At 68.0% G+C, this 52,068-nt stretch carries 60 protein-coding genes and 2 pseudogenes (1 of these 62 only partly in view); 32 read left to right on the top strand and 30 right to left on the bottom strand.

Translation table 11 applies throughout. The annotated features are described in order from the left end of the window. Positions 1-85: the 5' portion of a DUF2188 domain-containing protein gene (locus tag OR37_RS15860; protein ID WP_004622034.1), read on the bottom strand. Its footprint begins 161 nt before the window's first position; 85 of the gene's 246 nt are visible here — the first part of the coding sequence; the start codon lies at positions 83-85; its stop codon lies beyond the left edge, outside the window. Positions 86-246: 161 nt separating this feature from the next. Here OR37_RS15860 and OR37_RS15855 point away from each other — a divergent pair, with 161 nt between their 5' ends. Together OR37_RS15855 and OR37_RS21495 are read left to right on the top strand one after the other, a co-directional pair. Further along, a complete protein-coding gene (locus OR37_RS15855) occupies positions 247-573 on the top strand; it encodes a HigA family addiction module antitoxin (protein ID WP_004622032.1) in 327 nt (108 codons plus the stop codon). Between the two features lie 255 nt (positions 574-828). Next, entirely contained in the window at positions 829-1,275 is a 447-nt protein-coding gene (locus OR37_RS21495) for a WapI family immunity protein (RefSeq protein WP_106404396.1), read from the top strand. A gap of 221 nt (positions 1,276-1,496) precedes the next feature. On the opposite strand, the gene cobS is transcribed toward OR37_RS21495, so the two are convergent. Both cobS and OR37_RS15845 read right to left on the bottom strand, forming a co-directional pair. Continuing rightward, positions 1,497-2,507 (bottom strand): cobaltochelatase subunit CobS, encoded by a 1,011-nt coding sequence (gene cobS, locus OR37_RS15850; RefSeq protein WP_004622030.1) that lies wholly within the window; start codon positions 2,505-2,507, stop codon positions 1,497-1,499. Between the two features lie 76 nt (positions 2,508-2,583). Then, positions 2,584-2,952: an RcnB family protein gene (locus OR37_RS15845; protein ID WP_004622028.1), complete on the bottom strand. Its 369-nt coding sequence runs from the start codon at positions 2,950-2,952 to the stop codon at positions 2,584-2,586. A gap of 134 nt (positions 2,953-3,086) precedes the next feature. Between OR37_RS15845 and OR37_RS15840 the strand changes: the two genes are divergently transcribed. Then, a complete protein-coding gene (locus tag OR37_RS15840; RefSeq protein WP_004622026.1) occupies positions 3,087-3,797 on the top strand; it encodes a phosphatase PAP2 family protein in 711 nt (236 codons plus the stop codon). A 68-nt stretch (positions 3,798-3,865) separates the two neighbouring features. Continuing rightward, a complete protein-coding gene (locus OR37_RS15835; protein WP_004622024.1) occupies positions 3,866-4,492 on the top strand; it encodes a hypothetical protein in 627 nt (208 codons plus the stop codon). Here OR37_RS15835 and OR37_RS15830 read toward each other — a convergent pair. From OR37_RS15830 to OR37_RS15820, 3 genes are all read right to left on the bottom strand, one after another. Beyond that, positions 4,489-4,929, bottom strand: coding sequence for a hypothetical protein (locus OR37_RS15830; protein ID WP_004622022.1), 441 nt, complete (start codon positions 4,927-4,929; stop codon positions 4,489-4,491). The two genes, OR37_RS15835 and OR37_RS15830, sit on opposite strands and share 4 nt — an antisense overlap. Positions 4,930-5,010: 81 nt before the next feature. Beyond that, positions 5,011-6,321, bottom strand: a complete 1,311-nt coding sequence (locus OR37_RS15825; RefSeq protein WP_004622020.1) for a hypothetical protein — start codon at positions 6,319-6,321, stop codon at positions 5,011-5,013. 115 nt (positions 6,322-6,436) lie between these two features. Further along, positions 6,437-7,087 (bottom strand): J domain-containing protein, encoded by a 651-nt coding sequence (locus OR37_RS15820; RefSeq protein ID WP_004622018.1) that lies wholly within the window; start codon positions 7,085-7,087, stop codon positions 6,437-6,439. 56 nt (positions 7,088-7,143) lie between these two features. On the opposite strand from OR37_RS15820, the gene OR37_RS15815 reads away from it, so the two are divergent. The 3 genes from OR37_RS15815 to OR37_RS15805 all read left to right on the top strand — a co-directional run bounded on the left by OR37_RS15815 (position 7,144) and on the right by OR37_RS15805 (position 11,426). Further along, a complete protein-coding gene (locus OR37_RS15815) occupies positions 7,144-7,419 on the top strand; it encodes a BolA family protein (protein WP_081612968.1) in 276 nt (91 codons plus the stop codon). A gap of 108 nt (positions 7,420-7,527) precedes the next feature. Further along, entirely contained in the window at positions 7,528-7,953 is a 426-nt protein-coding gene (gene cdd, locus OR37_RS15810) for a cytidine deaminase (protein WP_004622014.1), read from the top strand. 476 nt (positions 7,954-8,429) lie between these two features. Continuing rightward, complete coding sequence (locus tag OR37_RS15805) at positions 8,430-11,426, top strand: TonB-dependent receptor plug domain-containing protein (RefSeq protein ID WP_004622012.1); 2,997 nt, start codon at positions 8,430-8,432, stop codon at positions 11,424-11,426. A gap of 139 nt (positions 11,427-11,565) precedes the next feature. On the opposite strand, the gene OR37_RS15800 is transcribed toward OR37_RS15805, so the two are convergent. The 3 genes from OR37_RS15800 to OR37_RS15790 form a co-directional block, all read right to left on the bottom strand. Further along, positions 11,566-11,934, bottom strand: a complete 369-nt coding sequence (locus tag OR37_RS15800; protein ID WP_004622009.1) for a response regulator — start codon at positions 11,932-11,934, stop codon at positions 11,566-11,568. Between the two features lie 3 nt (positions 11,935-11,937). Then, positions 11,938-13,524 carry a sensor histidine kinase gene (locus tag OR37_RS21145; RefSeq protein ID WP_106404397.1) on the bottom strand — a complete coding sequence of 529 codons (1,587 nt, stop codon included), beginning with the start codon at positions 13,522-13,524 and terminating at the stop codon, positions 11,938-11,940. Positions 13,525-13,624: 100 nt separating this feature from the next. Then, the gene (locus OR37_RS15790; RefSeq protein WP_004622005.1) at positions 13,625-14,911 is read right to left on the bottom strand and encodes an HlyC/CorC family transporter; all 1,287 of its coding nucleotides are present in this window, start codon (positions 14,909-14,911) and stop codon (positions 13,625-13,627) included. Between the two features lie 92 nt (positions 14,912-15,003). On the opposite strand from OR37_RS15790, the gene OR37_RS15785 reads away from it, so the two are divergent. Both OR37_RS15785 and OR37_RS21705 read left to right on the top strand, forming a co-directional pair. Then, a complete protein-coding gene (locus OR37_RS15785; protein ID WP_004622002.1) occupies positions 15,004-15,978 on the top strand; it encodes a hypothetical protein in 975 nt (324 codons plus the stop codon). Beyond that, on the top strand, positions 15,965-16,156 hold the full coding sequence (locus OR37_RS21705; protein WP_004622000.1) for a hypothetical protein: 192 nt from the start codon (positions 15,965-15,967) through the stop codon (positions 16,154-16,156). The genes OR37_RS15785 and OR37_RS21705 overlap by 14 nt, the downstream gene beginning before the upstream one ends. Here the strand turns inward: OR37_RS21705 and aroB are convergent. Together aroB and OR37_RS15775 are read right to left on the bottom strand one after the other, a co-directional pair. Further along, positions 16,153-17,265, bottom strand: coding sequence for a 3-dehydroquinate synthase (aroB, locus tag OR37_RS15780; protein ID WP_004621998.1), 1,113 nt, complete (start codon positions 17,263-17,265; stop codon positions 16,153-16,155). The two genes, OR37_RS21705 and aroB, sit on opposite strands and share 4 nt — an antisense overlap. A gap of 10 nt (positions 17,266-17,275) precedes the next feature. Further along, the gene (locus tag OR37_RS15775) at positions 17,276-17,857 is read right to left on the bottom strand and encodes a shikimate kinase (protein ID WP_004621996.1); all 582 of its coding nucleotides are present in this window, start codon (positions 17,855-17,857) and stop codon (positions 17,276-17,278) included. A 78-nt stretch (positions 17,858-17,935) separates the two neighbouring features. On the opposite strand from OR37_RS15775, the gene OR37_RS15770 reads away from it, so the two are divergent. Together OR37_RS15770 and OR37_RS15765 are read left to right on the top strand one after the other, a co-directional pair. Continuing rightward, positions 17,936-19,402, top strand: coding sequence for a hypothetical protein (locus tag OR37_RS15770; RefSeq protein WP_235046588.1), 1,467 nt, complete (start codon positions 17,936-17,938; stop codon positions 19,400-19,402). Further along, on the top strand, positions 19,399-20,319 hold the full coding sequence (locus OR37_RS15765) for a site-specific tyrosine recombinase XerD (protein WP_004621992.1): 921 nt from the start codon (positions 19,399-19,401) through the stop codon (positions 20,317-20,319). The genes OR37_RS15770 and OR37_RS15765 overlap by 4 nt, the downstream gene beginning before the upstream one ends. 10 nt (positions 20,320-20,329) lie before the next feature. Here the strand turns inward: OR37_RS15765 and OR37_RS15760 are convergent, their stop codons facing one another. Beyond that, positions 20,330-20,566 (bottom strand): hypothetical protein, encoded by a 237-nt coding sequence (locus tag OR37_RS15760; RefSeq protein ID WP_004621990.1) that lies wholly within the window; start codon positions 20,564-20,566, stop codon positions 20,330-20,332. Between the two features lie 158 nt (positions 20,567-20,724). Between OR37_RS15760 and OR37_RS15755 the strand changes: the two genes are divergently transcribed. Next, a complete protein-coding gene (locus OR37_RS15755) occupies positions 20,725-20,946 on the top strand; it encodes an alkylphosphonate utilization protein (protein ID WP_004621989.1) in 222 nt (73 codons plus the stop codon). Positions 20,947-21,011: 65 nt separating this feature from the next. After that, entirely contained in the window at positions 21,012-21,686 is a 675-nt protein-coding gene (locus OR37_RS15750; RefSeq protein ID WP_004621984.1) for a hypothetical protein, read from the top strand. A gap of 2 nt (positions 21,687-21,688) precedes the next feature. Here the strand turns inward: OR37_RS15750 and OR37_RS15745 are convergent, their stop codons facing one another. After that, positions 21,689-22,174: a VOC family protein gene (locus tag OR37_RS15745; RefSeq protein ID WP_004621982.1), complete on the bottom strand. Its 486-nt coding sequence runs from the start codon at positions 22,172-22,174 to the stop codon at positions 21,689-21,691. A gap of 217 nt (positions 22,175-22,391) precedes the next feature. Between OR37_RS15745 and OR37_RS15740 the strand changes: the two genes are divergently transcribed. Together OR37_RS15740 and OR37_RS15735 are read left to right on the top strand one after the other, a co-directional pair. Further along, entirely contained in the window at positions 22,392-23,393 is a 1,002-nt protein-coding gene (locus OR37_RS15740) for an aldo/keto reductase (protein ID WP_004621980.1), read from the top strand. A 150-nt stretch (positions 23,394-23,543) separates the two neighbouring features. Then, positions 23,544-24,602, top strand: coding sequence for an HpcH/HpaI aldolase/citrate lyase family protein (locus tag OR37_RS15735; protein ID WP_081612967.1), 1,059 nt, complete (start codon positions 23,544-23,546; stop codon positions 24,600-24,602). Between the two features lie 139 nt (positions 24,603-24,741). Here OR37_RS15735 and OR37_RS15730 read toward each other — a convergent pair whose 3' ends face one another. From OR37_RS15730 to OR37_RS15720, 3 genes are all read right to left on the bottom strand, one after another. Then, the gene (locus OR37_RS15730) at positions 24,742-25,167 is read right to left on the bottom strand and encodes an OsmC family protein (protein ID WP_004621977.1); all 426 of its coding nucleotides are present in this window, start codon (positions 25,165-25,167) and stop codon (positions 24,742-24,744) included. Between the two features lie 41 nt (positions 25,168-25,208). Next, positions 25,209-26,492 carry a cytochrome P450 gene (locus OR37_RS15725; RefSeq protein ID WP_419144118.1) on the bottom strand — a complete coding sequence of 428 codons (1,284 nt, stop codon included), beginning with the start codon at positions 26,490-26,492 and terminating at the stop codon, positions 25,209-25,211. A 219-nt stretch (positions 26,493-26,711) separates the two neighbouring features. Beyond that, positions 26,712-26,912, bottom strand: a complete 201-nt coding sequence (locus OR37_RS15720; protein ID WP_004621972.1) for a hypothetical protein — start codon at positions 26,910-26,912, stop codon at positions 26,712-26,714. 286 nt (positions 26,913-27,198) lie between these two features. On the opposite strand from OR37_RS15720, the gene OR37_RS15715 reads away from it, so the two are divergent. From OR37_RS15715 to OR37_RS15705, 3 genes are all read left to right on the top strand, one after another. Then, entirely contained in the window at positions 27,199-28,161 is a 963-nt protein-coding gene (locus OR37_RS15715) for an acetyl-CoA carboxylase carboxyltransferase subunit alpha (protein WP_004621971.1), read from the top strand. A gap of 37 nt (positions 28,162-28,198) precedes the next feature. Then, complete coding sequence (locus OR37_RS15710) at positions 28,199-28,594, top strand: lysozyme inhibitor LprI family protein (protein WP_004621969.1); 396 nt, start codon at positions 28,199-28,201, stop codon at positions 28,592-28,594. 66 nt (positions 28,595-28,660) lie between these two features. Continuing rightward, positions 28,661-29,638, top strand: a complete 978-nt coding sequence (locus OR37_RS15705; protein ID WP_004621967.1) for an NAD(P)H-dependent flavin oxidoreductase — start codon at positions 28,661-28,663, stop codon at positions 29,636-29,638. Between the two features lie 20 nt (positions 29,639-29,658). On the opposite strand, the gene OR37_RS15700 is transcribed toward OR37_RS15705, so the two are convergent. Next, positions 29,659-30,078, bottom strand: coding sequence for a helix-turn-helix domain-containing protein (locus OR37_RS15700; protein ID WP_004621965.1), 420 nt, complete (start codon positions 30,076-30,078; stop codon positions 29,659-29,661). A gap of 81 nt (positions 30,079-30,159) precedes the next feature. Here OR37_RS15700 and OR37_RS15695 point away from each other — a divergent pair, with 81 nt between their 5' ends. Continuing rightward, positions 30,160-30,378: a helix-turn-helix domain-containing protein gene (locus tag OR37_RS15695; RefSeq protein ID WP_004621963.1), complete on the top strand. Its 219-nt coding sequence runs from the start codon at positions 30,160-30,162 to the stop codon at positions 30,376-30,378. Between the two features lie 26 nt (positions 30,379-30,404). On the opposite strand, the gene OR37_RS15690 is transcribed toward OR37_RS15695, so the two are convergent. Next, positions 30,405-30,641 (bottom strand): helix-turn-helix domain-containing protein, encoded by a 237-nt coding sequence (locus tag OR37_RS15690; RefSeq protein ID WP_165570623.1) that lies wholly within the window; start codon positions 30,639-30,641, stop codon positions 30,405-30,407. A gap of 96 nt (positions 30,642-30,737) precedes the next feature. Here OR37_RS15690 and OR37_RS22435 point away from each other — a divergent pair. Then, positions 30,738-30,810: pseudogene (locus tag OR37_RS22435) on the top strand (hypothetical protein); the annotation flags it as partial. Between the two features lie 10 nt (positions 30,811-30,820). Here the strand turns inward: OR37_RS22435 and OR37_RS15685 are convergent. The 3 genes from OR37_RS15685 to OR37_RS15675 all read right to left on the bottom strand — a co-directional run bounded on the left by OR37_RS15685 (position 30,821) and on the right by OR37_RS15675 (position 34,147). Next, entirely contained in the window at positions 30,821-31,204 is a 384-nt protein-coding gene (locus OR37_RS15685) for a hypothetical protein (protein WP_004621960.1), read from the bottom strand. Between the two features lie 211 nt (positions 31,205-31,415). Beyond that, on the bottom strand, positions 31,416-33,686 hold the full coding sequence (gene uvrB / locus OR37_RS15680; protein WP_004621958.1) for an excinuclease ABC subunit UvrB: 2,271 nt from the start codon (positions 33,684-33,686) through the stop codon (positions 31,416-31,418). 266 nt (positions 33,687-33,952) lie between these two features. Next, positions 33,953-34,147, bottom strand: a complete 195-nt coding sequence (locus tag OR37_RS15675) for a hypothetical protein (RefSeq protein WP_004621956.1) — start codon at positions 34,145-34,147, stop codon at positions 33,953-33,955. Positions 34,148-34,533: 386 nt separating this feature from the next. Here OR37_RS15675 and OR37_RS15670 point away from each other — a divergent pair, with 386 nt between their 5' ends. Continuing rightward, the gene (locus OR37_RS15670) at positions 34,534-35,724 is read left to right on the top strand and encodes a cell wall hydrolase (protein WP_004621954.1); all 1,191 of its coding nucleotides are present in this window, start codon (positions 34,534-34,536) and stop codon (positions 35,722-35,724) included. Here OR37_RS15670 and OR37_RS15665 read toward each other — a convergent pair. Further along, positions 35,684-36,484 (bottom strand): SDR family oxidoreductase, encoded by an 801-nt coding sequence (locus tag OR37_RS15665; RefSeq protein WP_004621952.1) that lies wholly within the window; start codon positions 36,482-36,484, stop codon positions 35,684-35,686. The genes OR37_RS15670 and OR37_RS15665 overlap by 41 nt on opposite strands. A 198-nt stretch (positions 36,485-36,682) precedes the next feature. On the opposite strand from OR37_RS15665, the gene OR37_RS15660 reads away from it, so the two are divergent. After that, a complete protein-coding gene (locus tag OR37_RS15660) occupies positions 36,683-37,594 on the top strand; it encodes a carbon-nitrogen hydrolase family protein (protein ID WP_004621950.1) in 912 nt (303 codons plus the stop codon). 158 nt (positions 37,595-37,752) lie between these two features. Here OR37_RS15660 and OR37_RS15655 read toward each other — a convergent pair whose 3' ends face one another. The 4 genes from OR37_RS15655 to OR37_RS15640 form a co-directional block, all read right to left on the bottom strand. Next, a complete protein-coding gene (locus tag OR37_RS15655; protein WP_004621949.1) occupies positions 37,753-38,481 on the bottom strand; it encodes a hypothetical protein in 729 nt (242 codons plus the stop codon). Between the two features lie 61 nt (positions 38,482-38,542). Next, positions 38,543-38,893, bottom strand: coding sequence for a DUF3147 family protein (locus OR37_RS15650; protein WP_004621946.1), 351 nt, complete (start codon positions 38,891-38,893; stop codon positions 38,543-38,545). Positions 38,894-38,919: 26 nt separating this feature from the next. Next, positions 38,920-39,114 (bottom strand): hypothetical protein, encoded by a 195-nt coding sequence (locus OR37_RS15645; protein ID WP_004621945.1) that lies wholly within the window; start codon positions 39,112-39,114, stop codon positions 38,920-38,922. Between the two features lie 88 nt (positions 39,115-39,202). Next, positions 39,203-40,144 (bottom strand): GlxA family transcriptional regulator, encoded by a 942-nt coding sequence (locus tag OR37_RS15640; RefSeq protein ID WP_004621941.1) that lies wholly within the window; start codon positions 40,142-40,144, stop codon positions 39,203-39,205. Between the two features lie 95 nt (positions 40,145-40,239). Here OR37_RS15640 and OR37_RS15635 point away from each other — a divergent pair, with 95 nt between their 5' ends. Next, positions 40,240-40,920, top strand: a complete 681-nt coding sequence (locus tag OR37_RS15635) for a DJ-1/PfpI family protein (RefSeq protein WP_004621940.1) — start codon at positions 40,240-40,242, stop codon at positions 40,918-40,920. A gap of 123 nt (positions 40,921-41,043) precedes the next feature. On the opposite strand, the gene ygiD is transcribed toward OR37_RS15635, so the two are convergent. Then, positions 41,044-41,814 (bottom strand): 4,5-DOPA dioxygenase extradiol, encoded by a 771-nt coding sequence (ygiD, locus tag OR37_RS15630; RefSeq protein ID WP_004621939.1) that lies wholly within the window; start codon positions 41,812-41,814, stop codon positions 41,044-41,046. 103 nt (positions 41,815-41,917) lie between these two features. Here ygiD and OR37_RS15625 point away from each other — a divergent pair, with 103 nt between their 5' ends. The 3 genes from OR37_RS15625 to OR37_RS15615 all read left to right on the top strand — a co-directional run bounded on the left by OR37_RS15625 (position 41,918) and on the right by OR37_RS15615 (position 45,543). Next, positions 41,918-43,141, top strand: a complete 1,224-nt coding sequence (locus tag OR37_RS15625; RefSeq protein ID WP_004621938.1) for an acyltransferase family protein — start codon at positions 41,918-41,920, stop codon at positions 43,139-43,141. 68 nt (positions 43,142-43,209) lie between these two features. Beyond that, positions 43,210-43,983, top strand: a complete 774-nt coding sequence (locus OR37_RS15620; protein ID WP_035017546.1) for a tyrosine-protein phosphatase — start codon at positions 43,210-43,212, stop codon at positions 43,981-43,983. 114 nt (positions 43,984-44,097) lie between these two features. Next, positions 44,098-45,543, top strand: coding sequence for an MFS transporter (locus OR37_RS15615; protein WP_004621936.1), 1,446 nt, complete (start codon positions 44,098-44,100; stop codon positions 45,541-45,543). Between the two features lie 15 nt (positions 45,544-45,558). On the opposite strand, the gene OR37_RS15610 is transcribed toward OR37_RS15615, so the two are convergent. The 3 genes from OR37_RS15610 to OR37_RS15600 all read right to left on the bottom strand — a co-directional run bounded on the left by OR37_RS15610 (position 45,559) and on the right by OR37_RS15600 (position 47,187). Next, entirely contained in the window at positions 45,559-46,134 is a 576-nt protein-coding gene (locus OR37_RS15610; protein WP_004621935.1) for a TadE/TadG family type IV pilus assembly protein, read from the bottom strand. Next, on the bottom strand, positions 46,131-46,682 hold the full coding sequence (locus OR37_RS15605; RefSeq protein WP_004621934.1) for a TadE/TadG family type IV pilus assembly protein: 552 nt from the start codon (positions 46,680-46,682) through the stop codon (positions 46,131-46,133). The genes OR37_RS15610 and OR37_RS15605 overlap by 4 nt, the downstream gene beginning before the upstream one ends. Positions 46,683-46,749: 67 nt before the next feature. Then, positions 46,750-47,187 (bottom strand): pilus assembly protein N-terminal domain-containing protein, encoded by a 438-nt coding sequence (locus OR37_RS15600; RefSeq protein WP_004621933.1) that lies wholly within the window; start codon positions 47,185-47,187, stop codon positions 46,750-46,752. 316 nt (positions 47,188-47,503) lie between these two features. Here OR37_RS15600 and OR37_RS15595 point away from each other — a divergent pair, with 316 nt between their 5' ends. From OR37_RS15595 to OR37_RS15570, 6 genes and pseudogenes are all read left to right on the top strand, one after another. Then, entirely contained in the window at positions 47,504-47,686 is a 183-nt protein-coding gene (locus OR37_RS15595; protein ID WP_004621932.1) for a Flp family type IVb pilin, read from the top strand. 187 nt (positions 47,687-47,873) lie between these two features. Continuing rightward, positions 47,874-48,386 carry an A24 family peptidase gene (locus OR37_RS15590; RefSeq protein WP_004621931.1) on the top strand — a complete coding sequence of 171 codons (513 nt, stop codon included), beginning with the start codon at positions 47,874-47,876 and terminating at the stop codon, positions 48,384-48,386. Positions 48,387-48,575: 189 nt separating this feature from the next. After that, positions 48,576-49,481, top strand: a complete 906-nt coding sequence (gene cpaB, locus OR37_RS15585) for a Flp pilus assembly protein CpaB (protein ID WP_004621930.1) — start codon at positions 48,576-48,578, stop codon at positions 49,479-49,481. Beyond that, a complete protein-coding gene (locus OR37_RS15580; protein ID WP_004621929.1) occupies positions 49,478-51,175 on the top strand; it encodes a type II and III secretion system protein family protein in 1,698 nt (565 codons plus the stop codon). The genes cpaB and OR37_RS15580 overlap by 4 nt, the downstream gene beginning before the upstream one ends. 9 nt (positions 51,176-51,184) lie before the next feature. After that, a complete protein-coding gene (locus OR37_RS15575) occupies positions 51,185-51,877 on the top strand; it encodes a CpaD family pilus assembly lipoprotein (protein ID WP_004621927.1) in 693 nt (230 codons plus the stop codon). Then, positions 51,877-52,068 (top strand): annotated as a pseudogene (locus tag OR37_RS15570) (pilus assembly protein CpaE); the annotation flags it as partial. The gene OR37_RS15575 and the pseudogene OR37_RS15570, both read left to right, overlap by 1 nt.

Raw genomic sequence — 52,068 nt, 5'->3', positions numbered from 1 at the left:
TCGGGAAGGTCTCGGAGAAGGTCTCGCCCACCTTGTAGGCCCAGCCGCCGTCGTGCTCGACGAGGGTGTAGGTGACTTGGGTCATGATGCGTCTCCGATGGATGAAGCAGGTCGAACGAACCGCCACCATGGGCGGTTCCGACGGCGCTGTCTTGTCGGAAAGCGTTGAGCGGCGATAAGCTTATTGGGGAGTTCTCTTGATAATATCAACTTGAGGTATATATTGGCGCGAGCGGAGCAGAGACGATGTCGAGATCGCCGGCCATCATCGACAGCGATCCGGCGGGCGGGCCAATTAACCCAACGCCCGGCGACATCCTGCTGGAAGACTTCCTAAAGCCGATCGGCATGAGCCAGACGGCTCTGGCCAAGGCCATTGGCGTTCCGCCGCGCCGCATCAACGAGATCGTGCTGGGCAAGCGCGCCGTAACGGCTGATACCGACCTTCGGCTGGCGCGCTACTGGGGACTGTCGGCGGGGTTCTGGCTCGGCCTGCAGATGGACTACGACCTGATGGAGCAGCGCCGGAAGATGGGCGCGGAGCTGGAGAAGATCACGCCTCGGGCGGCTTGAGACGGGCCAAGATCCGTTCGAGATATTTCAAATGAACCGACCTCCCCGGCGAACGTCGGGGCCCAGAGTCATCCTGGAGCGGCTGGGGATGACGCGACATCGGTCTGGACCGAAAGCCTGGACGCCAGTGGCCTCGATCTGGATCCCGGCGTTCGCCGGGAGGGTCGGGTTTGTGGAGAGATGTTCGAGGCCGCTTACGGCCCGTAGCGGACCATCAATACGTCCGTTAAGATCGTGGAGAAACGGGGGCATTTCGTGACGCTGACCGGCGACGACTCTTCTGTGCGGCTGACTATCGTTGGCTACCAATTCCCTGAGATCATTGGCGATGAGTGGGATTCCAATTGGCTTATTGTCGATGGATCGGCCAGCCTTGCAGGCCGTGATTGGCAGTTCAGAGATCCGTGCCTGACAACTTTCGAAGCCATTGAGCTAGCGAATTGGCTTGAAGCGTGCGCTCGCGGGAATACGGGAAAAACATACTGCGGCTTCACAGAGCCAAACCTTGAGTTCGAACTGCTCAATCCGCAGACCTTGCGTGTGAGCTTCGCGCTAGAGGCTGCCCCGCCCTGGTCCAAAGCAGGGGACGAATTGGTCCAGCACAGCTTCAATGTCCCGGTTGGCCCCTCGCTTTTCGAGGCCGCAGCCGATTTGCGCCATCAGCTCCAGAACTTTCCCATGCGGGGTCCTATCGAAGGCTGACTGTCCGTCTTCCCCCCTACACGCACCGCAAAGACGTCCGCTTTCCGGATGCACACCCCGCGGCGAAAGCGTTCGCGATCCCGGCTGTAGCCTAGCCCCGCGCCTGGACCCACGTCCCGACAACACCCACCCAGCCCCGCCCAAAGCAAAACACCCGCCTCCTGGGAGACGGGTGTTTCGAACCATCAGCTCAACGGGCTCGGCGATGACGCCGCCGCGCCCTACGCCACCTTCACCCGCGCCGCGCTTTCCGGCAGGTCCGTGCCGAACGCGCGCTGGAAGAACTCGGCCACCGTGGGGCGCTCCAGTTCGTCGCACTTGTTCAGGAAGGTCAGGCGGAAGGCCAGGGCCACGTCGTGGTCAAAGATTTCGGCGTTCTGGGCCCAGGTGATCACCGTGCGCGGGCTCATGACGGTCGAGATGTCGCCGTTCATGAAGGCGTTGCGGGTCATGTCGGCGACGCGGACCATGGCGGCCAGGGTGCGCTTGCCCTCGGCGGTGTCGTAGGACGGGTTCTTGGCCAGCACGATCGCCGCCTCGACGTCGTGCTCGAGGTAGTTCAGCGTCGTGACGATCGACCAGCGGTCCATCTGGCCTTGGTTGATCTGCTGGGTGCCGTGATAGAGGCCCGTCGTGTCGCCCAGACCGATGGTGTTGGTCGTGGCGAACAGGCGGAAGTACGGATTGGCGCGGATGACGCGGTTCTGGTCCAGCAGGGTCAGCTTGCCGCCGGCTTCCAGCACGCGCTGGATCACGAACATCACGTCCGGGCGCCCGGCGTCGTATTCGTCGAACACCAGGGCGATCGGGCGCTGCAGCGACCACGGCAGAATGCCTTCGCGGAACTCGGTGACCTGCTTGCCGTCCTTCAGGACGATGGCGTCCTTGCCGACCAGGTCGATGCGCGAGACGTGGCTGTCGAGGTTGACCCGAACCAGCGGCCAGTTCAGGCGCGCGGCCACCTGCTCGATGTGGGTCGACTTGCCGGTGCCGTGATAGCCCTGGACCATCACGCGGCGGTCCTTGGCGAAGCCGGCGCAGATCGCCTTGGTCGTCTGCGGATCGAAGCGGTAGGCGCTGTCGATCTCCGGCACGTGCGGGTCGCGATGGCTGAAGGCCGGGACCTTCATGTCGCTGTCGACGCCGAACGCATCGCGCAGCGTCACCCACTTGTCGGGGACCAGGGTGATCAGCGGATCTTGGGCGGAGCTGGTTTCGGCGAACTCGGGCATGGCTACCCGATATAGCCTTGACGCGGGGGTAGGGAAGAGGGCGCCGCGCGGCGACGCCCTTTCCTGGGCCACTTTTTTAGCGGTCGGCCAGAATGACCGAGGCGATCACGCCCGTGGCGACGGCGGCCAGGACGTATTGGTCATTGACGCGATGCCAGCGATAGCCGCGGGGCGGCGGGCGCAGATGGTGGGCGCGCCAATCGCTGACATAATAGGCGTTGCCGCGCCAGCGCGGATCCAGGCGCTCGCCCCGGTTCCAGCGACGATGGTCGTGGCGCCAGTCATCCCGTCGATCGTCGCGGCGCGCCTGGTCGAAACGGCCTTGCTGATAGGCGCGGTCTCGGCCGTCATAGCGTCCGTCGTGACGATAGTCCTGGGCCGAGGCGGCATTGGCTGCGCCGCCCAGCATCAGCAGGGCGACGGAAGTGGTCAGTATGCGTTTCATGTCGGGTCTCCTTTCGAGAGGTCGCGAGCCTAGGCGGCTCGACATGGTCCCGACTTGAACGGCTAGCCTCGGCTTAAGTTCATGTTTCGAATGGGAAATCATATTTCAGGTTGTGGTCTGGAGCCGTCATCGTCTTGATCCGTATCGACTTTCGGGAGCTGCTCGGCGCCGCGCGGCGCGAGTTGGGCGTCACCTCCGCCCTGCTGGTCATGGCGCTGGGCGCGACCGGTTTTCTGGCCATCGCCGAGGAGGTCTCCGAAGGCGGGACCCACCGTTTCGACCGCTCGGTCCTCACGGCCTTGCGGGTCGACGGCCAGCCCCATCAGCTGGTCGGACCGCCCTGGCTGCACGTCGCGGCGGTCGACATCACCGCCCTGGGCTCGATCACGGTGCTGAGCCTGGTGATCCTGCTGGCCTTCGCGCTGCTGGCCTCGCTGCGGCGCTGGGCGGAGGCGCTTCTGCTCGCGGTCGGGGCCGGCGGAGGGCTGCTGATCAGCCAGGGCCTGAAGCGGCTGTTCGAGCGCGAGCGGCCCGACCTGGCCTATCGCGCGGTCGAGGCGGTCAACGCCAGCTTTCCGTCGGGCCACGCGATGCTGTCGGCCGTGGTGTTCCTGACCCTGGGCGTCCTGGCCGCCCGTTATGCCGACCGGCGGCGGGTCAAGGTGCTGGCCGTGGTCTCCGCCGTCCTGGTCAGCCTGCTGGTCGGCCTGAGCCGGGTCTATCTGGGCGTCCACTGGGCCAGCGACGTGCTGGCCGGCTGGAGCGCCGGCGCGGCCTGGGCCATGGCCTGCTGGCTGGCGGCATTCCTTTTGCGGCGAAGGTTTTTCGCCGAGCAGGTGTTTTAACTCGCCCAAGGGTATTCAGATAAGTATGGCGCTCTCATGCGGCGATCTGCCCGCGACGGGGACCGGTCATGCTGTTTCTGTGGGGTTCCAACCGAGTCAGAAAACCCATCCGGAATATTGGCTATTCTTTCTGCGACCAGTGCGGTGCTCAGCAGCCGTGCTCGGCGCGTCTGGACTACACCGTCCGCCACTTCCAGGTGGTTTTCCGGTTCGTAACGGGCAAGGAATACACGGGCTTCTGCGATATCTGCCGCGCTCGTCTCGGCCTGCTCGATCCCAGGGTGGTCGAGCGGAAGCTTAAGCGTAACCCGATCCCGCTTCTAAACCGCTGGGGCTGGGCATTCGCAATGGCGGCGTTAGCGGGCGTGATCGCTTGGGTGATTGATGAAGAAAGGCAGGCCGCTGACAACACAACAGCTTATCTCGCCGCGCCGCGCGTCGGCGATATCTACGCGATATCCGACGATCGTCTCGTAGCCATGGCTTGCATGAGTTGCCGCTACGGCGCCGCGAAGGTGGTGTCCGTGGAAGCCAACGGCGTCTATGTCCGCGAAACCAAGTTCTCTTGGAACGATTTTGCCGCGCCGAGCGACGAAAAATACTATTCGGACCAGCGTGAATTCGTCTCCTTAGGCCAACTGCGAGATATGAAGGCGCGGGGAACGATTATCCGAGCGGTCCGTGAAGTTCCCTAAGCGGCCTTCGGCTTCGGACGCCACCTGAGCTCCAGCGTGGTCCAGACCGCGCCGGCGAAGTCGCCCAGCCCCACCGCCAGCCAGGCCTTGGGCAGCCAGTCGGCCAGGACGAAGGCCCCGATGATCACCAGCGACAGCACCCGCAGCACCACGGACGCGCGCATGTAGGTGCGCTGGCCGGTCCAGCCGGCGACGTGATAGCCCATCCCATAGGCCAGCAGCACCAGCCCCGTGAACCGGACCCAAGGCAGGCTGGCGGCCTCGACCGGCGATTTCAGCAGATGCAACACCGGGTGCGGCGCGATCGCCAGCGCCAGGCCGGCCGTCGACACCAAAACGCCCCAAGTCCAGATGCTCCACGGCTTGCCGAACGGCACCGGTGTCACCGGCGTCGGCGCCTCGGTCGGCGCGCGCCACTCCGGATCGCTGTCGGTCATCGAAAAGGGCCCCTGCTCGCCGCGCGCCGGCGCGCGACAATGCCCATTCGTCGGTTGCGTCGCAAGGCGTCGACTTTGTCGCTAGAGGATCCGGGGATCGCTCAGCAGGCGGCGGGCGGCCTGGAAGGCGGCGTCGACCAGGCTAGCGTCCACGCAGCGCGCGTCGTCGCCGGCCGCGTGGTGGAAGCGATGCGCGCCGAAGACGCCCGCCACCCGCGTATAGCCGGCGGCCGCGATGTGGGTCAGCTCTCCGGCCGCGCCGGCGCCCAGCGGGTAGGGGGCCTCGAGACCCGCCAGACCCTTGAACGCCGCGCGGCACGGGGCGATGAGGTCGGGGCTGGCCAGCAGGAAGCGCTGGGGATCGGCGCTGGGCAACGGCGCCAGTCGGCCGCCCAGCTCGTGCCAGTCGCGCGCGGCCAGGTTGGCGCCGAGGTGAAGCCAGAAGCGGGTCTGGTCCGGCGGCGGCGCGGCCTTGTCCAGCAGGTGCTCGGCGCCGAGGTTTTCGTACTCGTGGCCGCTGTTGCAGACGAAGGCGAGATCGACGGGCAGGTTGGCGCGACTGGCCCAGTCGGCCAGCATCATCCACGCCGCCACCCCCGGCCCCCGTTCGCCCGCGCAGCCAAACCAGCCCGAGCGCGGGGTCGACACCACCAGCCAGCGGCCTCGGCCGCCGTCCTTACGTCCGATCAGGTTGAAGGTTTCCCGACGACCGGCCTGGCCGGTGATCCGCAGCACGCCCCTCGCACCCGACCGGGCCGCCTTGATCAGGGCCGGCGCGTCCTTCGGCGCCAGCACGGCCACTGGGGCGGCGAACATCGGCGCGCGGCCGTCGGCGTTCAGCGCCAGAGCCTCGCCGCTGGGACCGCTGGTGATCAGGACCACGGCGCGCGCCCCGGCTTTCAGCGCCGCCTCGACCGGCCCGAACACGGCCGGGGCCGCCGCGGTGCTCCAGCGTCCGTAGGGGAGGCGGATGACGACGATGGCGTCGGTCGCCGGGCTGGCCGCGTCCTCGGGATCGCGCACCAGCACCGGCCCCTCGATCCCGTCCGGTCCAGTGGGCCGGACGATGGCCTGCGGAATGACGGGGGCGCGGGCCTCGCCGATCTGGAACGACGTCTCGGTCGCCTCGAAAAAGGGCGCGTCGAAGGCCTGGCGTTCGACCGAAAAGCCGCGCGCCGTCAGCCACTGGGCCATCCATTCGCCGCAGGCCAGGTCGCCGGGACCGCCGCTGGCCTTGCCGCCGAGGGCGACATAGCGTTCGAGCAGCGCGCCGGCCGACGGCGGCTCGGTCGGTCCCGCCGCGTCAGCGCCAGCCGCCCGTCCGCCCGCCAGTCCGCCCGTCAGCGCGCCGGCCACGGGCGCGGCGAGCAGGGAACGTCGGGTCTGCGCCATCCTGGCCTCCTTCGGGTCCGCCCGGTCGTCGCGATCGGCCGAGCAACCGAACCCTATGACGGTTCATCCCGGATCGGAACCAAGCTGGACCTTCGCGGCCCGGTCCAACGGCGGCCTAAACCAGACCCGACTTCTGCAGCTGCTTATAGGCCTTGATGACCCGCTGCAGCTTGTGCTCGGCGCTGCGGTCGCCGCCGTTGGAGTCCGGGTGGCAGCGCTTGAGCAGCTCCTTGTAGCGGACCTTGATGGCCGCCTTGTCGGCGCCGGCCTCGAGGTCCAGGTCCGCGAGGGCCTGGCGCTCCAGCTTGCCCAGGCCGCGCTCGGCGGCCGCGCGCTGGGATTCGGCCCGGCGCTGCTGGGCGCGGAAGAGGCCGAACGGGTCGGCGAAGGCGCGGGCGTCGCGAGCGGCCTGGGCGGCCGCCTCGCGCGAATTGGCGTCGGCCTTGAAGCTCCAGGTCGGCCGCCCGCCGGTCATCCGCTCGGACTCCTGCTCGGCGCGGATCTGGGCTTCGGTCATGCCCGCGTAGAAGTTCCAGTTCTTGTTGTACTCGGCCGCGTGCTGCTGGCAGAACCAGTAGTGCTGGCCCGGCAGGTCGCGCGACTTCGGCGCCTTGGCCGAGCCGGGCAGGCGACAGTCGGGGTGGTCGCAACGCTTTTCGCCGGGCTTGAGGCCCAGGACGTCGTGAACCGGGTCGTCTTCGCCCTGCTTGGGCGGCCGGACCCGGATGTCGGTGAATTTGGGGCGGTACTCGAACGGCCGGCTCATGGCGTCTAGAGTAGTCGCGCGCTATTTCCGTTCAAGGATTGACAAGCAAGAGTCGCATCATGGGCGCCGTCGCCGACACCCTTCGCCGCAAGCTGGAAGAGGCTTTTTCGCCGACGCGTCTGGAGCTGGTCGACGACAGCGACCGCCACCACGGCCACGCGGGGCACAGCGGCGCGGGCGAGAGCCACTTCACGCTGAGAATCGAGTCGGCGGCCTTCGCCGGCCAGCCCCGCGTGGCCCGCCAGCGCCTGGTGATGAAGGCGCTGGCCGACGAACTGGCCGGTCCGGTCCACGCCCTGTCGATCGTCGCGACGGCGCCGGGCGAAAAGTAAGGCGATCCTTACTTTTGTTCCGAGCTCTCCTTTTTGCCGCTTGATTTGACGGCCCGCGACTGATTGCCTCTCTCCCCGGCGCGATCCCGCCGGAAGGCAGGGAACCGCATGAGCGCCGACGTCACCGCATCGACCGAACTCGAAACCCAGGCCGCCGCGACCCTGCCGGGGCTGCTGTCGCGGTCCTACGCGCGCTATTCGACCTTCACGGTCGCCGCGGCGGTGATCGACGACGAGGGACGCGTCCACTACGGCGTCAATGTCGAGAACGCGGCCTATCCGGTCGGAACCTGCGCCGAGCAGACGGCGATCGGGGCGATGATCACGGCGGGCGGCTCGCGGGTCATCGACAAGGTGCTGATCGCCGCCGGCTCCGACGCCGTGGTCCAGCCCTGCGGCGCCTGCCGCCAGCGCATCGCCGAGTTCGCGGGAAAGACCTGCGAGATCGTCTCGGTGCAAGCCGGGCGCCCCACCCAACGCACCGACTTCTGGACCCTGCTGCCCCAATCGTTCGGGCCGCGCGATCTGCGGTGAGGCACTAGCCGAGCGGGGCGCGGATTGAGGCGGAAAGTTGGTGAGATTAAGGCGTTAAACGGTTGGGGGCAGTATGCGCTGTTCTTGGCGAAGAAAAATATTAACACCCATTCAATCGTTAGAAGAATCTCTCTGTGATGTCAGCGAAATATATTCGCGGGCGGTATCGAGCTGCAATTGATGCATAAAATTTGAAATAAGCCGAAATATATAAAATATCTTCTTTGTGAGCGCCGTAAATAAATTCCAAATTTTTGGGCTATTTAAGCTTTATATCGCGATATCGAAGAACGGCGTTCCCTCCCAGAGCGCGCGATTGTGGCCAACGTGCCACGTTTCCTTCAAAATGGAAAAAATATGGCGCAAAAAGGGTTGGGGACTGTCATGGACCTGTTACGGTCGGTTGAGTGGCATTTGGGGATATTTTTTCCCGCCCCGCCTCGAAGACATTTTCTGTTGCTCTGGGGGATTTTCTGTTGAGCTTGAATAAGAACCTTCTGCTGGGCACCTCGGTGATCTCCGGCGTTCTGTCGTTGATGGTCGCTGGCGCTCCCGCGTTCGCTCAAACCGCTCCGACGGCGGCTCCAGCCTCGGAGCCTCAGGAAGTCGAAGCGATCACGGTCACCGGTTCGCGCATCCGCCGCACCGAGTTCACGGCCGCCGCTCCGATCCAGATTCTGACTGCCGAGCGCGCCGAACTCGAAGGGTCGGCCACCCTGTCGGCCATTCTGCAGAATTCGACCCTCGCGGCCGGCACTGGCCAGATCAACAATCAGTACACCGGCTATAACGTCACGGGCGGGCCGGGCGTCAGCACCATCTCGCTGCGCGGCCTCGGCGCGAACCGCACCTTGGTTCTGCTGAACGGTCGTCGCGCGGGGCCGGCCGGTGTTCGTGGTCAGGTTGGTCCGTTCGATCTCGGCGTCGTTCCGGAATCGATCGTGGATCACGTCGAAATCCTGAAAGACGGCGCGTCGTCGATCTACGGCTCGGACGCCGTGGCCGGCGTTGTCAATATCATCACCCGCAAGAAGTTCGACGGCGGCGAGCTGAAGATCTATGGCAGCGACCCCATGGAACACGGCGGTAAATCCTACCGCTTCACGGGCGCTTATGGTAAGACCTTCGAGAAGGGTTACTTCAACGTATCCGGCGAATATTTCCGTCAGGAGATCCTGCGTCGTAGCGACCGCGCCGATACGTCGTGCCAGTCCGACTACCTGTTCGATCCGAAGACCGGCGCCCGGAAGGATTACTTGGATTCGGTCACGGGCCAGTACAAGTGCCTGAACCTCACCAACGGCTATATGCAGCTGGTTAGCGGTTCGGTGAACCTTGTGCCGATCGTCCCTGGCCAGACCTATCCGACCGCTGCTCAGGGCAACAACTCGACTGTGCCCGGCTTCGCCCGCTTCAGCCGGATCGGCTATCCGCTGACCTATCCCTACGCTCCGACCACCTCGCCACTGTGGGATCGCTCGAGTGTCCTGAGCCCGGAAATTCGTTCGACGATCACCTTCAACGGCGGCTACCAGATCACGCCGAAGATCGAGGCCTACACCGAGCTGATGGTCAGCGAGCGCAAGTCGGCGCAGATCGGCGCCGCGCAGGTGTTCCAATCCTTCGCCCAGCGCAACACTGTGAATGGCGCGCCGAACTATCTGCCGGCCTCTAACCCGAATAACACGACCGGCCAAAACGTCGTGACGGTTTCGGCCTACGAGTCGAACGGCCACCAAGACGTTAAGTACTATCGCGCTGTCGCGGGCCTGCGCGGCTCGATCGACTGGAAGGGCGGCTGGGACTGGGATATCTTCGGTCAATACTCCAAGTCGGACGCGAGCTATGATTTTGGTCCGCGCATCTACCTGGACCGCTTCCTGGCCCTGAACAGCCCGAACGTGGCTTGCACCAACACGCCGCTGGGCGGAAACTTCTCGAACTTCGACTGCGCCAAGCTGCCCAACGGCATTCCGTGGACGTCCACCCGGATCCTACAAGGGCAATACACCCAGGCCGAGCGCGACTTCCTGTTCTTCAATGAAACGGGCACCACGAAGTACGATCACGCCTACATTGAAGGCTCGCTGTCGGGGGATCTCTTCTCGCTGCCGGCCGGCCCGATCGGCGCCGCTGTCGGCTTCCAGGTTCGTCACGAGAAGATCAACGATCAGCCCGGCTATCAGGCCGCCAACCGCAACATGGCGCTCTACAGCTCGGCTGGCCCGACGAAGGGTAGCGACAACTCCCGCGACGTGTTTGGTGAGTTGGATATCCCGCTGGTTCGTGACGTTCGTTTCATCGACCGCCTGAACCTGAACGTGTCGGGCCGCTACTCGGACTACGACAGCTATGGTTCGGACAACACCTACAAGGTCGGTCTGAACTGGAAGATCATTCCGTCGATCACGTTGCGGGCCACCCAGGGCACTTCGTTCCGCGCGCCGTCGTTGTATGAACTATACTTGGGCAATCAGGTCGGCTACTCGGGCCAGAGCGCAATCGACCCTTGCTATGATCTTGCCAATTCTAGTACGGCGAGCCAGCAGATTCGGACGAACTGCGCCTCGCAGGGCATTCCGACCTCTTACAACGCTTTGGGCGGCAGCAGCGCGACGGTCTTCTCGACCGGCGGCCAGGGCAACCTGAAGGCCGAAACCGCCAAGGCCCGCACCTTCGGCTTCGTTTGGTCGCCGGCCTTCGCCGACCTGAACGTCGCGGTCGATTACTTCACGATCAACGTGGACAACGAAGTCCGGCAGTTCGGCGCCGCCAATATCCTGAAGCAGTGCTACAACTCGGCTGACTTCCCGAAGAACCCCTTCTGCTCGCTGTTCACGCGTGACCCGACGAAGTTCTACATCCTAACGGTCCAGAACAGCTACGTGAACGTCGCCAATCAGGTGAACCACGGCATCGACCTGACCACCCAGTACAGCAAGGAGCTGTTCAACGGCCGTCTAAACGTGAACTCGCAATTCACCTGGATGACCAAGAACGTCACGACGCTGATGGGCGGCGCCGCTCCGCTGAACTACCTTGGCACGACCTATAACTACGACGGCCCTGGCTTCTCTGGTAATATCTCGGCCACCTTCAAGAAGGACGACTGGACCTTCTTCTGGGGCGTCCAGATGTTCGGCAAGGGCTCCGACGCCGACCAACCTGGGAACATGGGCGACGTGTTCGGCGTCAGCAAGTACACAGACGTGGCGGCCGGCATCACCACCGACTGCACCGCGGCGGTGAACGCCTGCGCCTACTACAACCTGCATGCCGAGTTCACGGCCTATCATACCTTCTCGGTCAAGAAGGACTTCGATGGCCTGTCGGCTCAGGTCGGTATCAACAACGCCTTCGACGAGCGTCCGCCGGCGGCTTCGTCCGGCCAGTTCCGAGTGGGCACCGCCCAACTCGGCAACTACGACATGATTGGCCGCCGTTTGTTCGTGGCGATCAGCAAGAAGTGGTAATCAGCCTCAACAGCTGAGACACCAAGGCGGCGAGGGTGACCTCGCCGCCTTTTTGTTTGTCTTCCGATGACAAATAAAAAACGCGAGCCTGGAACGGGCATCGCGCTTTTCAGATCTATCGGCAGGCGCCCTTCGCGCCCTAGGCCGTCTCGCCGACCAGGCCTTCGAGCACCCGGCGCAGGTCGGCTTCGCGGAAGGGCTTTTGCAGCACGGCGGCGCCGCGATGGTCGTCGGACAGGCCCGCTTCGCCGTAGCCGCTGGCGAAGGCGAACGGCACGCCGCGGGCCTTCAGGGCGTCGGCCACCGGGAAGATCGGCCGGCCGCCCAGATTGACGTCCAGCAGGGCCGCGTCGATGTCGGCCGAACCGGCCAGGCGCAGGGCTTCCTCGATTTCCGCCGCCGGCCCCACGATCGCGCAGCCCAGGTCGGTCAGCATGTCCTCGACCAGCATCGAGACCAGGGCTTCGTCCTCGACGACCAGGACCTTCAGGGACGACAGTGTCTTCATGTGTCAGGGCTCCAGCGCGCGCAGGGGCAACGCCATTTGGCAGACGAGGCCTTCGGCATCATAGTTCAGCTCGACGCCGCCGGATAGTTCCGCCGCGAGGCCGCGTTCCAGCAGTCGGGCGCCGAAGCCGCGCCGGGCGGGCGGGGTGACGGGCGGACCGCCGCGCTCGGCCCAGACCATGCGCAGAATGTCTTCCTCCACCATCCAGGTCACGTCCACGCCGCCGCCCGGAACCGACAGGGCGCCGTACTTGACCGCGTTGGTGGCCAGCTCGTGAATGCCCATGCCCAGGGCCACGGCGGCCTTGGGATTCAGGCGGACATCGGCCTCGTAGGCGAAGGTGACCCGGTCCTCGCCGGCCATGGCGCGCAGCTCGACGTCGAACACCTCGCGCAGGCTGGCGCCGGCCCAGCTCTCGCGGGTCAGGAGGTCGTGGGTCTGGGAGAGGGCGATCAGGCGGGTCTCGAAGGCCTCGCGGAAGAATTCGGGCGAGGCGCTGGAGCGCAGGGTCTGGGCGGCGATCGACTGGACGGTCGCCAGGCTGTTCTTCACGCGGTGGTTCAGCTCGTTGACCAGCAGCTTCTGCCGCTCGTCGGCGCGCTTGCGGTCGGTGATGTCCAGCGACACCCCGGCCAGGCGCCGCGCGCCGCCGTCGTCGGCCGTCTGGGCGGCCCGGCCGCGCGCGTGCAGCCAGCGCAGTTCGCCGCTGGGGAGGACCACGCGATACTCGACGTCGTAGTCGGCGCCGTCGCGGATGGCGCTGTCGATCGCCGCCAGGACGCGGGGGCGGTCGTCGGGATGCAGGGTCGCGATCAGGTCGGCGAAGGTGAACGGCTCTTCGGGCGCGCGACCGTAGTTGCGCTTGCAGAGGTCGGACGCTTCGTAGGCGTGGGTGGCGACGTCCAGGTCCCAGGAGCCCATGCCGCCGGCGTCCAGGGCGAACTTCAGCCGTTCCTCGGCGCGGCGGCGCTCGGTCAGCTCGGCCATGGCCCCGGCCGTCAGCCGGATCGACTCGATCGTCGCGGCGACCTGTCCGCCCAGGCCGACCAGCAGGGTCTCGTCCCGCGCGGTGAAGCGCCCTGGCAGCGGATGGCCGAAGAACAGCCCGCCCAGGACCTCGCCCCGGCGCGTGGCGACGGGGAGGGCGAGGTAGCTGCGCACCGGCAGATGGCCCTCGGGCATCCCCTGGCGCGGCGCGTTGAGCCCGTAGCGCGGATCCTGGGTGATGTCGTCGGAGCGCACGACGCCGGTGTTCTCGAAGGTCGGGGCGAAGAGCGCGGTCTTGCGCACCCGCGGGAAGTCCGCGAACGCCTCCGGCGCGGCGCCCGACAGCCGGTAGAGGGCGTAGGACTCCCCGTCCGGCTCTAGCTGATTGTAGAAGAAGGCCCCGAAGGCCGCGCCGCTGATCTCGCGGGCGCCGTCGATGACCACCTGCACGCAGGTGTCGATGTTGGTGCTTGAGGCGACCGCCTCGGTCACGCGGGCCAGGGTGTCGGACCTGCGGATTTCCTCGGCGAGCGCGCGTTCCAGCGCGGCCGGCGAAAGGCCAGCGTCCGGCGCGTCGCTGTCGCGCGCCTCGCTATCAGCCAAGACACCGGCCAAAACGCCCTCTTTGTCCAACGGACCGCCCCCGGTCCCGAGAGACCGCAAACGTTTGGCCGAGCGATCGGTTCCCGGCGACGGTTCGAAATCAGATGTCCGCGTCCTCGGCGAGCGGCGCGCTGATCCGCAGCGCCGTGATCTGGTTTCTCTGGCGACGGAGCACCTGGAAGCGGTGGCGGTGGAAGATGAAGGTCTGGCCGGGTTCTGGGATGGTCTGGGCCTCGTGGATCACCAGGCCGGCGATGGTCACCGCCTCGCCCTCGGGCAGCCGCCAGTCCAGGGCGCGGTTGAGGTCGCGGACGGTGACGTCGCCATCGACATTGACCGAACCGTCCTGCTGGCGGCGCACGCCGTCGAGGGCGGTGTCGTGCTCGTCCTCGATCTCGCCGACGATCTCTTCCAGGATGTCTTCCAGCGTCACCAGCCCCTGCAGCGCGCCATATTCGTCGACCACGAGGGCGAAGTGGCTCTTGCGCTTGAGGAAGGCGTTCAGCTGGTCCTTGAGGTTGGTGGTGTCGGGAATGAACCACGGCTCGCGCAGGATGGCGGCGATGTCCAGGCCCTCGACCCCGTCCTTGGCCTCGGCCAGGGCCTTCAGCAGGTCGCGGGCGTGCAGCACCCCGACGATGTTCTCGGGCTCGTCGCGATAGACGGGGATGCGGGTGTGCTGGGCCTCCAGCACCGTCTCGACCAACTGGCGCGCGGGCAGGTCGGCGTCCAGCAGGACCATCGACTTGCGATGGACCATGATCTCCGAGACGTCCATGTCCGACAGGTCCAGCACCCCGCCCAGCATCCGCCGGTCGTCGGTCTCCACCAGGCCTTCGGAGTGGTGATAGTCGACCGCGCCGCGAATTTCCTCGTGCGCCGCCAGCACGTCGACGGCCATGTCCAGCTTGACGCCGAACACCCGCAGGGCGCGGCGGACGATCCATTGGATCACATAGATGATCGGGCCGAACGCCCGCACGATGAACAGGGTCGGGCCCGACAGCGCCCGGGCGACGTCGTCGGAGCGCACGATGGCCACGGTCTTGGGCAGCACCTCGGCGAAGACCAGCACCAGCACGGTCATGGTCGCCGTGGCCGCCGCCACGCCCCAGGGACCGGGGATCACCGCCGTCAGCACCTGGGTCGCCAGGGCCGAGGCCAGGATGTTGATCAGGTTGTTGCCCAAGAGCACCGCCCCGATCATCGTCTCCTGGTCGGACAGCAGCTTGTTGACCCGCCGCGCCGGCCGGTCGCCCTCGCGCTCCAGCTGGTGCATCCGCGCGCGGCTGGCCCCCGTCATCGACGTCTCCGCCGCCGAGAACAGCGCCGACAGGGTCAGCAGGGCGATGACGATAGGCGCGAGGCCGAGCAGGGCGGTGAGCATGGGGTTTCTACGTGAGCATTGACGTGGATTTTCGCGAAATAGCTGTATTGCTATCTAAGCGCCGCTTTAGTTGAGATCGCTTGGGGCATGTGATGAATTCGGAACTCAAGACGCGTTTGCAGAGGCATACGAGCGAATTTCTCGAAAAGGCTCGGAAGCTTCGGCTGGGGCTTCAACTCACGACGGTGATCGCGCCGGTCGTGGTCGGGTTTTCAAAGGCCTTACCGCAAGGTGTTCCCGGCAGCGCTTGGGCGGCGGTTCTTGTTACCCTCCAGATTGTCTTCCTGGTCCTGGGCGCGCTCGCCGGCGCGCTTGTGCTGATGACGGATAAGTCTGCGTTGGCTGTCATGGCCGACGCCCAGTCAGCTGTCGAGGCCGCGGAAGTCAACAAAAACGCCCTGGCCGTTAGCCAACGTGAAATTCAGCAGCTCGAGGCGGAACTGACGAAGGCTTCCGTGCTCAGCTTGACCATCGATAGCATGAGGGTGGCGGTCGACGTGGCGCTCCTGCCGTCGGCCAAAGCGCCGATCGAGGACCAGATTCGTGACATGCTCGACCTGCTGGCCGCGTCGAAGGCGACGCTGTTCGGGATGGGCGACGAACTTTGGAACTTCTCGGTCTATCTCTGGCGCGAAGAAAGGCAGCAGCTAGAATGCGTCGCGTGCCGAAGACCAACCCGGTCGGACGAGGACGCACCCCATAGGACCTGGAGGCGGGGCGAGGGGCATATCGGCCAAGCCTTTCAAATGAGGCGCGCGCTGATCTGCGCTGACAGCACGGACCTCAATGTTCGCGGCTTTTTTGACGCGCCAGAGCACAAGCGCACCGCCTACGATGATACGTTGCGCTATCGCTCTCTCGCGGCGATCCCATTTTCCCTGCCAGGCCAGGACGTGCCTCTGGGGGTCGTGGTTGCGACAAGCGACATCGCCGGGCGTTTCAAGCCCGAAGAAGGCGGGGACCATGAAGCTGTTCGCCCTATAAGAGCGTTGGGTAAGACCCTTGCAACTCTTCTCGCCGTATCTACACTCAGACGCGACATGGAGCGCGACAATGGTGAAGGCTGACAGTCCCGAGGCGCTGTATGTACAGGATGCGCCTGAGGCCAAGTTGATCGAATTGGCTCTAGGACTCTACCAAGGTCGCGGCGGCGCCGGAGAACTGGCTCGGGCGATCGCCGAGCAAGCGAACGCGACGGCAAAACGGAGAGCCAACGCGGCCAAACATCGAGCGTTCGCCGCCTAAACCGCCCCTTCCTCCACCAAGAACGCTCGCAGCGCGTCGCGGTCCACGTCCTTGGCCACGAAGGCGTCGCCAATGCCGCGCGCCAGGACGAAGGTCAGCTTGCCGCCCTCGGCCTTCTTGTCCTGGCCGCAGTGGGCGATCAGGGCGTCGGCGTTGAAAGGCACCTGCCGCACGTCGGCCAGGGTCGTCGGCAGGCCGGCGGCCTTGATCGCCGCCTCGGCGCGGACGGCGTCCTGGCTGGGGCACAGGCCCTGGCTCGCCGAGAAGCGGAAGGCCTGGGCCATGCCCACGCCCACGGCCTCGCCGTGCTTGAGCAGGTCGCCGAACCCGACCTCGGTCTCGATCGCGTGGCCGAAGGTGTGGCCAAGGTTCAGGAGCGCGCGGCGGCCGGCCTCCTTCTCGTCCTCGGCGACGATCTGCGCCTTCATCTCCACCGAGCGGCCGACCGCGCGGACCAGGGCGTCGACCTCGCCGGCCAGCACCTTGGCGACGTTGGTCTCCAGCCACTCGAAGAAGGAAAAGTCGCCCAAGAGGCCGTACTTGATGATCTCGGCGTAGCCGCAGGCCAGTTCGCGGGCGGGCAGGGTGGCCAGCACGTCGAGGTCGGCCAGGACGAGGCGCGGTTGGTGGAAGGCGCCGATCAGGTTCTTGCCGCGCGGGGTGTCGATGGCGGTCTTGCCGCCGACCGAGCTGTCGACCTGGGCCAGCAGGGTGGTCGGGACCTGCACGAAGTCGATGCCGCGCTTGTAGATCGCCGCCGCGAAGCCGGCCAGGTCGCCGACGACCCCGCCGCCGAAGGCCACGATCTGGTCGCCGCGCTCCAGCCCCAGGGCCAGCAGGCGGTCGGAAAGCTCGGCCAGGTGCTCGAAGCTCTTGGTCTCCTCGCCCGGCGGCAGGGTGATGACGTCGACCAAGATTCCGGCCTTCTCCAGCGAGACGGCCAGCCGCTCGCCGTGATGCTCGCCGACATGGGCGTCTGTGACGACGGCGACCCGCTTGCGCTTGCTCAGCACCGGCGCGATCCGCGCGCCGGCCTGGTCGATCAGGCCAGGACCGATGACGACGTCGTAGGCGCGATCGCCCAGGCCCACGGAAACGGTGCGGATCATGGCGAGACTCCTAGGAGGGCGCGACAGGCGGCCGGGCGCGCAGGGCGGCCAGGATGGCCTCGACGGCCACCATGTGCGGCGTGTCGCCGGTCTGGACGTGCACCTGGGCCTCGGCATAGGCGGGGTTGCGGGCCTTGGCCAGCTCGGTCAGCACCTGGACGGGATCCTTGCCCTTGACCAGCGGCCGGTTGTCCTTGCGCGAAACGCGGCGGGCCAGAAGGTCGATATCGGCCTTCAGCCAGACCGAGACGGCCTTCTGGTTGATCAGGGCCCGGGTCTCGGGATTGACGAAGGCGCCGCCGCCGGTGGCCAGCACGTGCGGCGGCTCGTCCAGCAGGCGGCTGATCACCCGGCGCTCACCGTCGCGGAACGCGCTCTCGCCCAGCTCGGCGAAGATGGCCGGGATCGAGCGGCCGGCGGCGGCCTCGACCTCGTTGTCGGCGTCGCGGAACGGCAGGTCCAGCACCCCGGCCAGGCGGCGTCCGACGCTGGACTTGCCCACCCCCATCAGCCCGACCAGGACGATGGTCTTCTCGCGCAGCGGCGCGAGGTCTCCGTGAAGGTCGGGGGCGGGTTCGGGATGTTCGGTCATGATGCGGTCGCGGGTTTACACGAGGCTTGGGCAAACCGCCAAGTTTGCGAGATCCGCGTCATGCGTCATAACCGGTCCATGATCCTTTCCAAGCGTTCCTCCAGCGCCGCGGCGCTGCTCGCCCTGGTTCTGACTCCGGCCGTCTCGGCGGCGCAGGAGGAGGTCAAGGTCAAGACCCTGGCGCCGCCGGACTATTTCTCCAGCCCCGCGGCGCGGACCGGGATCGGCGGCGATCTGTGGAAGGATACGGCGCCGGACATCATGCGCGACGTCGTCCCCAAGCTGGCCGGGTCCAAGCCGCTGTCGCCCGCCTTCGCCAGCCTGGCGCGGCGCCTGCTGTCGACCGGCGCCAACGGACCGGCCGGCGTCGGCGACAACGCCGACATGGGCGCGCAGCGAGCCCTGGCCCTGATCGCCCTGGGCGAGGCCAAGGGCGCCAACGCCATTCTAGACCGTACTACGGGCGCGGCCGGCAGCGGCGCGCTGTCGATGGCCATCGCCGAGGCGGCGCTGATCGCCGGCGACGACGACAAGGCTTGCCAAGCTGAACAGGCCCTCACGGTGGATCGCGGCGCCGCCTACTGGCTGCGCCTGCGGACCTTCTGCCAGCTGAAGGCCGGCCAGAACGACGCCGCCCAGCTGACCTTCCAGCTGGCCCAGGCCCAGACCAAGGACGCCGACTATGCGCGCCTGATGAACGCGGCGATGAACGGCGCCGCGCCGGGGACGGCGTCGCTGAAGAACGGCGTCGACTACGCCCTGTCGCGTCGGCTGAATCTCGACATCCAGTCGGCCAGCGCCATCGCCTCGGCCTCGCCGGCGCTGAAGCCGCTGATCAAGCCGATGGGCGGCGACCTGGCCGGGGTCTCGCCGGGCGCGGACCTGACCGCCACGGAGGCCGCCGACATCGCCTTCCTGCGCCAGGCCAAGACCCTGGACGGCTTCGTCGAGGCGGCCCAGGCCTCGGCCGGTTCGATCGCCGCCCTGGCCCAGGCCGGCGGGCCGCTGCGGGAACCGGTGCTGCTGGCCCGCGCGGCCATCGCGTCCGGGGACGTCGCCACGGCCCAGACCATTCGCGGCCGTTTGACGGCGGACAAGACGCCGGGGGCGACGACGACCGACCTGGCCATTCTCGACGCCCTGATCGCCGCCGCCTCGGGCAAGGTCGACAACCAGGTGCTGGGCAATCTGATCGCGCGCGGCGCGACCGGCGGCGCCAAGTCGCCGGCCCAGCCCGCCGCGGTGCTGCTGGCCAGCCTGGGCGGCGCGATGGACCCGGACGCCCGCGCCCAGTTCGCCAATTTCGAGCTCCCCAAGCCCGTCGCCTCGCCGGCGCGCGCGGTGTTGCTGGACGCCGCCGGGGCCGCCAAGCGCAAGGGCGAGGCGGGCCTGCTGGCCCTGTCGATCGCGCTGGAGACCGGTCCCACGGGGCCGCAGCCGGTCGACCGCGCCCGCATCGCCCAGGGCCTGGTTCACGCCGGCCTGGTCGTCGACGCCCGCGCCATCGTCGTCGAGGGTCTTCTGGGCTTGGCCTACGCCAAATGAGCGGGAAGGGGGCCGGCTGGGTCGACGCCTTCCTGGAAATGATGGCCGTCGAGCGGGCGGCCGCGCGCAACACCCTGACCGCCTATGGCAAGGACCTGGACGACGCCCGCGCCTTCCTGGCCGGCCGGGGCCGCGATCTGGACGACGCCGACGCGCAAGCCGTCGAGGCCTATTTCCAGGACCTGGGCGCGCGGGGCCTGTCGCCGGCCACCGCCGCCCGCCGCCGCTCGGCCGTCCGGCAGTTCTATCGCTTCGTGCTGGGCGAGGGCTGGCGGGCCGACGATCCCTCGCGCCGCGTCGCCGCGCCCAAGGCGGGACGCCCGCTGCCCAAGGTGCTGGAGCGCGACGAGATCGAGCGCCTGCTGGCGGCCGCGACGAAGAAGGACGGCGCGCAGGGCCTGCGCCTGTCGTGCATGATCGAGCTGATCTACGCCTCGGGCCTGCGAATCTCCGAGCTCCTGGCCCTGCCGCTGTCGGCCCTGGCGCGGGACCCGGCCTATCTGATCGTCAAGGGCAAGGGCGGCAAGGAGCGGCTGGCGCCCCTGAACGACGCCGCCCGCGCGGCGGTGAAGGCCTATCTGGCCCAGCGTCCGGCCTTCCTGCCCAAGGGCGCGAAGGACAGCCCCTGGCTCTTCCCGTCGCGCGGCGCCACCGGCCGCCTGACCGCCCGCCGCGTCGGGCAACTGCTGGAGGACGCCGCCATCGCCGCCGGGATCGACCGTGAAAAGGTCAGCCCGCACGTGCTGCGCCACGCCTTCGCCACCCACCTGCTGGAGGGCGGCGCGGACCTGCGCGTGATCCAGACCCTGCTCGGCCACGCCGACATCGCCACGACCCAGATCTACACCCATGTGGCCGGCGAGCACCTGGCGCACGTTGTGCAGACCAAGCACCCGTTGGGACGGAAGAAGACGTAGATTGGGATTGCTACTTGCGTGGCAGGGTCAACGAGCCGGAGCCCGCCGCCGCACCAACGACCAGCGCCGGAAGGACGCGTGATGTGAACACGAAAGCGCCCAGAAGGGCCTTCGCTATCGGGCTGATCGCGAACGGGGTCCAAGCGTCCGTGAGAAGTTGGCCGCCGAGGCTGAGCAAAATGCTCGCCGCGAAGAACGTGAGCCACTGGCGGCCGGTCAGGGCGCGAAGCCGCTGTTTCAGGCTCATGAGAGGCTCCATAGGACGAGCAAAACCTATCGCTATGCGTTCGGCATGTAAATCAGCGCGGATCGCCGAGCATTGACGTGGCCCGGGAAATCCGTAGGAAAGCCCGCACAAAATATACGGGTTTGCTTCGCGCCGCCCGACCTAGCAGGGACCCCCCTATGTCCGAAGAAACCCGCGACTCCAACGGAACCCTCCTGGCCGACGGCGACACCGTCACCCTGATCAAGGATCTCAAGGTCAAGGGCTCGGGCGGCGTGACGCTCAAGCGCGGCACGGTGGTCAAGAAGATCCGCCTGACTGGCGATCCCGACGAGATCGAGGCCAATGTCGACAAGGTGCGGGGCCTCGTCCTGCGCACCGAGTTCGTCAAGAAGGCCTAGCTTAACCTTCCTCGCATAACGTCGGCCGCCGAGAGGGCCAGAACGGCCGACGGAGCGCGAAGCGCATGGTTTCGACAAGTCTGGTCGCCGGACTGATCACGCTGGCCCAGGGGCGCGTGAGCGCCGGCGCGACGGCGAAGGTCGCCAAGGGCGCGGAAAAGGCCAAGGCCGACAGCGCCCTCGACCAGGTCAAAGCGCAGGCCAGGGCCGACCGCAAGACCCGGATCGGCGACGCCAAGGACCAGGCCCGCGCGCGCGTTCAGCGGCTGATCGAGCAGATGAAGCTGCTCAAGAAGCTCTACGCCGACGACCCCAAGAAGATGGCCAAGGCCCTGGCCGAGGCCGCCAAGGAGTTGCAGGGCGCGGTCAAGGACTATGCCGCCGCGGCCAAGGACAGCGGCGAAATGTTCGCCGACGACTTCAAGTCCCTGCCCGACGCGGCCGCCAACCCCGACGCCGCCGCGTCGGCCCGCAAGACTCTTGAGGACGAGGCCAAGGCCGAGGCCGCCGGCGACATGGACTTCATCAAGCTGGTCCGGGGTCTCGGCGCCGATCTGAAGGATCTTCTCCTGACGGCGCGCACCAAGGCGGCGCTGACCATGAAGGAAAAGTTCGAGGAGACCGATGACTACAAGGACGCCGAAAAGGGCCTGAAGGACCTGGGCAAGAGCGTCGACGACCTTGATCAGCAGGTGCGCTCGGACATGCCGCCCGGCAGCCTGATGACGCTGGCCGCGTAAAGCTATCCGGCGTCGTGGGCTTGCTGAAGCTTGGCGACGTCGATCTTCACCATGCCCATCATCGCCTGGAACACGCGGGCGGCGGCGGCCTTGTCGGGGCCGGTGGTCATCTCGATCAGCTGCCGGGGCGTGACCTGCCAGCAAAGGCCATAGCGGTCCTTCAGCCAGCCGCAGGCGATCTCCTGACCGCCGTCCGCCGTGAGCGCGTTCCAGTAGCGATCGACCTCGTCCTGGCCGTCGCAATCGACCGTCAGCGAGATGGCGTCGGTGAAGGGATGGCCCGGCCCGCCGTTCATGGCGACATAGGGCAGGCCGTCCAGTTCGAACGTCACGGTCATCACGTCGCCGGCCTTGGCGCCGGTGTGGGGCAGGTCGGTCGGCAGGCCATTGACGCTGACGATCCGCGAATTGGGGAAGATCGCGACGTAGAACCGCGCGGCCTCCTCGGCTTCCTTGTCGAACCAAAGGAACGGGCTGATCTTGGACATGGGTTTCCTCCGTTGTCGTGATCCTAGAACGATCGGGGGCCGTCGGTTCCGACAGGGCGTCGAAGAAAAACGTCTGCGCCGCGATTGACGGCCACGACGGGAAGATTGCCTGATCCTCTAGATCGGCGAATGAAGCCCTGGGGCCGGGGACGACTCGATCCTATCTCGCGACCGCCGGCGAAGGAGCCGCCGGTCCAGCCTGACGAAGGAGCATCCCATGAAGACGCGTAAACTCGGCGACGGTCTCGAGGTCTCGGCCATCGGCCTCGGCTGCATGGGCATGGGCCAGGTCTATGGCACGGCGCTGGAGACGGCCGACGCCCACAAGCTGCTGGCCCGCGCCGTCGAGCTGGGCGTGACCTTCTTCGACACCGCCGAGGTCTATGGACCCTTCACCAACGAGGTGCTGGTCGGCGAAGGCCTGAAGCCCTTCCGCGACAAGGTGGTGATCGCCACCAAGTTCGGCTTCGACATCGCGCCGGAAGGGACGGGCGAGGGCTTCACGCGGATGCGCGGCGTCAACAGCCGGCCCGAGCATATCCGCGCCGTGGCCGAGGCGTCGCTGAAGCGCCTGGGCGTCGAGGTGATCGACCTCTTCTACCAGCACCGCGTCGATCCGAACGTGCCGATCGAGGACGTGGCGGGAGCCGTCAAGGACCTGATCGCCGAGGGCAAGGTCAAGCACTTCGGCCTCTCCGAGGCCGGCGCCGCGACGATCCGCAAGGCGCACGCCGTCCAGCCGGTCGCCGCCCTGCAGAGCGAATATTCGCTGTGGTTCCGCGAGCTGGAGGCCGAGATCCTGCCGACCCTGCGCGAGCTGGGGATCGGCCTCGTGCCCTACAGCCCGCTGGGCCGCGGCTTCCTGACCGGCGCCGTCAAGGCCGAGACCCTGGGCGAGGGCGACTTCCGCAAGGGCCTGCCGCGCTTCCAGGGCGAGGCCCTGACCAAGAACCTCTCGCTCGTGGACGCGCTGACGGCGATCGCCGGCGAAAAGGGCATTACCCCGGCCCAGCTGGCGCTGGCCTGGATCTTGCGCCAGGGCGAGGACATCGCCCCGATCCCCGGCACGACCAAGATCGGCCGGCTGGAGGAGAACCTCGGCGCGGTCGACGTGACCCTCACCGCCGAGGACCTGTCCCGCATCGCCGCCGCCGTGCCGGAAACGGCGGTCGAGGGCGAGCGCTACACCAAGGCCGGCCTGGCGATGGTCGGGCGATAGAAGACGAGTTCCTCCCCCGCATCGCGGGGGAGGTGGCCCGGAGGGCCGGAGGGGGCAGCTGGGCTTGGGCGGCGCTGGCTTGACGCCCTTGCCGCGCCGCCGCATGGTCTTTCGCAATTGCGAAATGATCCCTCGAAGGGACAGCGGGGAGTGACCGGCATGAAGACGCCGCGCGGCTTTTTCAAACCTCTGGCGATCGGCGCCCCGACGCCGTACCGCGAGCTGCCCGCCCGCGTGGAACGGATGATCCATTTCGTGCCGCCGCACCTGGACAAGGTGCGCGCCAAGCTTCCCGAGATCGCCCCGACCGTCGATGTCATCCTCGCCAATCTGGAAGACGCCATTCCGGCCGACGCCAAGGGCGCGGCCCTGGCGGGCCTGGTGGCCATGTCGCGTGAGATCGACTTCAAGGCCCTGGGCGTGGGCTTCTGGTCGCGGATCAACTGCCTCAATTCGCCCTGGCACCTGGATGAGATCAGCACGATCGTCGAGAAGGCCGGCGATAAGATCGACGTGATCATGGTCCCCAAGGTCGAGGGGCCGTGGGACATCTTCTACATGGACCAGCTCCTGGCCTCGCTGGAGGCCAAGCACGGCGTCACCCGGCCAATTCTGCTGCACGCGATCCTGGAGACCGCCGAGGGCGTGATGAACGTCGAGGCGATCGCCGCCGCCAGTCCCCGGATGCAGGGGATCAGCCTCGGGCCGGCGGACCTGGCCGCCAGTCGGGCGATGAAGACGACCCGCGTCGGCGGCGGTCATCCGGGCTATCGGGTGATCGAGGATCCCCACGCGGACGGCGCGCCCCGCGTCAGCGTCCAGCAGGACTTGTGGCACTACACCTTCGCCAAGATGGTCGACGCCTGCGCCGCGCACGGCATCAAGCCGTTCTACGGTCCGTTCGGGGCGATCGACGATCCCGTCGCCTGCGAGCAGCAGTTCCGCAACGCCTTCCTGATGGGCTGCGCCGGCGCCTGGAGCCTGCACCCCAGCCAAATCGAGATCGCCAAAAAGGTCTTCAGTCCCGACCCCGCCGAGGTCGCCTTCGCCAAGAAGATCCTCGAGGCCATGCCCGACGGCACGGGCGTGGCCATGATCGACGGCAAGATGCAGGACGACGCCACCTGGAAACAGGCCAAGGTCATGGTCGACTGCGCGCGCCAGATCGCCGCGAAGGACGCCGAGTATAGGGCGCTGTACGGGTTTTAGCGCGGCGCTGGCCCCCTCCACCGGCTTCGCCGGTCCCCCTCCCCCAAGAGGGGGAGGAGAGAGCGCTGATCTCCTCCGCCCCCTCTTGGGGGCGGACAGACCTCGCGACGCGAGGTCAGGTGGGGGTTAGCGCCGAGCTTCAGTTCCCCGCCACCGTCGTCACCACGCGCGCGCCGTTGGTCAGCAGCTGGTGGATCGGGCACTTCTCGGCGATCTCGAACAGGCGCTCCAGCTGTTCGTCGGTCAGGTCGCCCTCGATGCTGATCACGCGCTCGAAGCGCTCGTGCGGCGTCTGGTCCTTGTCGAAGTGCGAGAAGACCTCGACGTGCATATGGCTGACCGTCCAGCCCTTGCGGTTGGCGTAGAGGCGCAGGGTCATGGTCGTGCAGGCGGCCAGGCCGGCGGCGACCAGTTCGTGAGGATCGGGGCCGAGGTCGAGCCCGCCTTGCGCCACCGAGATGTCGGCGACGATGGTCGAGGGGCCGGCCGTGACGAAGGTCTGCAGGCCGCCGCTGCCCGTGTCGGTGGCGGTGGCGAACGGGCGGGTGGGGACGGCGTCGGTCATGGCGTTTCCTCGAAAAGGGAGCGCCCTTCCTACCACCCCGTTCAGGGCCGCGCTTGCACGATCGGCGTCAGGATAAAGTCCGGTTCGTGGTCTGGGCCGAGCGTGATCGAGGCGACCGGGATCACGGGCCGCTCGCTGGCCAGCCCGATCTCGACCCTTGCCAGCAGGTTCGCCAGGATGATCTGCGCCTCGGCCAGGGCGAAGCCCGCGCCGATGCAGACGCGCGGCCCGGCGCCGAACGGCAGGAAGGCCTCGACGGCCCACGGATGCGGCTGGTCCAGGAAGCGCTCGGGGTGGAACGCGGTCGGCGCGTCCCACAGCTTGCGATGCCGGTGGATCAGCCACGGGCTGATGGTGACCATGCAGCCGGGAACGACCGCGAAGCCGCCGATCTCGTCGGCCTCCAGGGCCGTCCGCGCGATCAGAGGGACCGACGGATAGAGTCTCAGCGTCTCGAACAGAACCGAGCGCATCAGCGGCCAGGCCTTCAGGTCGTCGAGGCTGGCGACCCGCTCTGGCGGGAACGCCCGGACCTCGGCGCGCAGGCGGTTCTGCGTCGCCGGGTCTTGGGCCAGCAGCAGCGCGGTCCAGAACAGCAGGCGCGAGGTGGTCTCGAAACCGGCCGCCAGCATCGAGCCGCACTGGTCGCGAATTTCTCGATCGGATGGCGGCGCGTCGTCCTCGTCCCGCGTCGCCAGCAGCCGGTCCAGCAGGTCGCGGACCTCGGGATGGGGCGCCGCGCGCCGCGCCGCGATCAGGGCGTCCACGGCGTCCAGCCACTGGCCGCCGATCCGCCGACGCTCGCCGTCCAGGAAGGTCAGGTCGTCGGCGCCCTTGCTGACGTAGTCCATCAGGTTGAAGTGGGCCGGCCCCTCCATGTAGCGGCGGGCCAGTTTGGCCAGCACCGCGCCCTCGGCGTCGGCGCGGCGGGAGAAAAGGGCGCGCAACACCGCGTCCAGCGCGGCCTGATGGAACGCTTCGGCCAGATTGACCCGGGAGCGGCCATCGAGCGCTTCCGCCAGACCCGCGCCGGCGTCCTGGAAATGGGGCAGCAGGCCGCCGATCGCGGCGGGCGTGAAGACCGGGGCCAGGCTCTTGCGCTGCCGTTTCCAAGTCGCGCCCTCGGCCAGCAGCAGGCCTTCGCCGACCAGGGGGCGCAGCGGGCGGTTGGCTTTGACGGGGCGGACATAGTTGGGCGAGGTCAGCACCCGGCGCGCGCTGGCCGGGTCGCTGACGACCAGGCCCGGCTGGCCCAGGAAGGTGTAAGGGGTGAACAGGTCTTCGAAATCCGCCTCGCAATAGGCGCCGACCAGGTTCCGGCTCATTTCACGCGCGATGCGCAGCTCACCGAGCAGGGAGCCGCCAAAGGGGCGGGGATGAACCTTCGGCGCGGGCGGGATCAGCGGGGCGGGAGGGCTAGGGGCGTCTAGGATCGACACGTCCATGGCGCGGCCTTCCGGAAGCGGGGCGCGGAAGGAGGCCCCATCCGGAAGCGCAACCTAGCCTTGCTCGCCGACCGACGCAATAATTCATCGCATGTTGAATTAAGCCGCCGCCTGGTGCTGGCCGAAGACGTCGAACACGCGCTTGGCCCCGCGCCAGACTTCCACGAAGTCACAGCGGTGGTGCATGTCGAGAAGTTCGAAAGCTCTCGCGCGGGCGGCCGAGTCATCGGCGCAGGGCGTGACGTCGAAACGAGGAACCGAGCCGTCGGACTCGACACAGAAAAAGGTAAACACCTGCATGGGAACTGTGCGCTCTCATCAGGCGGGGCCGCGCACGTTCGATGGCGGGGGCCGCAGGGCGCGGATCGTCTTCCGCGATCCGCTACAAAACACCGTAGGACTCTTTGTCGCGATTCACCAGCGGAGAGAGTCTCGATTCGAGACTCACCTGTGAACCACATCGGAGAGCCTGTGGATAAAACCCGGCGGATCGATGGCGGTTCCTCGCCGGAATCTCGCCTCTTTCCCTCGGCGGATTCCGCCACTAGGTTCGCACCCTTTCCTTCAAGGCGACGTTTAAGAGTCCATGGCCGCCCATTATCTCGATTTCGAACGCCCGATCGCTGATCTGGAAAGCAAGATCGAAGAGTTGAGCAAGCTCTCCGAGACGGCTGGACCGGGCGCGTTTGACCTCGAGATCCAGGCGCTGCGCGACCGCGCCCAGGCCCTTCGCAAGGAGGCCTACGCCAACCTCGACGCCTGGCAGAAGACCATGGTCGCCCGCCATCCCGAGCGGCCGCACCTGCGCGATTATGTCGCGGGCCTGATCGACGAGTTCGTCGAGCTGCGCGGCGACCGCAAGTTCGCCGACGACCAGGCCATCGTCGGCGGCCTCGGCCGCTTCCGCGGTCAGCCGGTCGTGGTCATGGGCCACGAGAAGGGCCACGACACCACCACGCGCCTGAAGCACAATTTCGGCATGGCCCGCCCGGAAGGCTACCGCAAGGCCGTCCGCCTGATGGACATGGCCGAGCGCTTCTCCCTTCCCGTCATCACCTTCGTCGACACCGCCGGCGCCTATCCGGGCCTGGGCGCCGAGGAGCGCGGCCAGGCCGAGGCCATCGCCCGCTCGACCGAGCGCTGCCTGACCTTGGGCACGCCGATGGTCGCCACGATCGTGGGCGAGGGCGGCTCGGGCGGGGCCATCGCCCTGGCCGGCGCCAACCGCGTGCTGATCCTGGAACACTCGATCTATTCGGTGATCTCGCCGGAGGGCGCGGCCTCGATCCTGTGGCGCGACGGCGCCCGGGCCAAGGACGCGGCGACCCAGATGCGCATCACCGCCCAGGACCTGATCAAGCTGGGCATCGTCGACCGCATCGTCGACGAGCCGGCCGGCGGCGCCCACTCCAACACCGAGGTCGCCATCCGGGCGGTGGGCGACGCGGTGGAAGAAGAGCTGAAGGCCATGGCCCACATGAGCGCCGAGCAGCTGCGCAAGCAACGCGCGGACCGCTTCTACGCGATCGGCCGCGCGGGGCTGCAGTAGTCGTCTTTCGGTCGGGGGACCTTTAGAGGAGCCTTCGATGCGTCTTGTTCTGCTTATCCTGCCGGTTGCCCTGCTGGCGGGGTCCGTCCACGCGGCGGAGACAAAGCCCTCGCCGGCCTATGAGCACTGTATGGCCTCGCCCGGCGGGACCAGCACGGTGGGCATGGTCGCCTGCATCAACATGGAGCTGAAAGCGCAGGACGCCCGGTTGAACCGCGCCTACCAAGGAGCCCTGAAGCGGCTGAGCCTGCCGCGCCAGAAGGCGGCCCTGCAAAAGGCTCAACGGGCCTGGATCGCCTTCCGCGACGCCGACTGCGCCAGCCAGGAAGACTCCGAATGGAGCACGCTGAGGCAGATTTCGGCTAACAACTGTGTGCTGGACCACACGATCCAGCGCGCCGATGACCTGGAGAAGTTTCGTCAGGCCCAATGAGGCTCTTGCCTGACCTAAGGGTCGCTTCCTCATAGTCCCTGGACAAGAAGAGGGAGATCCGTCGCCATGGCCATCAAGACCCGTTTCACCGAGCTGTTCGGCGTCGAGCACCCGATCGCCCAGGGCGGCATGCAGTGGGTCGGCAAGGCCGAGCTGGTCAGCGCCGTGGCCAACGCCGGCGCGCTAGGCTTCCTGACCGCCCTGACCCAGCCGACGCCCGAGGCGCTCTCGAAGGAGATCGCCCGCTGCCGCGAGATGACCGACAAGCCGTTCGGCGTGAACCTGACCATCCTGCCGGCCATGACCCCGCCGCCCTATGCCGAGTACCGCGCGGCGATCATCGAGAGCGGGATCAAGATCGTCGAGACCGCCGGCTACAAGCCGCAGGAGCATGTCGACCACTTCAAGGCCAACGGCGTGAAGGTGATCCACAAGTGCACCGCCGTCCGTCACGCCCTGTCGGCCGAGCGGATGGGCGTCGACGCCATCTCGATCGACGGCTTCGAGTGCGCCGGCCATCCGGGCGAGGACGACATTCCCGGCCTGATCCTGATCCCGGCCGCCGCCGACAAGGTGAAGATCCCGATGATCGCCTCGGGCGGCTTTGGCGACGCGCGCGGCCTGGTCGCGGCCCTGGCCCTGGGCGCCGACGGCGTCAACATGGGCACCCGCTTCTGCGCCACCAAGGAAGCGCCGATCCACGAGAACTTCAAGCAGGCCATGGTCGCCAATGACGAGCGCGCCACCGACCTGATCTTCCGCACCCTGCACAACACCGCCCGCGTGGCTCGCAACGCCATCAGCCAGCAGGTGGTGGCCATCGAGCGGGCCGGCGGCGCCAAGTTCGAGGACGTCGCCGACCTGGTGAAGGGCGCGCGCGGCCGCGAGGGCCTGGAAAGCGGCGACGTCGATCACGGCGTCTGGACCGCCGGCATGGTCCAGGGCCTGATCCACGACGTGCCCAGCGTCCAGGAGCTGGTCGACCGCATCGTCGCCGAGGCCGAGACCCTGATCCGCGGCCGCCTGGCGGGGATGGTCGGATAGGGGCGCGTCGACGAAGATCCTCATCCCAGCGCGCCGATCGCGCGCGCCAGGGCGGTCAGGCGGGCGCGGACCGGGCCCGGCGGCAGGTCGAGGAAGGCCTCGGCCAGGGCCGGCCCCTCGGGCGCGGCGATCATCTCGGCCACCAGGTCGCGCCCATGGGCGCGGTCGTTGTCGGCCGGCGCGGGCAGGCCGTCGAAGAACCGCGCCACCGGCAGGTCCAGCGCCAGCGACAGGCCGTGCAGCACCGAGGCGCTGACGCGGTTGGTCCCGCGCTCGTACTTCTGCAGCTGCTGGAAGCTGATCCCCAGCTGCTCGGCCACCGCCGTCTGGCTGAGCCCCAGGGCTCGCCGTCGTCCGCGCAGCACCTGGCCGACATGGCGGTCGACCGGATGCGCGGCGATCTTCGGCTTAGGCTTCGGCGGCGTTCGTTGACGACCCATGCGTGCGAACCTCGACTTGAGCGCGAAAAATACACACCATGAGTGTGTAGATGCCGGAGCCGTCCAAGGCAAGGGTCGCGCGTGCCCGCCGACTCCGACCTGATCGCCCTGGGGCGAGAAATCCGCACCCGCCGCAAGGCGCGCAACCTCAGCCAGGAAGCCCTGGCCGAGCTGGCCGGTCTGCACCGCAACTATGTCGGCCTGCTGGAGCGCGGCGAGCGCAACCCCAGCGCCACCACCCTGTTCCAGCTGGCCCGGGCCCTGGATATCCGTCTGGCCGAGCTGGTCGGCGGTCTCTGAATCTCGTCCGCCTTGTCCGTGGCGCCTCACCCGTCGCTTCCGTCCTCCTCCGCTCGCGCCTCGTCCATCGCCGCCAGGAGCTCCGCGACCGGCCGGCCCAGCGCCCCGGCGATCCGCCGCAGCGCCAGGTAGTCGATCTCCGCCGCCCCGGCCTCGACCGCCGCCAGCGCTGCCGCCGTCATCCCCGCCCGCGCGGCCAAGGCCTCCAGCCCCAGCCCGGCGCCCTCCCGCAGCGCCCGGACCCGGCGACCCAGCTTCGACAATGGCGACGCCGTGTTCATGGAATGTTCTAGTCTTGCGCGAGTAGTGGCGTCAACTCGCGTTTCGCGGTGGGGCGACGGGAGGTGAGCGGCGCTGGCCCCCTCCACCGGCGTTCGCCGGTCCCCCTCCCCCAAGAGGGGGAGGAGAGGGGAGGGAGCGAGGCGCGGGCGGTGGCTCTGCGCTACCGCCCCGCCCACCGCAACGCCGCCTCGGCGCTGTCGTCGGGGCGGGTGTTGAAGGCGATGCGGGCGGTCGGGGCGGCGCGGTGGATGGCGTTGATGACCGCCTCGAACAGGAAGAGCCGGATCGGTGGGACGCGGACGCCGGCGCCGACCACCACCACGTCATAGGGCGCGCCGGCCAGGGCCTCGGCGACCTCGCGCTCGGCCGTCGCCGGATCGGGCTGGATGTAGAGGTTCTTGGCCGCGTAGCCCTGGGCCGCCAGGTCGGCCAGGGCGGCCTCGACCCCGGCGCGCACCTTGTCGGCGGTCATGCCGGGAGCGATCCCCGGGGCGTTGAAGTCGACGGTGTCGGGGTCCTGCCCGACGATCAGGATTTTGGCCATGGCGGCGCTCCCTCTTGGCGGCGGGGAGCTTGGCCGGTGGAACGGTGTTCCGCAAGCGGAGGGTGCGGCGCTGGCCCCCTCCACCGGCGTTCGCCGGTCCCCCTCCCCCAAGAGGGGGAGGAGAGGGGAATCTGGAGCGAGGCCGAGCTGGCCCCCTCCGGCCCTCTGGGCCACCTCCCCCGCGACGCGGGGGAGGATCTTGTCGGCCGCGCTACTTCCGCTTCTTGCGGAACTCCGCCGCCTTTTCCTCGCGGATCTCCGCGCGAATTCGCTTGGGGGCGGCCTTGTCGACCGCGTCGCCGGTCGCGGCCAGGGCCTCGTTGGCGAATTCCAGGTCCATCAGCTTCATGCGCTTGATCTCGTCGCGCAGGCGGGCGGCGGTCTCGAATTCCAGGTTGGCGGCGGCCTCGCGCATCTTGGCCTCCAGGTCCTTCAGCGCGGCCTTGAAGTTGTCGCCGCTGAACGGGCGGTCGTCGGTCTCGGACATGCCCATCGGCACCAGCACGCGGTCGCCGCGTTCGTAGGGGCTGTTGAGGATGTCCTTGATATCGCGCTTGACGCTCTCGGGCGTGATGCCGTTGGCGACGTTGTAGGCGTGCTGCTTCTCGCGGCGGCGGGCGGTCTCGGCCATGGCCCGCTCCATGCTGCCGGTGATCCGGTCGGCGTAGAGGATGACCTTGCCGTCGACGTTGCGGGCGGCGCGGCCGATCGTCTGGATCAGCGAGGTCTCCGAGCGCAGGAAGCCTTCCTTGTCGGCGTCGAGAATGGCGACCAGGCCGCACTCGGGGATGTCCAGGCCCTCGCGCAGCAGGTTGATGCCGACCAGCACGTCGAAGTGGCCGAGACGCAGGTCGCGGATGATCTCGATGCGCTCGATCGTGTCGACGTCGCTGTGCATGTAGCGGACGCGAATACCCTGTTCGTTCAGGTACTCGGTCAGGTCCTCGGCCATCTTCTTGGTCAGGACGGTGACCAGGGTGCGGTAACCCTTGCTGATGGTCTGGCGGATCTCGTCGACCACGTCGTCGACCTGGCTGGCGCCGTCCTTGGAGACCGGGCGCACCTCGACCGGCGGGTCGATCAGGCCGGTAGGGCGGATCACCTGCTCGGCGAAGACGCCGCCGGCCCGCTCCAGCTCCCAGGCGGCCGGGGTGGCGCTGACATGCACCGACTGCGGCCGCATCGCGTCCCATTCCTCGAACTTGAGGGGGCGGTTGTCGAGGGCGGAGGGCAGGCGGAAGCCGTACTCGGCGAGCGTCCATTTGCGGTTGCGGTCGCCCTTGTACATGGCGCCGATCTGCGGAACCGTCTGGTGGCTCTCGTCGGTGAAGAGGAGGGCGTTGTCGGGGATGTATTCGAAAAAGGTCGGCGGCGGCTCGCCGGGTTTGCGGCCCGACAGGTAGCGGCTGTAGTTCTCGATGCCGGCGCACGAGCCGGTGGTCTCGATCATCTCCAGATCGAAGGTCGTGCGCTGCTCCAAACGCTGAGCCTCCAGCAGCTTGCCGTTGGCGACCAGCCAGTCGAGGCGCGCCTTCAGCTCCTTCTTGATCTCGACGATCGCCTGGCGGAGCGTCGGGCGCGGGGTGACGTGGTGGCTGTTGGCGTAGACCTTGATCATCTCGAGGTCGGACGTCTTCTTGCCGGTCAGGGTGTCGAACTCGGCGATCGCCTCGACCTCGTCGCCGAACATCGTCACGCGCCAGGCGCGGTCCTCGTAGTGGGCGGGGAAGATCTCGATGGTGTCGCCGCGCCGCCGGAACGTGCCGCGCTCGAAGGCCTGGTCGTTGCGCTTGTACTGCTGGGCCACGAGGTCGGCGATCAGCTGCTTCTCGTCGACCCGCTGCCCGACCTCCAGGGTGAAGGTCATGGCGGTGTAGGTCTCGACCGAGCCGATGCCGTAGATGCAGCTGACCGAGGCCACGACGATGACGTCGTCGCGCTCCAGGATCGCCCGGGTGGCCGAGTGGCGCATCCGGTCGATCTGCTCGTTAATCGACGAGTCCTTCTCGATATAGGTGTCGGTCCGGGGCACGTAGGCCTCGGGCTGGTAGTAGTCGTAGTAGCTGACGAAGTACTCGACCGCGTTCTCCGGGAAGAACGACTTCATCTCGCTGTAGAGCTGGGCCGCCAGCGTCTTGTTCGGCGCCAGGATCAGGGCCGGGCGCTGGGTGCGCTCGATCACCTGGGCCATGGTGAAGGTCTTGCCCGAGCCGGTGACGCCCAGCAGCACCTGGTCCTGATCGCCGCGCTCGACGCCTTCCACCAGTTCGGCGATGGCGGTCGGCTGGTCGCCGGCGGGCTGGTAGTCGGAGACGAGCTTGAACTTCTTGCCGCCCTCGGACTTGTCCGGCCGCGCGGGGCGGTGCGGGGTCCAGAGCATGGGCATGACGCCGGCCGAAACGTCAGCGACGACATCGCCGGTCGCGTCGAAGACGAAGGGCGCGGAGACGTCGGAAACGCCATCGGACGGGGTGCGGGCCATGGCTCCAAATTAGGGGGGGTGTCGGGCGAACGCTAGGGGGCCTGCTGACGGAGGATGGCAGCAGAGTGGCGGTAGGGATTCTTCGCGCCCTTGGGTCGCGCAACGTCTCCGGGTCGTTCGTCTGGCGATCAACGAGGGGGCGGGCATATTTCGGCGGCCTCGACGAAGGCCCCCGCTCCGATACTGGACGCGTTCCGAACGTGATGCGCCTGGCCGAGGCGTGACGCGCCTGGCGGTGTTCCCTGGGCTAGGCGCGTCGGCCTCGCCTATTTAGGCTTGGCCGCCGTGTCGACCACGGCGCCGGCGGTGGCGCCCACCGCCGCGCCGACCGGTCCGCCGACGACGGCCCCGGCCACGGCGCCGCTGGCCGCGCGCTGCTCCATGCCGTGTCCGCAGGCGGCGAGGGTGAGGGCGCAGACCGCCGTCAGAAGGGCGGTGCTCAGAGTCGATCGGAGGTTCATTTCGGCGCTCTTGCGTTAAGGGTCGTGACCTCGTCCAGTAACGGCAGGTGGACGCCGAGGTTCCGCCACGCTCGGTTGAACAGAGGCTTGGCGAGGCCTTGGCGACCACAAAAAAACGACGATTTCGATCTTGCGGCTTTTCGCCAGGATTCAAGGCGTTACCCGGTTCGACCGTGCGACGCTTTCCCGCACGAGCCGCCTCGCGTCGCCCTGGGTGCTTGCGAGTCGGTCATGGATACGTCATAAGCCGCGATACGCAGGATCCTGGCCACAGCGTGATACGGCCGATCCTCCGCTTCGAAGGGCTTCCCGCCAGTGTTTTCCGGGGGCTTTCGGAGCGATTTTGTCGGGGGGCCGGTGCGCCCTCGCCGCGCAGGACACGAGTTTTGTATATCAAGTCGCAGACGCGCGCGGACGCGCGCGGGCTGGTCGGCGCCGTATTGGTCGGATCCGCGACGGGTCTGGCCCTGGGCGGCGTTTACCTTCTCGGTGGCCTGGCCCACACGGCCTCCACCCACGCCCGCGTCGCCCGATTGGCGGAAGGCGCTTCGGGGGACTTCTCCGACGCGGCCATGCTGAGCGCTTCTACGCGTATGGACCCCGGCGCGCTCGCCGTGGCCAAGCGTCACGATCCCTATCTGTTCGCCGCCGTCGATCAACGCGACCGCCAGACCCAGATGCTGGCCGCGCGTCTCGAAGGCGCCGGCGCCAACCTGCTGCCCGGCCAGAGCGGCCGTTCGGGCCCCCTGATGCTGCGGGCCAGCTTCGGGTCCGCCGGCTTCGCCCAGGCCGCCGCCTCGCCGTTCCAGCTGGGCAACGCCCTGGAAAGCTCGCGCGAGCTGGAGTGCCTGGCCGACGCCGTCTATTACGAAGCGCGGGGCGAGACCCCCAGCGGCCAGGCCGCCGTGGCCCAGGTGGTCATGAACCGCGTCCGCCACCCGGCCTTCCCGAAGTCGATCTGCGGCGTGGTGTTCCAGGGCGCCTATAACCGCACCGGCTGCCAGTTCAGCTTCGCCTGCGACGGCTCGATGCGCCATACCCGCGACCTCGGCGCGTGGAACCGGGCGCGCAAGATCGCCGCCCGCGCCCTTTCGGGCGACATCGCCAACCAGATCGGTTCGGCCACCCACTTCCATACCCTGGCCGTGTCGCCGGGCTGGGGTCCGCGCCTGCTGCGCGTGGCCCAGGTGGGGATGCACATCTTCTATCGCTTCGGGCGTCACGGCGCGGCGACCGGCGGCCACGCGCCGACCGCCGACGACATCGCGCCGTCGGACATCGCCAGCCTGACGGCCGACGGCAAGCCGCCGGTGATCTACGCGGCCAGCGCGATCGGTCGCGCGGATCCGGCGACGGCCGTCGGCGGACAGGGCGGGCCCATCGGTCCCGTGTCCGAGCCGGCCTCGGCCCCCGCCGCGCCGGCGCCGAAGGCCGCCCCCGCCGCGCTCACCCCGGTCAAGACCACGATCCCGGCCGCCGAAAAGCCGGCTTCCAAGGCCATCTCGGTTTCGTCGGAGCGCGCGCCGCTGGAAGGCCTCAAGACGACAGTAGGGGCTGGGAGCGGAGCTGCTTCCTGACGGCGCCCGGCATGTGGCTGGTGGCGAAGCGCATCTGCTTGGCCCGCTTGCCCACGAAGTAATGCAGCGCCTTGCCGTGGGCGGCGTCCCAAACCACCTGGGCGGCGTCCTCGACCGGATAGACCTCCAGCCCGCCCTTGCGTAGCGCGTCGGCCATCTGCTCGTTCGTGCCTGACGCTCCGGCGTTCAGGATCGGCGTCTCGACGAACCACGGCATGACGCAGGCGACGCTGACGCCATGGGCGGCGTACTCGATGTCCAGCGCCTCGGACAGGCCGCGCACCGCGAACTTGGTGGCCGAATAGACCGCCAGCTTCGGCGAGCCGTACAGACCGGCGCACGAGGCGACGTTGATCAGCCGCCCGCCCGCCGCCTTCAGCAGCGGCAGGCCCGCCCGCGCGCCGTTGACCACGCCCTTGATGTTGACGTCGATCTGGATGTCGCAGTCGGCGTCGGACAGGTCCTCCAGCACCCCGAAGCGGGCGACGCCGGCGTTGTTCAGCAGCACGTCGGCCTTGCCGCCCGTTTCGCGGCCGAATTCGCCGAGCGCGTTTTCCCAGCCCTCGCGGTCGCGGACGTCCAGCACGTGGACCGAGGCGTTCTGGGCGCCCAGGCTGTCCTGCGTCGCCTTCAGACCGGCCTTGTCGATGTCGGACAGGCCCACGAACCAGCCGGCGCGCGCGAAGCGCTGGGCGCTGGCGCGGCCGATGCCGCTGGCCGCGCCGGTGATGAAGATGCTCTTGCGGCCCTCGGCGGCCATGGGTCGTCCCTCCGGATAGTCTTGTTATCAGCGATCAGACGCCGGGAGGGCAGGGCGGTCAAGGCCGAGATCCGTCTTGCCACGCGGGGCCGCCCGCCCCGATGATCGCGGCGTCCTGGCCGCGCGAGTACCAATGTCCCACGACCGTCTCGACCCGCTATCCAAGCCGCGTCCCGCGCGTCGGACGGAGCGGGGGACGTGAAGCTTCGCGTCGCCACGGCCCAGTTCGCCGTCTCGTCGGATATCGACGCCAATCTGGCGGCCGTCGAACGGCTGTTGCGCCAGGCGCGCGCGGTGGGCGCGGATGTCGTCCACTTCCCGGAAGCGGCGCTTTCCGGCTACGCCGGCGTCGATTTCGCGGGTTTCGACGGTTTCGATTGGCCCAGGCTCCAGGCGGCGGCGCGGCGGGTGATGGCGCTCGCGGGAGAGCTGCGGCTTTGGACGGTGGTCGGCTCGGCCCATCGGCTGTCCGGCGATCACAAGCCCCACAACTGCGCCTATGTGATCGACGCCTCGGGCGCGCTGGTCGACCGCTACGACAAGCGCTTCTGCGCCGGCGACGCCGCCGGCCTGACCGGCGATCTCGCGCACTATTCCTCCGGAGACCATTTCGCCGTCTTCGACATCAAGGGCGTGCGATGCGGCGTCCTGATCTGCCACGACTACCGCTATCCCGAGCTCTATCGGGCTTATCATCGACGGGGCGCGCGGCTGATGTTTCACGGCTTCCACGCCGGCGGGCTGTCGGAAGAGCGGTTCGCGGCCATGGAGGCCGGGGTCGGCGCCCATCACCTGACCGGTGGGACCACCCTGCCGGCCATCACCATGCCGGCCGGCATGATCGCGGCCGCTTCGAACAACAACATGTGGATCAGCTGTCCCAACTCATCGGCGCCGAGAAGCTGCTGGCCGTCATTCTTCGTGCGGCCTGACGGGGTGATCACCGGCGCGCTGGCGCCCGAGACGGAAGGCCTGCTGATCTCCGAAATCGATCTGGCGGCCGACATCTACGACAGCACCGTCGCCTGGCGGGACCGCGCGATCGACGGGGAGCTTCACTCCGGCGTTCTGGTCGAAGACCGGAGGTCGCGGGATCGGGCGGGGCTGTAAGCCTCAGGGTTGTGTTTGCCTGAACAAGCCTTATCTCAACTCTGGGGGGAGTTTCTGGCGAGATCTCCTTGATCTCGCCCCCTATCGGAGTTAGATAGATCTGTGGTTGAGAGGTATGCCTTAGCATACCGCTGGAGCTTTGTGCTCCGCTCGGCCGCCTACCACTTCTGCCCATTACAGACGATCGTTCCCGTGGCGACGATACGATTCTGCTTGAGCCGCGCGACGCGTTCGGGGGTCAGTTGGCTGTTTAGCCAGGCCTCATAGGCGGTGACGTCCAGGCCTGGCAGGCAAGAGCGCAGCATGGGCGCCTCCACGAGATAGAGCTCGGCGTCGGGCGTGGAGCGCCAGCGATAGGCCCCGTCCAGACCGTCCACCCGCGTGGGTGCCGCCGCCGTGCGATAGAGAAGCCAGCCGGGTGGGATCCTATGGCGAAGCGCGAAGGCCCGCTGCTTGTCGGCCAGGGCCTGAATCGAGGCCCTTTCACTCGGCGCGACCTTGGAGACCTGCGCGGGGTCCATGCCGCCATGGACCATGATGATCGCCTGACGTCCGACCAGCAGGCGACGGCCCAGTGGCAGGAAATAGTTCGCGCACGACGAGGCGCATTGGCCGTCGACCCGGATCGTCAGGTCGCCCAGCCGGGCAAGGCGATCGGCGATGTCCATGGCCACGCCGCTAGGCCCACCGGGGCTGTCGACCACCAGTTCGGTCGTGGTCGGCCGCAGCTTGGCGGTCACGCAGGCGGCCATGGCTAGGTTGGTCTCGCCGTTGAGGGCGAAAACGGTCGGCGAGCGCTGCTCGCAGGGCGCGGCGCGCGCAACCCCGCCCAGCGACAGCAGGACCAGCGCCACGAGCGCTGGCAGGACTAGGACCCGGCTACGCATCAACCCTCCGCGAACCCCGAGGAAGGCTAAAGGCGCGCACCAAATGTGTCCATGGGTTGAGTTAAAGCTTTAGCCCCACCTTCGGCCCCGCCCAGACCATGACGGCATAGAGCGCCATGGTCAGGACGCAGCCGGCTGTCAGCGCGGCCCAGAAGGGCGCGCCGCGCTTCAGCAGGGCGGGGATCAGCAGGAACATCGGCAGCGAGGGCAGCACGAACCAGAAGGTCCCGGTCGCGTGGTCGGCCAGGCGGACCGGGTCGTGGGTGTCGCGCCACAGCCAGATCATGCCCAGCACCGAAACCAGCGGCAGGGACGCGACCAGGCCGCCCAGTCCGGGATAGCGCTTGGAGATCTCCGCGACGGCGGCGACGATGACCCCCGAGACGGCGGCCTTGATCGCGAGATAGAGCATGGCCTCGGACTGGACCGTTCGGCGCCCTAGCGGCGCTCCCAGTGGCAGACGCGGACGCGATGGTGACCGCGACGCTCGACCTTGCAGATCCGGACCTTGTGCGGACGATGGTGATCGGGGCCCGGACGGTGGTGCGGATTGGCGCTGGCCAGGCTCGGTACGGTCAGGGCCAGGGCGGCCGCGGCCACGGCGGAGACGCCCAGCAGTTTCTTCGTCGTCATGCTCTTCTCCGGGGAAAGGTTGAGTCCTTAGCGTCCACCCAACGTTTCCAAGCATTGTTTCGCGCGTGTGTCAGCCGAAACCAAGCGATCAGCCGGCGCGGGCGGCGCGGCGCAGGGCCTGGGGCGGCTGGCCGAAGGCGCGGATGAAGGCGCGGCGCATCCGTTCGCCGTCGCCAAAGCCGGTTTCCAGCGCCACGTCCTCGATCTGCAGCGGGCCGCTGTCCAGCAGGGCGCGGGCGGCCTCGACGCGCAGGCGCTCGACGGCCTTGGCCGGGGTGACGCCGGTCTCCTGGGCGAACTGGCGGGCGAAGTTGCGCGGGCTCATCCCGGCGCGCTCGGCCAACTGCTCGACCGACAGGGGCTCCGAGAGGTTCTGGCGGGCCCAGGACAGCAGGGCGTCGAAGCGTCCGGGGCGCAGGTCGATCAGGGCCGAATGCTGCGACTGGCCGCCCGGGCGGTGATGGTAGACGACCAGTTGCTGGGCCGTGCGGCGGGCGATCGTCTCGCCCTCGTCGGCGCCGATCATGGCCAGGGCCAGGTCGATGCCCGCGGTGATGCCCGCCGAGCTCCACACCGAACCGTCCTGGATCCAGATGCGGTCGGGCTCCAGCCGGATGTCGGGATAGCGGCGCTGGAAGTCCTTGGTCCGGCTCCAGTGGGTGGTGGCGCGCTTGCCGTTCAAGAGGCCCGCCTCGGCCAGGACATAGGTTCCCGAGCACACCGAGGCGACGCGGCGCGCCTGGCGGCCGGCCTCGCGGACGAAGGCCAGGGTCTCGGGGCAGGTGGCCGGAACCTTCACCCCGTCCCCGCCCGAGATCAGCAGGGTGTCCAGGCGCGGCGCGTCGGCCAGGGCGGTCGTGTGGATCGTCACGCCGGACGAGCTGGGGGTCGGCTCGCCCCGCAGCGACAGGAAATGCAGCGAATAGGCGCCCGGCGAGAACCGCCCGGCGATCTCGAACGCCGCGATGGGGCCGGTGGCGTCCAGCAGCTGGAAGCCCGGATAGACGAGAAAGCCGATCGCGCGGGGCATGGAACCTCCGGTGGCGGTTTCCGTGGGAACTATGTCATTTCAGCCAGACGCTAACTGAACCATGTTCTGCCCGTCAATCGTGACGGAGGTTTTCGATGCGCCAGACTCTTCAAATCGTGATCGCCCTGTTTCCGGGCGTCACCCATCTGGACTTCACCGGACCGCACCAGATCCTGTGCCGTCTGCCCGGCGCGACGGTGACCGTGGCCAGCCTGGCGGGCGGCGAGATCGAGGCCGACGGCCTGGTCTTCGCCCGCCTGCCCAAGCTGTCGGACATCGAGGCCTGCGACGTGCTGATCGTGCCGGGCGGCTTCGGGACCACGGCGGCCATGGGCGACCCCGACTTCATCGCCGAAATCCGCCGCCTGGCCGACGGGGCCAAATATGTCTGCTCGGTGTGCACAGGCTCGCTGGTGCTGGGCGCGGCGGGCCTCTTGAAGGGCAAGCGGGCGGCCTGCCACTGGGCGTGGCGCGATCAGCTGGCGCTGTTCGGCGCGATCCCCGACGCGGCGCGCGTGGCGCGCGACGGCCGCTACATCACCGGCGGCGGCGTCACGGCGGGCATCGACTTCGCCCTGACCATGGTCGCCGAGCTGGCCGGCGATGACGTGGCCCAGGGCATCCAGCTGGCCGTGGAATACGCCCCGGCCCCGCCGTTCAATTCGGGGCGGCCGGAACTGGCGCCGCCGAAGGTCCTGGAGCGGATCAGCACGCTTTACGGCAAGGCGATGGATGAGCGGGTCGAGGCGGCGAAGCGGGCGGCGGCGGTCATGTGAGGCTATTTCGAGCCCTCCCCCTTGATGGGGGAGGGTTGGGTGGGGGTGAGCAGGGCCGCGAGGGCTGAACCGCCGGGTCACCCCCATCCCCGACCCTTCCCCCATCAAGGGGGAAGGGGGAAATTACCCCACCTTCACCCCCGTCATCGAGATCGCCGCGAACACATCGTCGTTGAAGAAGCCGACCGCCTCGCCCTGGTCGGCCGCGCCCAGGACGTAGAGCAGCGGCAGATAGTGCTCGGCGCTGTTGATCGCGATCTCGGCGTCGGGGCCAAGCTCGCGCCAGTCGATCAGGGCGTCATGGTTTCCCGAGATGATCAGCGCCTTGGCCTCTTCGTTGAAGCGGTCGGCCCAGGCCGGCGCCTCGGGCCGGCGGAAGTCGGCGGCGCGCAGGTTGTGGACGATGTCGCCGCTGCCGACGATCAGCACGCCCTCGTCGCGCAGGGGCGAGAGGCGCCGGCCGGCCTCGTAATGCCAGCGCTCGGGCCGGCCGCGATCCAGCGACAGCTGGACCACCGGAATGTCGGCGTCCGGATACATCGGGGCCAGGACACCCCAGGCGCCGTGGTCGAGACCGCGCGTCGGATGCTGGACCACCGGATCGGGCGCGAGCAGCGCCGCCACGCGCGCCGCCAGGGCCGGATCGCCGGGCGCGGCGTAGCGGACGTCGAACAGCGCCCGCGGAAAGCCATAAAAGTCGTGGATGGTCTCGGGCGTCGCCGAAGCGCCGACCGCCGAGGCTCCGCGCGTTTCCCAATGGGCGCTGACCATCAGGATCGCGCGCGGGCGCGGCAGGTCCCGGCCCAAGCGGCGCCAATCGCGGCTCCATGCGTTGTCCTCGATGGCGTTCATCGGCGAACCGTGGCCGACGAACAGGACGGGCATTCGGGGCATTGAACCACCTATTGATAACAGAACCTGTTGCAGATAGGTCTCGCGACCTCTTACCGCAAGACGATCGTCCGGTGACGTCTTTTCGGTCGGCGCGCGCTTTGTTATGGCCAACCGCGTGACCGTTCCGCTTCCCCAGATCCCGGGCCAGATCCCGGTGTCGGAGCTGCTTGTTCCGACCGAGCCGCCGGCGCCCGCCGTCGAGCGCGGACCGGCGGCGCCGGAGGCGGCCGTCCCGGCGCGGCCGGAGCGGGAGATCGTGCGCGGCGGCGCGCTGGACTTCCTGCGGTTCCTGGCCTCGCTGCTGATCGTTCTCTACCATTATGGGGCCGAGAGCCCGATCCGGCTGGAGCTGTTCGCCCAGGTGTTCTCGCGCGGCTTTCTGGCCACCGATTTCTTCCTGATGCTGTCGGGCTATGTGCTGGGGCGCGCCTATGGCCCCTCGACCCTGTCGGGACGGCTGAGTCCGGCCCGCTTCTGGGCGCGGCGCGCCGCGCGGGTCTGGCCGGGGCATCTGGTGGTGCTGGCCATGCTGGCGCTGCTGGTGCTGACGCTGAACCTGATCGGCACAGACGCCCACAAGCCCAGCCGCTTCATCTGGAGCGAGCTTCCGGCCCAGGCCCTGCTGATCCATGCCTGGGGCTTCCCCAGCGACGGTTGGAACCTACCCAGCTGGTCGCTGTCGGCCCTGATCGTCTGCTACGCCCTGTTCCCGTTCTTCTGGCGCGCCGTCGACAAGGTGCGCCGCCCCTGGATCCTGCCGCTGATCGGCGCCGTGATCATGGGCGGGTTCGAGATCCTTGCCCGCGCCGTCTTCCACCATCCGCTGCCGGACCTGCAGTTTCAGTACGGCGTGGTGCGGGCCCTGCCGCTGTTCGCCCTGGGCGTCTGCCTGGCGCGCGCCGTCGACATGCGCTGGCCCTCGGAGGCGATGGCCAGGATCCTGCTGTGGGGCGGGGTCGCCGTGCTGGTCGTCACCCAGCCGCTGGACCGCTACGCCCTGCCCGACGAGTGGATCTTCGACGTCCCCTCCCTGGCCGCCATCGCCGCCATCGTGCTGGGCGCCGGCCGCCTGCCGGTCAAGCGTCCGCGCAAGTGGATCGAAGAGGGCGCCAAGCTGTCGTTCGCCCTGTTCATCACCCACATCTTCGTCGGCGTGGCCTATTGGAGCGTCGTGCACCGCCTGATCGAGACCCGCCCGATCGACATCCGGCTGCAGTGGGTGATGTGGGGCGCCGGCTTCCCGCTGGCCTATGGCGCGGCCTGGCTGTTCCACACCTTCATCGACCAGCCGCTGCAGAACCGTCTTCAGCCCCTGCTGCGGAAGTAGGCGCGCGCCTTGTCCATTGACGGAGGGAGACGTTGAAGCTGTCGCCTTCAACCGTTAAGGCCTTCGGCATGACCCGTCATATCCCCCTGCAAGGCGTCGAGAACTTCCGCGATTTCGGCGACTACGCCGCCGGCGCGGGGCGCGTCAGGAAGGGCGTGCTGTTCCGCGCCGCCCACCAGGCCGAGGCCACCGACGCGGATCTCGAGATCCTGGCCTCCCTGGGCATCGTCACCCTGGTCGACCTGCGCCGCCCCAACGAGCGCGAGCGCTCGCCCTCGCGGCGCTGGGCGGGTTTCTCGGCCCAGGTGATCGACAACGAGATGGGCGCCACGGGGCCGGACCCCTGGCTGGAGTTCCTGAAGAGCTCGGACCTCTCGGAGGCCTCGATCCACGGCTACATGGACGAATACTATCGCCGCCTGCCGTTCAAGGAGCGGCACATCGACCTCTTCCGCCGCTTCTTCCTGGCCCTGGCCGAGGGCAGGGGGCCGGCGCTGATCCACTGCGCGGCGGGCAAGGATCGCACCGGCGTCCTGGCGGCGCTGACCCACCACATCGCCGGGGTCGCCGACGACGACGTCATCGACGACTATCTGCTGACCAACGACCCCACCCGCTTCGACCGGCGCGGGGCGATCTTCATGGACCATATCGAGCAGGCCACCGGCCGACGCCCGACCGAGGCGGCCATGCGCGCGGCCATGGGCGTGGAGGCCCGCTACCTGGCGGCCGCCTTCGCGGTGATCAAGCAAGAGCACGGCTCGCTGGACGGCTATCTGGAACAGGCGATCGGGCTGGACGCTTCGACTCGCGACAAGGTGCGGGCGCATATTTTGGCTTAGGACGCTTTTCTCGCGCCCGCCGTTTCCATCAAATCCTTAAGGTGACAAACGAGCGTTTAAGGTCCAGCCTCGTCCGATGACCCCGCCAGAGGGTCGCGTTCATTAGGATGTGGCATGAGCGAGTTGGCGGGCGCGCCTCCGGGCCTGAGTGATGTCGTCGCCGATGACGTGCTGGTTCCCGCGCCGCGAAAGCGGCTCTCCAAGAGCGCGCTCAGCTGGATCCTTCACCAGGGGACGCGCGACCCCTACGTCATCCTGGTCACCATCTACGTCTTCGCGCCGTATTTCTCGCGAGTCCTGGTCGGCGATCCGGTCAAGGGCCAGGCGGCGGTCGCCGACATCTCCACCGTCTATGGCGTGCTGACCGCCCTGACCGCGCCGCTGCTGGGCGCCTCGATCGAGCGTTATGGCCCGCGCAAGCCGCTGATGGCCCTGGTGCTGGCGGTGATGGTCCCGATCCTGTTCGCCCTGTGGCTGGCCAAGCCGGGCGGCCCGCCGGTCGGATTGATCGGCCAGGCCCTGATCGTGCTGGGCGTGGCCTATAACTGGGGCGACGTCACCAACAACTCGCTGCTGTCGCGCGCCGCCGAGAAGGGGCAGGAGCCGGTGCTGTCGGGCCTGGGCTACGCCCTGGCCAATGGCCTGTCGGTCTCGCTGCTGGTCTTCGTGATGTGGGCTTTCGTGCTGCCCGGCGTCGTCCCCTGGTCGTTCGTGCCGTCCGCGCCGCTGTTCGGCCTCAGCCAGGCCGAGCATGAGCCCAGCCGTCTGGTCGGGCCGCTGTCCGGGGCGGTGATGCTGCTGGGCGCGATCCCGTTCTTCCTGTGGACCCGCGACGCCCCGCGCACCGGCGAGTCCATCCTGGGCAGCCTGAAGGGCGGGGCGAGGCTGATCGTCGACACCTTCGGCAACCTGAAGGGCCACGCCGAGCCGGCCAAGTTCCTGGCGGCGCGGATGCTGTACTGCGACGGCATGACCGCGCTGCTGATCTTCGGCGGCCTGTTCGCCGCGGGCCTGATGAAGTGGGGCGAGCTGGAGATGCTGGCCTATGGGATCTCGCTGTCGATCTTCGGCGTGCTGGGCGGGCTGATCGCGCCCTGGCTGGACAAGACCCTGGGGCCGCGTCGGGCGGTGCAGGTCGAGATCGCCGCCTGCATCCTGGTGCTGATGGGCACCCTGGGCATGGGGCGCGAGAAGATCCTCTACCTCTGGACCTGGGACGCGGCGACCCATCCGGCCGTCTGGAACGGCCCGCTGTTTCGCACCCTGCCGGAGCTGATCTATCTGGGTCTCGGGATGCTGATCGCCGTCTTCGTCACGGCCCAGTACGCCTCGAGCCGGACGCTGCTGGTGCGCCTGGCTCCGCCGGACCGCATGGCGGCGTTCTTCGGCCTGTTTTCGCTGTCGGGCACGGCGACCATGTGGCTGGGCTCGCTGCTGGTGGCGCTGGCGACCAAGGTCTTCCACAGTCAGGTGGCCGGCTTCATCCCGATCGCCGGGCTGTTGGCCCTGGGGCTGCTGGGACTGTTCACGGTCAAGGGCGGCGGACGCGCGGAGGCCTGAGGCGCGGGCCAGCGATCAGTTGGTCTGCGACCAGAGCACCGAGTCCGACTTGCGCGGGCGCAGGTAGTAGGTGCGGTAGAAGTTCAGGGTGCGCGGCATCACCAGCTTGATCGGCGAGGCGTAGGCGTAGCTGACCTTGGCCATGATCACGCTCTGGCTGACGGGCAGCACGCCTGTCGGCACATTGCTCAGCACCGTGTTCTGAGCCGGGCAATTGATCATCGTCGTGTTTGACTGGCTCCAGGCCACCGTGTCCTTGCCCGTCGCGTCGGACACGACGCTGGCGACGCACATTTTCAGCCCGGCGGTCGGAAACGGCGCCATGATCGTGTTGCCGATGTTGAAGATGTCGCCGATCATCGTCGGACCGGTCTGGGTGCTTTGCGCCACCAGGTCGCCGATGGTCGAGGCGACGTTCGAGGCGCGGCGCTGGGCCATCATCGCCTGGGAAAGCTCGGCCAGGCCGCAGTACATGATGATCAGCACCGGCGCGATGAAGGCGAACTCGACGGCCGCGGCGCCGCGGCGATCGCGCCAGAAGGCGAGCGGCTTCTTCCTCGCCCCCGCCTGGGTTTTCTTGGGCGCGCTCATTGGCTGTAGGGTTCGTTGCTGAAGGCGGTGGCGGCGTAGATGATCCGCTTGCCGTTCGCGTTTTGCAGGCCGGTCGGCAAAAGCGGCGTGATCAGCGGCCAGCTATAATAGGCGCGGATCAGCACGATCGAGCCCGCCGTGCCGGGATTCCAGCTCATGGTGGTCGGCACGGTCGTGTTCGAATTGGACGCGTTGCTGGAGGCGTAGTCCGCATAGGTGCGCACGTCGATCGACAGCGCCGAATTGCAGTTCGAGCCCAGCCAGCTCATCTTGGCGCAGACGGCGGTCTTAAAGCTGGCGGCGGTGCCGCTGGCGGACTGGACCTGGCCGGTGCGGATGGTGCGGCCGACGTCGATGATGGCGTTTTCCAGAGTCAGCGAGACCAGCAGCACCAGGCCCAGCTCGATGATCCCGAAGACCAGAAGCAGGAAGGGGCCGGCCACGAGGGCGAACTCGACGGCGGTGGCGCCCCGCTCGCCGCGCGCGAAACGGCCGGCCAGGCGAGCCAGCCGTTCTTGGGCGCGGACGATGAAGAAGCGCGGACTCATGCGGTGCCTCTAATGATCGCGCGCACGCTAGCGCGAGATCCTCACCAAGAGGTTAGAGGCGCCGTGATCAGGGCGTGGGCGCGCCGGGCGCGGCCGGCGTGGCCGAGGCGGCGGCGGCCGGGGTCACGCGCGTGCACTGGCTGGCGCAGGCGTAGCTGGAGGCCGTGGAGCCTCGGTAGACGGTGACGCCCGTGGGGCCGACCTCGGAGACGACGATCAGGCGCTCGGCCAACGGACGGCCCTCGGGGCTGAACACCATCAGGCTGGTGACGCCCGGACGCTTGCCCAGAACGACCAGGGTGCGCTGGTTGACGAGGCTGACGTCGGCGACGGTCGGATCGCCGAGCACGATGTCGCGCGCCGCGCCGCCGAGATTCAGGTGCGTGGCCTGACCGGCGACGACCGGCAGCTCCGTCGAGGCGCCCGCCAAGGGGACGATTTCGGCCGCGGCGGCGGAGCCCGAGAGGGCCAGGACGAACACGAAAGTGGGCAAGAAGCGGCGCATGAAGGGTTTCCGATCCCGAGTGCGAACCGGTCCAGCATCGTTTTTTTTGGTCAACAAAAGACTAATAACCGCGCGAAGGCGTCAAAGCGACGCGGCGGAAAATCCTTGAATCAGAAGGCCTTGCGCCTCGCTGTTGGGCTCGTGGTTAAGAATAGATAACGGTAAATACAAATAAACCAAAAGAAAATCGGCAGAAACTATTCGCTGTTTACTGGCCATTAAGTGGGGTCGGCGAAATTGATCGTGTTTTCGGGGGTGAGCAAGTCGAACGGCTTGAGAGCCTCAATCAACTCAATCTGGTTTAGGAGACCAAGTCATGACCAAGTTCGTTACTCGCTTCCTGAAGGATGAATCGGGCGCCACGGCTATCGAATACGGCCTGATCGTCGCTCTGATCGCCGTGATCATCGTCACCGCCGTCCAAACCCTGGGTCAGAACGTCCGCACCGCGTTCAGCAAGGCCGGCAGCGCCGTGTCGACGGCCAACTCGGCCACCTAAGCCGAACCGTCGCACGCTCGAAAAGAGAAGGGTCGGGGCCCATGCCTCGGCCCTTTTCTTCTTTTTGGGCTTCCCGTCCGCCCGCCGTTTCGGCGGGTTTTTTCATGGCCGCGCGAGACCGGCGCGGGAAACCATTGCTTCACCGGTCCGCGCCACAATGCCCCAGTCGAAAGGGAGGCGTTTCGCCATGCAGGCTGTCCAGATCCCGCTGCTGCTGGTTTTTCCAGCCCTGGCCATCGTCGGGGCGCTGAAGGACCTGACCAGCTATACGATCCCCAACTGGATCTCGCTGGCGCTGTTGGTCGCCTTTGTCCCGGCCGCCCTGGTCTGTGGCGCGTCGCTGGCCACCATCGGCCTTTGCCTGGCCGTCGGCCTGGGCGGGCTGGTGATGGGCATGGGCATGTTCGCCGCGGGCTGGATCGGCGGCGGCGACGGAAAGCTGTTCGCGGTCTGCGCGCTTTGGCTGGGCTGGCCGGCGGCGCTGCCCTTCATGCTCTATACGGGCCTGGCGGGCGGAGCCGTGACCTTCGCGATCCTGGCCCTGCGCTCGGGCTGGCTGGCGCCGGCCGTGGCCGGCGCGCCGGGCTGGGTCCGCAAATTGGGGACGACCAACGGCGACCTGCCCTATGGCGTCGCCATCGCCATCGGCGCCCTGGCGGCCTTCCCCGAGGGCGTGCTGGCCCACGGAATCCTGGGTTGAGCCGACTTCGGTCCTGAATCGCCGCGCGACAGGCTGTCGCGCGTTTCCCGAGCGATTGGCGAAAAACTTTTAGCGGACGTTAACCATACGCGGGCCAGCATGAAGCGTGGCCAGAACGGCTGATTGACGAATCCCGCGCGCTTGCCGGACGGCGACCGTGGGCTCTCCGAAGAGTTTTTCGCCCGCGCCATGAGTCCCGTTCGCCTCTTGATCATCCTGATCGCCGCCGTCTCGGCCATCGGCCTGGCCGTGGTCCTGCAGCGCGCCCTCGGCGGCAAGCCGGTGGCGCCGGTGCTGACCCGCGCCGCGCCCGCCGCGTCGAACAAGCCGATGACCCAGGTGCTGGTGGCCAAGCGCGACCTGCCGGTCGGCACGCGCCTGGTGGCCGCCGACGTGGCCTGGCAGCCCTGGCCCTCGGACACCGTCAATGGCGCCTTCATCACCAACGGCGCGGCGCCGGCCAAGCCGGATGGCAAGGTCGCGGAGGTCAAGGCGCTGGCCTCGGTCGCCGCCGACCAGATGATCGGCGCCGATCCCGCCAAGGTGATCGAGGGCGCGATCGTGCGCGACCCGATCCTGAGCGGCGAGCCGATCACCCCCCGCAAGATCGTCCGCGGCGGCCAAGGCGGCTATCTGTCCGTCGTGCTCTCGCCCGGCAAGCGCGCCATGTCGGTGCCGGTCAGCTCCGATACGGCCGTCGGCGGCTTCATCCTGCCCGGCGATCGGGTGGATGTGTTGTCGACCCACGACATGACCGCCATGGACGCCTCGGGCGGCGGAGGCGGCGGCGGCAAGATGACCGTCTCCGAGACCGTGCTGCGCAATATCCGTGTCCTGGCGCTGGATCAGTCGACCGCCGCCGAGAAGGACGCCAAGTCGATCGTCGCCACCACCGCCACGCTCGAGGTCGGGCCGGAGGAGGCCGAGGTCCTGGCGCACGCCAAGGCCAGCGGTCCCATCGCCCTGGCCCTGCGCGCCTACACGGACCTGGCGGGCCCCTCGGGCATCTCCGAGCGCCAGGCGGAGCGCGGCGACTCGAGCGCCGTTCGGATCAACCGTGGCGGTCAGACCACCAGCGTTTCGGTGACCCCATGAGCCGTCTTCCGTCCCTCAAGTCCGTCTGGCTGACGGTCGCGGCCTCCACGCTGCTGGCCCTGAGCGGCGTCGCGCCGGCCCAGGCCGACGGTCCCGTCGAGGGTTCGCATGTCTATCGGCGCCCGGCCAGGATCGCGACCCGTCCGGCGCCGACGCCGGCGCCCGCCCCGGTGACCTACGCGCCGCCGGCCGCCGAGCAGGTGACGCGGATCTTCATCACCGCCGACCAGACCGCCGTGACGGTGGAGCTGGCCAAGGGCAAGTCGGCGATCATCGAGCTGCCGACCGACGTCCGCGACCTGCTGGTGACCAATCCGACCGTCGCCGACGCCGTGCTGCGCGACAAGCGCCGCGTCTATGTGATGGGCGTCAGCGAGGGGTCGACCGACGCGGCCTTCTTCGACCCGGCCGGCCGCCGCATCCTGTCGCTGAACATCAAGGTCACGCCGCCGGTCGACCAGTTGGCCGATACCCTGGCCCGGGTCCTGCCCCAGGCGCGGATCAAGGTGGACCCGATCAAGGACAGCGTGGTGCTGAGCGGCCTGGTCCGCAGCGCCGCCGAGTCCGACGCGGCCTCGCGCATCGCCGCGCGCTATGTCGGCAGCGAGGACAAGGTGCTGAACATGCTGGCCGTCGCCGGCAAGGACCAGGTGACGCTTCAGGTTCGCATCGTCGAGGTGCAGCGCAACGTCATCAAGCAGCTGGGCGTCAACCTGAACGCGGTGCTGGGCCAGTTGGGCCAGAACCAGTTCTCGCTGGGCTTCTCGCCGACCTATGGCGTCAACGGCAGCCTGCTGGGCGGGATCACCGGCGGCTACAAGCTGGACACCACCAAGCAGCCGGAAATGATCGTGCCCTGTATGGCGGGGCTGTCGGGCACCTGTAATCAGGTCGTGCACGACAAGGTCTTCACGACCTATGACGCCAAGGGCAATCCGATTACCGGCGTGAACGGGGACACGGCCACGGTCCAGACCACCGCCGGCAGCAAGGCGGTGAACCAGGCCACCGGCATGTTGCAGGCCTTCGAGCGGGTGGGCCTGGTGCGCACCCTGGCCGAGCCGAACCTGACCGCCGTCTCGGGCGAGGCGGGCCATTTCCTGGTCGGCGGCGAGTTCCCCGTGCCGACCGGCACCGACGCCACCGGCAAGGTCTCGATCGAGTTCAAGCCCTACGGCGTGGGTCTGGGCTACACGCCCGTGGTCATGTCGGGCGGCCGCATCTCGCTGAAGATCTCCACCGAGGTCTCCGAGCTGACCAGCCTGGGCGCCTATTCGGTCAGCGGGGGCAGCGGCAGCTCGTCGTCCCTGACGGTGCCGGGCCTGAACGTCCGCCGCGCCGAGACCACGGTCGAGCTGCCGTCGGGCGGCTCGTTCATGATCGCCGGCCTCTTGCAGCAGACCACCAAGCAGACGATCGACTCGCTGCCCGGCATGACCTCGATGCCGATCCTGGGCTCGCTGTTCCGATCGCGCGACTTCCTGAACGGCGAGACCGAGCTGGTGATCATCGTCACCCCGTACATCGTCGATCCCACCAAGCCGCAGAATCTCCAGACCCCGGCCGACGGGCTGAGGATCGCCGACGACATGAGCACGGTCCTGCTGGGGCGGCTCAACAAGGTGGTCAAGGCGCCGGCCGGCGCGAACGCCGGGCGCGCCTATCAAGGCCCCGTGGGCTATGTGATCGAGTAGGGCGCAACCATGACGCAGATGTCCCCCGTCAAGACCGTCCTGAAGACCGCGCTGCTGGCCGCCGCCGTCGCCAGCCTGGCCGCCTGCGCCTCGACGTCGCCCGACCAGGGGCCCTCGAAGACGGCGCGCACCGAGACCGAGCAGTGGATGGACCGCGTCAAGGTCAGCTCCGCGCCCGACGAAATCATCCTGGCGCCGCACGCCGCCGGCCTGTCGGCCAATCAGGGCGCGGCCCTGGAGGCCTTGGTCGATCGTTGGCTGGACGCGGAGGGCCGCGAACTGGTCGTCACCGCTCCCAACGCCTCGGGCGCCATGGCCAGCCAGATCCGCGACCGCCTGGTCAGCCTGGGCGCGCCGTCCGCGCGCGTGCGGATCGTCGGCTTCAACCCGACCGGTCCGGATGACAACACCATCCGCGTCGGCTTCCTGCGCTATGCCGCCGAGCCGATCAAATGCGGTCAGGCCTGGGAAAACCTGACCAGGACCCGCAAGAACGAGGCCTACGCGAATTTCGGTTGCGCCATCGCCGCCAACCTGGCCGCCCAGGTCGCCAATCCCGAGGATCTGGTCCATCCGCGCGGCATGGATCCGGCGGACGCCGGACGCCGAGACACGGTGTTCAAGAAGTACCGCAAGGGGGAAACCACCAGCTCGGCCAAGGATGATCAGGGCAGCGGCGCGATTTCGAAGGCGATCCAGTAATGCGGCCGACCGACAGCGACCCCTTCGATCTGGGCTTCGACGCCGCCGACGAGTTCACGACCGAGGCCTCGGACCCCTGGCGCGCGTCGGCTCCGCCGTCGCTGAGCCCGGCCGCCGGCGGCTTCGACGATCCGTTCGCCGACTTCCCGCCGGCCAATCCGCGCGCCGAGGCGGCCCCGCCGACCCGCCCG

Origin of the sequence: Caulobacter vibrioides OR37 (assembly GCF_000372645.1) — a bacterium.
Taxonomy (GTDB): Bacteria; Pseudomonadota; Alphaproteobacteria; order Caulobacterales; family Caulobacteraceae; genus Caulobacter; species Caulobacter vibrioides_E.
Note: the sequence above shows the minus strand (reverse complement) of the source record. Positions and strands in the feature narration are given on the sequence as shown.

Excerpts from the sequence above, each read along its gene's own strand:
- OR37_RS15855 (WP_004622032.1), top strand. The coding sequence starts at position 247 with ATGTCGAGATCGCCGGCCATCATCGACAGCGATCCGGCGGGCGGGCCA.
- cobS (WP_004622030.1), bottom strand. The coding sequence starts at position 2,507 with ATGCCCGAGTTCGCCGAAACCAGCTCCGCCCAAGATCCGCTGATCACC.
- OR37_RS15845 (WP_004622028.1), bottom strand. The coding sequence starts at position 2,952 with ATGAAACGCATACTGACCACTTCCGTCGCCCTGCTGATGCTGGGCGGC.
- OR37_RS15835 (WP_004622024.1), top strand. The coding sequence starts at position 3,866 with ATGCTGTTTCTGTGGGGTTCCAACCGAGTCAGAAAACCCATCCGGAAT.
- OR37_RS15830 (WP_004622022.1), bottom strand. The coding sequence starts at position 4,929 with ATGACCGACAGCGATCCGGAGTGGCGCGCGCCGACCGAGGCGCCGACG.
- OR37_RS15825 (WP_004622020.1), bottom strand. The coding sequence starts at position 6,321 with ATGGCGCAGACCCGACGTTCCCTGCTCGCCGCGCCCGTGGCCGGCGCG.
- OR37_RS15820 (WP_004622018.1), bottom strand. The coding sequence starts at position 7,087 with ATGAGCCGGCCGTTCGAGTACCGCCCCAAATTCACCGACATCCGGGTC.
- cdd (WP_004622014.1), top strand. The coding sequence starts at position 7,528 with ATGAGCGCCGACGTCACCGCATCGACCGAACTCGAAACCCAGGCCGCC.
- OR37_RS15800 (WP_004622009.1), bottom strand. The coding sequence starts at position 11,934 with ATGAAGACACTGTCGTCCCTGAAGGTCCTGGTCGTCGAGGACGAAGCC.
- OR37_RS15790 (WP_004622005.1), bottom strand. The coding sequence starts at position 14,911 with ATGCTCACCGCCCTGCTCGGCCTCGCGCCTATCGTCATCGCCCTGCTG.
- OR37_RS15785 (WP_004622002.1), top strand. The coding sequence starts at position 15,004 with ATGAATTCGGAACTCAAGACGCGTTTGCAGAGGCATACGAGCGAATTT.
- OR37_RS21705 (WP_004622000.1), top strand. The coding sequence starts at position 15,965 with ATGGTGAAGGCTGACAGTCCCGAGGCGCTGTATGTACAGGATGCGCCT.
- aroB (WP_004621998.1), bottom strand. The coding sequence starts at position 17,265 with ATGATCCGCACCGTTTCCGTGGGCCTGGGCGATCGCGCCTACGACGTC.
- OR37_RS15775 (WP_004621996.1), bottom strand. The coding sequence starts at position 17,857 with ATGACCGAACATCCCGAACCCGCCCCCGACCTTCACGGAGACCTCGCG.
- OR37_RS15770 (WP_235046588.1), top strand. The coding sequence starts at position 17,936 with ATGATCCTTTCCAAGCGTTCCTCCAGCGCCGCGGCGCTGCTCGCCCTG.
- OR37_RS15765 (WP_004621992.1), top strand. The coding sequence starts at position 19,399 with ATGAGCGGGAAGGGGGCCGGCTGGGTCGACGCCTTCCTGGAAATGATG.
- OR37_RS15760 (WP_004621990.1), bottom strand. The coding sequence starts at position 20,566 with ATGAGCCTGAAACAGCGGCTTCGCGCCCTGACCGGCCGCCAGTGGCTC.
- OR37_RS15755 (WP_004621989.1), top strand. The coding sequence starts at position 20,725 with ATGTCCGAAGAAACCCGCGACTCCAACGGAACCCTCCTGGCCGACGGC.
- OR37_RS15750 (WP_004621984.1), top strand. The coding sequence starts at position 21,012 with ATGGTTTCGACAAGTCTGGTCGCCGGACTGATCACGCTGGCCCAGGGG.
- OR37_RS15745 (WP_004621982.1), bottom strand. The coding sequence starts at position 22,174 with ATGTCCAAGATCAGCCCGTTCCTTTGGTTCGACAAGGAAGCCGAGGAG.
- OR37_RS15740 (WP_004621980.1), top strand. The coding sequence starts at position 22,392 with ATGAAGACGCGTAAACTCGGCGACGGTCTCGAGGTCTCGGCCATCGGC.
- OR37_RS15730 (WP_004621977.1), bottom strand. The coding sequence starts at position 25,167 with ATGACCGACGCCGTCCCCACCCGCCCGTTCGCCACCGCCACCGACACG.
- OR37_RS15725 (WP_419144118.1), bottom strand. The coding sequence starts at position 26,492 with ATGAGCCGGAACCTGGTCGGCGCCTATTGCGAGGCGGATTTCGAAGAC.
- OR37_RS15720 (WP_004621972.1), bottom strand. The coding sequence starts at position 26,912 with ATGCAGGTGTTTACCTTTTTCTGTGTCGAGTCCGACGGCTCGGTTCCT.
- OR37_RS15715 (WP_004621971.1), top strand. The coding sequence starts at position 27,199 with ATGGCCGCCCATTATCTCGATTTCGAACGCCCGATCGCTGATCTGGAA.
- OR37_RS15710 (WP_004621969.1), top strand. The coding sequence starts at position 28,199 with ATGCGTCTTGTTCTGCTTATCCTGCCGGTTGCCCTGCTGGCGGGGTCC.
- OR37_RS15705 (WP_004621967.1), top strand. The coding sequence starts at position 28,661 with ATGGCCATCAAGACCCGTTTCACCGAGCTGTTCGGCGTCGAGCACCCG.
- OR37_RS15700 (WP_004621965.1), bottom strand. The coding sequence starts at position 30,078 with ATGGGTCGTCAACGAACGCCGCCGAAGCCTAAGCCGAAGATCGCCGCG.
- OR37_RS15685 (WP_004621960.1), bottom strand. The coding sequence starts at position 31,204 with ATGGCCAAAATCCTGATCGTCGGGCAGGACCCCGACACCGTCGACTTC.
- uvrB (WP_004621958.1), bottom strand. The coding sequence starts at position 33,686 with ATGGCCCGCACCCCGTCCGATGGCGTTTCCGACGTCTCCGCGCCCTTC.
- OR37_RS15675 (WP_004621956.1), bottom strand. The coding sequence starts at position 34,147 with ATGAACCTCCGATCGACTCTGAGCACCGCCCTTCTGACGGCGGTCTGC.
- OR37_RS15665 (WP_004621952.1), bottom strand. The coding sequence starts at position 36,484 with ATGGCCGCCGAGGGCCGCAAGAGCATCTTCATCACCGGCGCGGCCAGC.
- OR37_RS15655 (WP_004621949.1), bottom strand. The coding sequence starts at position 38,481 with ATGCGTAGCCGGGTCCTAGTCCTGCCAGCGCTCGTGGCGCTGGTCCTG.
- OR37_RS15650 (WP_004621946.1), bottom strand. The coding sequence starts at position 38,893 with ATGCTCTATCTCGCGATCAAGGCCGCCGTCTCGGGGGTCATCGTCGCC.
- OR37_RS15645 (WP_004621945.1), bottom strand. The coding sequence starts at position 39,114 with ATGACGACGAAGAAACTGCTGGGCGTCTCCGCCGTGGCCGCGGCCGCC.
- OR37_RS15640 (WP_004621941.1), bottom strand. The coding sequence starts at position 40,144 with ATGCCCCGCGCGATCGGCTTTCTCGTCTATCCGGGCTTCCAGCTGCTG.
- OR37_RS15635 (WP_004621940.1), top strand. The coding sequence starts at position 40,240 with ATGCGCCAGACTCTTCAAATCGTGATCGCCCTGTTTCCGGGCGTCACC.
- ygiD (WP_004621939.1), bottom strand. The coding sequence starts at position 41,814 with ATGCCCCGAATGCCCGTCCTGTTCGTCGGCCACGGTTCGCCGATGAAC.
- OR37_RS15625 (WP_004621938.1), top strand. The coding sequence starts at position 41,918 with ATGGCCAACCGCGTGACCGTTCCGCTTCCCCAGATCCCGGGCCAGATC.
- OR37_RS15620 (WP_035017546.1), top strand. The coding sequence starts at position 43,210 with ATGACCCGTCATATCCCCCTGCAAGGCGTCGAGAACTTCCGCGATTTC.
- OR37_RS15615 (WP_004621936.1), top strand. The coding sequence starts at position 44,098 with ATGAGCGAGTTGGCGGGCGCGCCTCCGGGCCTGAGTGATGTCGTCGCC.
- OR37_RS15610 (WP_004621935.1), bottom strand. The coding sequence starts at position 46,134 with ATGAGCGCGCCCAAGAAAACCCAGGCGGGGGCGAGGAAGAAGCCGCTC.
- OR37_RS15605 (WP_004621934.1), bottom strand. The coding sequence starts at position 46,682 with ATGAGTCCGCGCTTCTTCATCGTCCGCGCCCAAGAACGGCTGGCTCGC.
- OR37_RS15600 (WP_004621933.1), bottom strand. The coding sequence starts at position 47,187 with ATGCGCCGCTTCTTGCCCACTTTCGTGTTCGTCCTGGCCCTCTCGGGC.
- OR37_RS15595 (WP_004621932.1), top strand. The coding sequence starts at position 47,504 with ATGACCAAGTTCGTTACTCGCTTCCTGAAGGATGAATCGGGCGCCACG.
- OR37_RS15590 (WP_004621931.1), top strand. The coding sequence starts at position 47,874 with ATGCAGGCTGTCCAGATCCCGCTGCTGCTGGTTTTTCCAGCCCTGGCC.
- cpaB (WP_004621930.1), top strand. The coding sequence starts at position 48,576 with ATGAGTCCCGTTCGCCTCTTGATCATCCTGATCGCCGCCGTCTCGGCC.
- OR37_RS15580 (WP_004621929.1), top strand. The coding sequence starts at position 49,478 with ATGAGCCGTCTTCCGTCCCTCAAGTCCGTCTGGCTGACGGTCGCGGCC.
- OR37_RS15575 (WP_004621927.1), top strand. The coding sequence starts at position 51,185 with ATGACGCAGATGTCCCCCGTCAAGACCGTCCTGAAGACCGCGCTGCTG.